The organism is Serratia sp. PL7, from assembly GCF_945957435.1.
The window spans coordinates 57,672-100,765 of the sequence record NZ_CAMFLB010000032.1; the positions used below are offsets into that span (position 1 = coordinate 57,672).

Here is a 43,094-nt window from a genome sequence, read left to right on the forward strand (position 1 = left end):
CTAGGGCGTGAAGGGCCGACGGTACAGATGGGGGCTAATGCTGGGCGAATGGTGCTGGATATTTTCCGTATGCGCAGTGCGGAAGCGCGCCACTCCATGCTGGCTACCGGTGCCGCAGCCGGTCTCTCCGCCGCGTTTAACGCCCCTCTGGCAGGGATCTTGTTCGTTATTGAAGAGATGCGGCCGCAGTTTCGTTACAACCTGATTTCCATCAAGGCGGTGTTTATCGGCGTGATTATGTCGAGCATTGTCTTTCGCATTTTTAATGGTGAAAGTCCGCTGATCGAGGTGGGTAAACTCGCTTCGGCACCGCTCAATACGCTGTGGTTGTACCTGGTGTTGGGGACGGTGTTTGGCGCGGTAGGGGTGATGTTTAACGCACTGGTGTTTCGTACGCAGGATATGTTTGCCCGTTTCCATGGTGGCAAGATGAGCAAGTTCCTGCTGATTGGTGCTCTGCTAGGGGGCGCTTGTGGCGTGCTTGGGCTGATCGAGCCAGCAGCTGCGGGTGGCGGTTCGTCCTTGATCCCGATCGCGGCGGCGGGTAACTACAGCGTTGGCATGCTGTTGTTTATCTTTATCGCACGGGTGATCACCACGGTGCTCTGCTTCGGTTCAGGCGCACCGGGCGGTATTTTTGCACCGATGCTCGCTCTGGGGACGCTGCTAGGCACCGCTTTTGGCCTTTTTGGCGCTCACCTGTTCCCAGAGTATGGGCTTGAGGCTGGCACCTTTGCTATTGCGGGCATGGGAGCGTTGTTTGCCGCGACCGTGCGTGCGCCGTTAACCGGTATTGTGCTGGTATTGGAAATGACCGATAACTATCAGCTGATTTTACCGATGATTATCACCTGCCTCGGCGCGACCCTGGTGGCGCAGTTTCTGGGCGGTAAGCCATTGTATTCCGCCATTTTAGCCCGCACCTTACAAAGGCAGCAGCAGGAATTGGCCGAGAAAACAGGTAAAGAAAATACAACAAATGCGGTGAATACTTGAACGCAACACTCAGGTATTAGATAATCAGCACCATTAATCAGGTTACCGTCGTCGTCGCCTGATGTGAAACACTGTTGGGAGTAACGAGTATGAGTGATGAAACAGCACTGCCCCTGCAATTTACCGAGGCAGCAGCAAGCAAGGTGAAATTCCTGATTGCTGACGAAGAGAATCCAAACCTGAAGTTGCGGGTTTACATTACCGGTGGCGGCTGCAGTGGATTCCAGTACGGCTTCACGTTTGATGACAAGATCAACGACGGCGATATGACCATCGAGAAACAGGGCGTTGCGCTGGTGGTTGATCCGATGAGCCTGCAATATCTGGTTGGCGGCGCGGTGGATTACACCGAAGGGTTGGAAGGTTCACGCTTTATCGTGACTAACCCGAATGCCAAAACCACCTGTGGCTGCGGTTCTTCATTCAGTATCTGATCCGCCGCCGTTAAAAAAACCCGCCTGCCTGTACGGTGCGCGGGTTTTTTTGTGCCTACCATTCCACGGTGATCAGTTCACTTTCCCGATCGTCTACTACCCGTTTGCTATGGCTCATCTTCGGCTGCAAGACTGTGCCATTGCCGCATTCCACCTGTGGCGTGTTGCCGGTCGTGGTTACGCTGCAGGTGGGCACAATCGTCAGACTGATACCCATCTTGCCGCTGGTGTTTTCGGCCAGCACACTGCTGCTCAACAACAGTGTGCTGGCGATCAAAAGATTTTTCTTCATGCGTAAACTCAAAACAATACCTATCCGCAGGCCACAAATAGGACCTATCGGCAAAAGTGAACGGAACTTAACGGCGCGGGATAATTTTTAACGAAGAGTTAACCAGATGATTACATTATTCAAGCGCATTTTATTAGCGCAAAATAATAGCACATTGCGTATATAATAGTCGAATATACTGCTTGGCAGGAAAGCCTCCGCCGAAGCTGGCGGAGGCAAGAATTACTGTTCGAGGATAAAGGCCGGTAGTTTCAGATGCCAACGAATGGCGGCCAGGCGGATGCCCAGCGTGATGATCATCCCCAGCATCATGGCATGCTGTAGCGGCATGCCAAAGGTGTAGAACGCCGTGACGTGCACCGTGCCACCAACGATGCAGGCTGTGGCGTAGACTTCGGTTCGCAGGATCATCGGGATCTCGCGGGCCAGCACGTCGCGGATAATCCCGCCGCCGACGCCGGTGATCACTCCCATGCAGACGGCCACCAGCGGCCCACTGCCAGCGGCGAACGCCTTATTGACGCCGATCCCCACGAACACCGCCAGCCCGATGGCATCCAGCACCGGCAGGATCCATTTCGGTAAGCGACGCGGCTGGCGCACCAGCAGCAGCGTCAGCACGCAGGTGATCATCGCCACCACCAGATCGGTGGGATCCTTTACCCAGAATACCGGGCCGTTGGCGAGCGCCATATCACGGATCGTCCCGCCGCCGACCGCGGTCACTACTCCCAGTACCAATACGCCAAAGGGATCCATCCGTAATTTGCCCGCCAGCAACACGCCGGAAATGGCAAACACCGCCGTACCAAGAATATCCAGCCAAAATACCATCAATGGATCTCCGCCAATTGACCGCATAGTGATTGTGCCGCCAGCATGATGCGTGGCCCGGCACGGTTAAACCAATCTTCCTCAAGGGCAATCACCGGCACGTCCAGCTGCGGGCCCCAGAAGGCTTTCACATTGGCGATCTGCTGGGCATTTCCGCTTATGACGATGGCCTGTGGTTTACGCACCAGCACCTGCTCACGGCTTACCTGCGGCCAAGGCACGGGGCTATCGGCAAAGATATTCTCTGCGCCGCACAAGGCCAGCACCTGGCTTTGCAACGTGGCCGCCGAACTGGTGAACAGCGGTTGGGTGCCAAACTGTAACAGCACTGGCCTTGGCGAATTGCTGGCATAGCGCGTTTTCAGCTCCTCTACCTGTTGGCGGAGGCTGGCAGCGGCCTGATGTGCCTGTTCTGGGTGAGGGCTGTACTGCGCCAACGCATCCAGCGATTGGGCGATCTCGTCAATATTTTTGGCATCTGCATAAAAAATCGGGATGCCGAAGGAGGCGAGCTGATCCAATACCCGCTGGGGATTACCGCCACGCCAGGCGAGAACCAGATCGGGTTTCAACGCCAGGATCCGTTCCAGGTTGATCCCTTGCCAGGAGGCGACCTGTTCCAGCTGCCTGGCGGCAGGGGGATAATCGGAGTAAGCGCTGACGGCCAGCAGGGTATCCCCCATACCGGCCGCGTAGGCAAGCTCCGTGGTGCTCGGTGCCAGGCTGATCACCCGTTGGGCGGCGCTGGCAGGCAGCAGCATCCCCAGGATCAGCCAGCTCAGCAGGGCGCATAGACGCAGCTTCACATTAACCGCGCTTGGCCAGGGCTTGCAGCATGGCATTGACCATCAGCGAGGACTGCTTGGCGGCCACTGCCAGGAACTCGTCGAAGCTCATATGGGATTCACTGTCGGCGACGTCGGAAATCGCGCGTACCACCACGAATGGTGTGCCGAACTGATGGCAAACGTGGCCAACGGCGGCGGCTTCCATCTCAACGGCGGCAACGGTTGGGAAGGTGCTGCGGATGCGGGCCAGAGGCTCGGCACCGTTAATGAAGGCGTCACCGCTGCAAATCAGGCCGCGTACCGCGTTCAGGTTAAGCTGTTTGATGCAGTTTTCCGCTAGCTCGATCAACGCGGGATCGGCAACGAACGCTGGTGGGCAACCGGCCATCTGGCCCGGTTCATAGCCAAAGGCGGTCACGTCGGCATCGTGGTAGCGCACTTCTTCAGATACCACGATATCGCCCACGTTCAGCGTAGCGGCCAGGCCACCGGCGGAGCCGGTATTGATCACCACATCGGGTTGGCACTGTTCCAGCAGCAGGGTGGTACCCAGAGCCGCTGCCACTTTGCCGATGCCTGATTTGAGCAGGGCGACTTCCACACCGTTGATTTGGCCGGTATAGATCTCACAACCCGCACGTTGCAGGGTCTGGCGGTTCGCAATTTGCTCGCGCAGCAGGGTAACTTCTTCTTCCATTGCGCCGATGATGCCTACTTTCATAAATAATACTCGCTGATAGGGTATGGAAATTGCGCCATAGTCTATCATGGCTCTGTGAGAGAGATAATCCGCAATACCGTTGCATCCGCCGCCGGGAATTGTTATCACGGAGGGAATGCGCAACGGGAGGAGAAACAGATGTCCGGGATCGACTTTAAGCAGAAGATCAGCTTTCAGCGGCCTTTTAGCAAGCCGATTGAAGCCGAAGAAGAGTACGACATCATTCGCCAGTTCGAGAGCGATCGCGGTCGCATCGTCAATTCTGCGGCGATACGTCGTTTGCAGCAGAAAACGCAGGTGTTTCCGCTGGAGCGTAACGCGGCGGTACGCAGCCGTCTGACCCACTCGATGGAAGTGCAGCAGGTGGGGCGGCATATTGCCAAAGAGATCCTCAACCGCTTCAAACAGGAAAAGCGTATTGATGCGCTCGGCCTGAGCAAGCTGCTCGATCCTTTCGAGAGCATTGTCGAAATGGCCTGCCTGATGCACGACATAGGTAATCCGCCGTTTGGCCATTTCGGCGAATCTGCCATCAACGACTGGTTCCGCCAGCGGCTCGATCCCGCCAGCTGTGGCAGTGAACCGGGTAGCCACGATCGTTGCCAGGTAGAGGTGTTACGCCTGCATGAAGGGGAGAGCGACCTTAACCGGCTGCGCAGCCGTATTCGCCACGACCTCAGCCATTTTGAGGGCAATGCTCAGGCGATCCGCCTGGTCTACACGTTGCTGAAATTGAACCTGACCTATGCCCAGGTAGGCTGCATCCTGAAATATACCCGCCCGGCCTATTGGGCAAGCGATATTCCCGCCAGCCACAGCTATCTGATGAAGAAGCCGGGGTTTTATCTGGCGGAAGAAGCCTTTGTCGATCGCTTGCGGCGCGAATTACATATGGGAGAGTTCGATCGTTTCCCTCTCACCTATATTATGGAAGCCGCCGATGATATTTCTTATTGCGTGGCCGATCTGGAAGACGCGGTAGAAAAGAACATCTTTACCGTGGAGCAGCTGTATCAGCATTTAACCCAGGAATGGGGCGAGATTGCTCCGGGGGATCTGTTTGATAAGACCGTTGCCAGTGCGTTCCGTAAAATTGAGCGCAGCGGAGCGCGCCGCAGTTCAGAAGATCAGTTCTTTATGTACCTGCGGGTATTTACCGTTGCCAAATTGGTTCCCCATGCGGCCCAGCGGTTTATCGATAACCTGGACGCGGTGTATCACGGCCACTTTAACGGAGCCTTGTTGGAGGATGCCAGCCCGGCTTGCCGCCTGCTCGCTATCTTCAAGAACGTTGCGTTCAAACACGTGTTCAACCACCCGGAAGTGGAGCAGTTGGAACTACAGGGTTACCGGGTGATCAACGGCCTGCTGGACATTTATAGCCCGCTGCTGGCCATGTCGCTGGCCGATTTCAGCCAGTTGGTGCGGGAAGACAGCCACCGGGCGTTTCCGATTGAAACGCGGCTGTTTCACAAGCTTTCTACCAAACATCGCCTGGCCTATGTCGAGGCGGTGGAAGGTTTGCAGCATCTTTCGGCCGAGCAGCAGGCTATTCGGGAATATTATTTCCGGGCGCGGTTGTTACAGGATTATATCAGCGGCATGACCGACCTTTATGCCTATGATGAATATCGTCGTTTAATGGCGGCGGAATAAATTCATGAGATAATTCTCGCTTATTTTAGCGAGATAACTCTCAGGCTGGAACATTATTTCGAGTTTTGTAAAGACCGACAATATTTGTTTACTATTAGCCGACCCCAGCATGGGAACTTCAGCTAATCAGCAGGCTCTTACTAAGCACCAAGACCCGGTATTCCTTTTGAACGACTTTTAAGAGACACACAGATGAAGATGAAAAAAACAGCACTGGTTTTAAGCGCCCTGGCTTTGAGTATTGGTTTGGCAATGGGTCCGGTAACTACCGCCAACGCCGCAGAAACGGCTTCTGCCTCTACTAGCGCCCAACCGTTGCCAAGCCTGGCACCGATGTTGGAAAAAGTGATGCCTTCAGTGGTAAGCATTAACGTGGAAGGAAGTGCCACGGTGGATGCGAAAACGGTACAGCAAATGTCGCCGTTCTGCCAGGATGGTTCACCCTTCCAGGGGTCTCCAATGTGCCAAGGTGGCGCACCGGGTGGGCCAACTACCCAGGAAGCCTTTAAAGCACTGGGTTCCGGCGTCATCATCGATGCAGCCAAAGGCTATGTGGTCACCAACAACCACGTGGTAGACAATGCCAGCAAGATCACGGTGCAATTGAGCGATGGTCGTCGCTTTGAAGCCAAGGTGATCGGTAAGGATCCGCGTTCTGATATTGCGTTGATCCAGCTGAAAGACGCCAAAAACCTGTCGGCGATCAAAATGGCCGATTCCGAGCAGCTGCGCGTGGGGGATTATACCGTGGCGATCGGTAACCCGTATGGCCTGGGTGAAACCGTGACCTCCGGGATCGTTTCTGCCTTGGGGCGTAGCGGTTTGAACATTGAAAACTACGAAAACTTTATCCAGACCGATGCGGCGATCAACCGGGGTAACTCCGGCGGTGCGTTGGTTAACCTGAACGGTGAGCTGGTTGGCATTAACACCGCGATCCTGGCGCCGGACGGCGGCAACATCGGTATCGGCTTCGCAATCCCAAGCAACATGGTGAAAAACCTGACCTCGCAAATGGTGGAATATGGCCAGGTGAAACGCGGTGAGTTGGGCATTATGGGGACCGAGCTGAACTCCGAGCTGGCGCAAGCGATGAAAGTGGACGCCCAGCGTGGCGCATTCGTCAGCCAGGTTGTGCCGAAATCCTCTGCTGCCAAGGCTGGTATCAAGGCCGGTGACGTGATTGTCACCATGAACGGTAAAGCCATCTCCAGCTTTGCGTCGTTCCGTGCCGAGATCGGCAGCTTGCCGGTGGGCACCAAGATGGCCTTGGGCATTATCCGCGACGGTAAGCCGGTGACCATTGACGTAACGCTTGAGCAAAGTAGCCAGGAGCAGGTTGATTCCAGCAATATTTACACCGGTATTGAAGGTGCAGAACTGAGCAACAGCACCGACAAAGTGAAAGGTGTGAAGGTTGAGAAAGTGAAACCAGGGAGTGCCGCTGCACGCATCGGCCTGAAAAAAGGCGACGTGATCATGGGTGTGAACCAGCAGCCGATCAACAACCTGGGTGAGCTGCGTAAGGTGCTCGACAGCAAGCCTTCGGTGCTGGCACTGAACATCCAACGTGGCGACTCGACGCTGTATCTGCTGATGCAGTAATAGCTATCCCGTTGTTCTACAAAGGCACGCTGCGGCGTGCCTTTTTTTATGACTAAAAACTGTGAGTTTGAGCACAAACTCGTGCCCGGCTAAAACGCATTTGGGCATCTGCACAATGTGCCCGCAGAGGCTCGTCGGTATGCTGAATGTTGGTTTATCATCCGACGGGGATAAGACGCAATGGCGGAGTATCATCTTGATGCCAAGCTAGCCAGGGAAATTGTCGCTCGCACCATGAAGATTATTGATAGCAATATCAACGTGATGGACGACCGGGGCCGGATTATTGGCAGTGGCGACCCTGAGCGGCTGGGGGAACTGCATGAAGGGGCATTGCTGGTGTTATCGCAGGCCAGAGTGGTCGCTATCGACGATGCGGTTGCTCGCCATTTGCACGGCGTCCGGCCCGGCATTAATCTGCCGTTGCACGTTGACGGGAGTATCGTTGGGGTCATCGGCTTGACCGGCGATCCGGTACAACTGCGGCAGTACGGTGAACTGGTTTGCATGACCGCTGAAATGATGCTGGAGCAGGCGCGTTTGTTGAGTTTGTTGGCACAGGACAGCCGCTTTCGTGAAGAGTTTGTGTTGAACCTGATCCGTACAGAGGAGCTGTCGCCGGCCTTGATGGAATGGGCGCACCGCCTGGGGATAGATCCCAACCAACCCCGCGTAGCGGCGGTAGTGGAGGTGGATAGCGGCCAGTTGGGGGTCGACAGCGCAATGGCCGAGTTGCAGCAGTTACAGGAACTGCTGATACTACCCGAACGTGACAACCTGATTGCCATTGTTTCTCTCAGTGAGATGGTAGTACTTAAACCGGCGCTGAATCACCACGGGCGCTGGGATGCTGAGGCCCATCGGCGGCGGGTGGAGAATCTGCTGGTGCGGATCAATGAAAGCAGCCGTTTGCGAGTGCGTATCGCGCTCGGTAACTATTTCATTGGCCCAGGCAGCCTGGTGCGTTCCTACCGCACTGCGCGTACCACCATGGCCGTTGGCAAGCAGCGCATGCCTGAGCGGTGGGCCTACTATTATCAGGATCTGATGCTACCGGTGTTGCTGGGCAGCCTGCGTAGCGGTTGGCAGGCGGATGAGCTGGCTCGGCCGTTGGAGCGTTTGAAGGCCATGGACGGAAATGGGTTGTTATTGCGTACCTTAAATGCCTGGTTCTTGAATAATGTGCAGCCCACCGCGACCGCCAAGGCACTCTATATTCACCGCAATACGCTGGAATATCGTCTCAATCGCATTTCCGAACTGACCGGTTTGAACCTGGCTAATTTCGATGCTCGCCTGTTGCTGTATGTGGGGTTACAGCTGGATGAAGACTAGCCTAGCTGTACGCAATAGCGTTGCTGGTGGGAGTCATACAGAACGCCGACACGCCGTGAACCCGTCCATGGGGGCTCGCAATCGCGCATCCGTGCGCTCAACGGTCGGCTAACCTGCATGACTCCCGCCAGCCTCAAGCTTCAGTGTCGCGGTATTTACACCCCAGCTAATACGGAGTCGGGAGGCTAAATAGTTGCACGTTCGGCTCCCTCTCCCTGGGGAGAGGGTTAGGGTGAGGGGCGTTGCACTCAAGTAACCGGTGCCGGGTTAAATACCGCCAACGCGTTGAACAAACCCCATCGATCTGACCAGGTTTGCTTGCGGCCGCTGGCGATATCCAGGATCAGTTCAAACAGTTGCCAACCCACCTGCTCAATGCTCGCCTCCCCGGTGGCGATAGTTCCGGCGTTGATATCGATCAGATCGTGCCAGCGTTCAGCCAGCGCGCTGCGCGTTGCCATTTTGATCACTGGCACGGCAGTCAGGCCGTAAGGGGTTCCCCGGCCGGTAGTGAACACTTGCACCGTAATGCCGGAAGCCAACTGCTGCGTGCCGCAAACAAAGTCGCTGGCAGGGGTGGCGGCATAAATCAGCCCACGCTTGCTGGGGCGTTGACCAGGGGAGAGCACTTCGACAATCGCGCTACTGCCAGATTTGGCTATTGAGCCTAATGCCTTTTCCACCACGTTAGCCAAACCGCCTTTCTTATTGCCGGGTGAAGGGTTGGCGCTGCGATCGGTTTGCCCTTGGTTGAGGTAGTCGTCATACCACGCCATCTCCTCCAGTAAGCGCTTGCCAACGTGTTGATCGGCGACCCGTGGGGTTAACAGGTGGATGGCATCACGTACTTCGGTAACTTCAGAAAACATCACGGTTGCCCCGCAGCGTACCAGCAGGTCGGAAGCAAAACCCACCGCCGGGTTGGCCGTCACCCCGGAAAAGGCATCGCTACCACCACATTGCATCCCCACCACCAGCTCTGAGGCTGGCACGGTTTCCCGCTGGCGACGGTTCAGGCGTTGCAGGTGCTGCTCTGCAACGGCCAGAATATCGGCCACCATGGCCTGGAACCCAACGTGCTTCCCATCTTGCAGGCGCACAATCCGGCTTTCATCCACGGTAATGGGTTGGACATCTGGGGTGCCCTGCAGCAGGCGTTCCGGCTGCAACTTCTCGCAGCCGAGCCCTACCACCATCACTTCGCCGCCAAAGTTCGGGTTGAGCGCCAGATTGTGCAGGGTGCGGATAGGGACTACCGCTGCGGGAGCGTTGATGGCGACGCCGCAGCCATAGAGATGATTCAGCCCCACCACACCGTCGACGTTGGGGTATTTCGCCAGCAGGTCGCGCTCAATGATTTTCACCACATAATCCACCACACCGGCCACGCAGTGCACGCTGGTGGTGATAGCCAACAGGTTCTTGCTGCCAACGCTGCCGTCGGCATTACGGTAGCCTTCAAAGGTATAACCTTCCAGGGGCGGTAATGCCTGGGGCACATTGTTGGCGAGTGGCAGGCTGGCCAACTCGGGCGCCGGGGGAAGCAGCACCAGCGATTCATCAATCCAGCTGCCTCGGCGAATATCCCGTGTGGCAAAGCCAATCACTTCGCCATAGCGCAAAATAGTGCCGTCTTGAGGAATATCTTGCAGCGCAACTTTATGCCCTTGGGGAATAGACTCCAATAATGTCAGACCGCAAGGGAAGCTTGCTCCTTTAGGCAGCCCATGGTCATTAACCACAATGGCGACATTATCTTGCCGATGAACCTGAATATAGCGCGGTAATGCTGTAATACTGCCAACTGCATATTCGGACATAGTGAAACCTCACGTACTCTGATTTATGTACGCCGTGGGTAATAATCGAAAGACTGGCTCAGCAAAAAGCATAACATTCGCTATTGTGCCGGGCATTATGCAAATGACCTAGATTTGGCGTTTTCTAGAGGTCAATCTTTGGCATTGTGCTAATCCGTTGTGAGATAGCTCACGCAACCGTGGGATCCGTGAGCCAGCCCGTGCCCGATTGGGCATACGCCATAAATAAGCCGCCATATTAGCCCTGTTATTGGGTTATTTGCCCGATGAGTCCAGACAGCCGGTTCCCTATACTTTTCTCCACCAAGCGTTAATGCGTTTAAAAATTGCCGATGCCGTATTAATCGAACTGCTCAAAAAAGGCTGCAATTTAATTTAAACCTTTCGTTCTGAGATATTTTTAGCGGTTTTTCAGGATGAATATAGTAATGCAGGAGAGCACCATGTCTACTATCAGCGCTGCCAACAGTGCCATCAAGCGAACCAATAAACGTTACTGGATCGTGGTGATGCTGTTTATCGTCACCTCATTTAACTATGGCGATCGTGCCACGCTTTCCATTGCCGGTACCGCAATGGCTCAGGATATTGGCCTCGATCCGGTTGGAATGGGCTATATCTTTTCGGCGTTTTCCTGGGCCTATGTGATTGGCCAGATCCCCGGTGGCTGGTTATTGGATCGCTTCGGCTCCAAGCGGGTCTACTTCTGGAGCATCTTCATCTGGTCGCTATTTACCTTACTGCAAGGCTTCGTAGATATCTTCAGCGGTTTTGGCATCGTGATAGCGCTGTTCGCCCTGCGCTTCCTGGTCGGCCTGGCAGAAGCACCGTCATTCCCCGGAAACAGCCGGATTGTCGCCGCCTGGTTCCCTGCCCATGAACGTGGCACGGCGGTATCGATCTTCAACTCGGCCCAATACTTTGCCACGGTGATCTTCGCACCGATCATGGGCTGGCTGACGCATGCGGTCGGTTGGTCGCACGTGTTCTTCTTTATGGGCGGGCTGGGCATCATCCTGAGCTTTGTCTGGCTTAAGGTGCTGCACGATCCCAAAGATCACCCCAGCATCAACCAGGCCGAATTGGACTATATCGAAGCCGGCGGTGCCTTGATCAATATGGACCAGAAGCAGGCCACGCAGGTGAAGATCAAAGGTGAGAAGTGGTTCCAGATCAAGCAGCTGCTGCAATCGCGCATGATGATTGGGGTCTATATCGGCCAGTACTGCATCAACGCACTGACCTATTTCTTTATCACCTGGTTCCCAGTGTATCTGGTGCAGGCGCGGGGCATGTCGATCCTCAAGGCCGGCTTTGTCGCCTCGGTTCCGGCCATTTGTGGTTTTGTCGGTGGGGTGCTCGGCGGCGTGATTTCCGACTACCTGATGCGCCGTACCCAGTCGCTGACCTTCGCCCGTAAAACGCCGATCGTGCTGGGCATGCTGTTGTCGATGTCGATGATCTTCTGCAACTACGTTGAAACCGAGTGGATGGTGGTGGGCATCATGGCCGCCGCGTTCTTCGGTAAGGGACTGGGCGCGCTGGGGTGGGCCGTGATGGCAGATACCGCCCCCAAAGAGATCAGCGGCCTGAGCGGTGGCCTGTTCAATATGTTTGGCAATATCTCCGGCATCGTCACGCCGATCGCTATCGGCTACATCATTGGTACCACCGGATCGTTTAACGGCGCGTTGGTCTACGTCGGGATCCATGCGCTGTTGGCGGTGGCCAGCTACCTGTTCATCGTGGGGGATATCAAGCGTATCGAACTGAAACCGATGGCGAAGGCCAGAAGGCAATGACACGGCGGCTAGTTTGGTAATTGAACCCAAAATTTTGAGGACATCTCTATGACTACAGCACCAAAGATTACTGCCATGCAGGTTGTACCGGTGGCCGGTTACGACAGCATGCTGCTCAATCTCAGCGGCGCTCACGCCCCATTCTTCACCCGTAATATCGTGATCTTGCAGGATAACGCCGGTAACACTGGGTTAGGGGAGATCCCTGGAGGCGAGAAAATCCGCCAGACCCTGGAAGAGGCTCAGTCTCTGGTGATTGGCAAAACCCTCGGGGAATACAAGAACGTGATGAACCGGGTGCGCGAACGCTTTGCCGATCGGGATGCCAGCGGGCGCGGCCTGCAAACCTTCGATTTACGTACCACCATCCACGTGGTGACCGGCATTGAAGCGGCGATGCTGGACCTGCTGGGGCAGTTCCTTGATGTGCCGGTAGCCGCCCTGTTGGGGGATGGGCAGCAGCGTGACTCGGTGGAAATGCTCGGTTATCTGTTTTATATCGGCGATCGCAACAAAACGCCGCTGCCTTACCAGAGCCAGCCGAGTGAAGCCTGCGACTGGTATCGCCTGCGTCATGAACAAGCGCTGACGCCGCAAAGCATAGTGCGCCTGGCGGAGGCGGCTTTTGACAAGTATGGCTTCAACGATTTCAAGCTAAAGGGCGGCGTATTGGCGGGCAGTGAAGAGGCCGAAGCCGTCACGGCGCTGGCGCAGCGTTTTCCTCAGGCGCGCATTACGCTCGATCCCAACGGTGCCTGGTCGCTGAAGGAAGCGATCACACTCGGCAAACAGCTGCGTAACGTGCTGGCCTATGCCGAAGATCCTTGTGGGGCAGAGCAGGGCTTCTCTGGGCGGGAAGTGATGGCCGAGTTCCGCCGCGCCACTGGCCTGCCTACCGCGACCAACATGATTGCCACGGACTGGCGGCAGATGGGGTATACGTTGCAGTTGCAGTCGGTAGATATCCCATTGGCGGATCCTCATTTCTGGACCATGCAGGGATCGGTGCGCGTTGCGCAGATGTGCCATGAGTTCGGCCTGACCTGGGGCTCACACTCCAATAACCACTTCGATATCTCGCTGGCGATGTTCACCCATGTGGCCGCAGCGGCACCGGGCAACATTGCGGCGATCGACACCCATTGGATCTGGCAGGAGGGCAACCAACGGCTGACGCGGGAACCGCTGCAGATTATCGGTGGCCGCGTTCAGGTTCCACAACGGCCAGGATTAGGGATCGAGCTGGATCGGGATCGTTTAATGCAGGGTCATGAGCTTTACCAGAAACACGGTCTTGGGGCTCGCGACGATGCGCAGGGTATGCAGTACCTGATCCCTGGTTGGATCTTTGATAACAAACGCCCGTGCCTGGTGCGCTAGTAGAGGATAAATCATGAATAGTTGCCATAACCCTTTTCGCCAATCGTTGCTCGCGGGTGAAACCCTGATCGGCTGCTGGTCCGCGCTTGCCAACCCGATCTCCACCGAAGTCTTGGGGCTGGCCGGTTTCGACTGGCTGGTGCTGGATGGCGAGCATGCGCCGAATGATATTGGCACTTTCGTGCCGCAACTGATGGCGCTGAAGGGCAGTCCTAGCGCCGCAGTGGTACGCCCGCCCTGCAACGAACCGGTGATTATCAAACGCTTGCTGGATATCGGTTTTTACAACTTTCTGATCCCGTTTGTGGAAAGTGTTGAGCAGGCACAGTTGGCGGTAGCGTCGACCCGTTATCCCCCGGCGGGGATCCGTGGGGTCTCTGTGTCGCACCGCAGCAACGGTTATGGCACCGTGCCGGACTATTTCGCCCAGATCAACCAGCAGATAGCGGTGATGGTACAGATCGAAAGCCAGCAGGGGGTCGATAACCTGGACGCGATAGCTGGCGTTGAGGGCGTTGACGGCATCTTTGTCGGGCCGGGGGATCTTTCCGCCGCTTTGGGGTATCTCGGCCAGCCAAATCACCCGGAGGTGCAGGCGGTGATCCGTCACATTTTCGAGCGTGCCAGCGCGCACGGTAAAGCTAGCGGCATCTTGGCACCGGCGGAGGCTGATGCTCGCCGTTATCTGGAATGGGGAGCCAGGTTCGTGGCCGTCGGCAGCGATCTTGGCGTATTCCGCACGGCCACGCAGGCTTTGTGCGATCGGTTTAAACAGGGCGTTGAATAAGGAGAGCGGGATGAAAATTGGCTTTATTGGTTTGGGAATTATGGGGAAACCCATGAGCAAAAACCTGCTGCAGGCGGGTTATTCGCTGGTGGTGATGGATCGCAATGCCGAAGCGGTGGCTGAACTGGCCGCACTGGGTGCAGATGTTACCGCCACGCCAAAGGCGGTGGCCGCACTGAGTGATATCGTGATCACCATGCTGCCCAACTCGCCGCAGGTGCGGGAGGTGGCATTGGGAGAAAATGGCCTGATCGAGGGAGCCAAGGCAGGCTCCGTGCTGATCGACATGAGTTCTATTGCTCCACTGGCAAGCCGTGAAATCAGCGAAGCACTGGCTGCCAAACAGATTGCCATGCTTGATGCTCCGGTGAGCGGCGGTGAGCCTAAAGCGATCGATGCCACATTGTCGGTGATGGTGGGCGGCGATAAAGAGGTATTTGATCGCTGTTTTGACGTGATGAAAACCATGGCCGGTTCGGTGGTGCATACCGGCGATATTGGTGCTGGCAACGTCACCAAGCTGGCGAATCAGGTGATCGTGGCACTGAATATAGCGGCCATGTCAGAGGCGCTGGTGCTGGCGACCAAGGCCGGGGTCAATCCAGACCTGGTTTTCCAGGCGATCCGTGGCGGTCTGGCGGGTAGCACGGTGCTGGAAGCCAAGGCTCCGATGGTGATGGATCGCAATTTCAAACCGGGTTTCCGCATTGACTTGCACATCAAGGATCTGGCCAACGCGCTGGATACCTCCCATAGCGTGGGGGCACAGCTTCCGCTTACTGCTGCGGTGATGGAAATGATGCAGGCACTGCGCGCCGATGGTCTGGGCAATGCCGATCACAGCGCACTGGCGTGTTATTACGAAAAGTTGGCCAAGGCAGAAGTCACCCGATAAGGACAGCGAGCTGGCGGAACGCTGGTTAACCCCTCACGCCAACCCTCTCCCACAGGAGGGTTAGCGTGAGGGGCATCAGGCTTACCCTAACTGGAACTTCGCTTCCGTCTCCACCAGCTCAATCTCATCCAACAGCTCCAACCATTCCGGTTCTAAATCACCGTTGCTCACACCCTGACGCAGTTGCTGCTCAAGATAGAAACACAGTTGCTTAAGGCGTGGAACGCCGCTGTAGCTGCAACTGCCGTGCAGCTTGTGGATCAGATCGAGAATGGTGTCGTCCTCTTCTCCTTCCAGCACGGCTTTTACCCGATCGCTGACCTGTGGCAGGAACTCGATCAGCATCTGTAACAGATCGCGTGCCAGATCCTCTTTATTGGCGGCTTGGCGCAATGCCAACGGCCAATCCAGCGATAACGGTGGTTCAGCCGGGCCACGAGGCGGGGCTGCCTCAGGTTCAAGTTCGACGGTGTGATATCGTGAGAGCACTCGTGTCAGCATGGCTTCGTCAATCGGCTTGGCCAGATAGTCATCCATGCCAGCCTGTAACAGGTGTTCGCGCTCGCCGCTCACCGCATGGGCGGTAACCGCGACGATCGGTGTGGAGTTGTGATGCGGCATCTGGCGGATCAGCTCACTGGCGCGGATGCCGTCAATGTTCGGCATCTGAATATCCATCAGGATCATATCCAGCACGTTATCACGTGCCAGCACGATGGCCTCCTCACCGCTTTCGCACAGCAGCGTTTTTTCTACCTGTTCGGCCAGCAAGGCACCGATCAGCTTCAGGTTGGCCGGGTTATCATCGACTGCCATCACCGTCAGCGGTAAGCGTTTATGTACCTTTGGTGCATTCTGACGCAGTGGGGCCTCCAGACGCAGTAACGGATACAGGCGATTACTGCTGATCGGTTTGGTCAAGCAACCGATAGCGCCGAGCTTTTTCATTTCTTCGGCATCGATCTGCGACTGGCTAGGCACTGCCAGGATCACTCGATCGGCAAGGCTCAGTGACTCCAGCAGCTTGTCTCGATGCTGGCCGATACCGTCCCGATAAGGGATCGGTACGCCTGCCAGCAGGAAGTCATAATGATTTTTCGGCAATTGCCCCAGAGTTGGTGAATGGGTCACCACCAGATGGGTGGCGCTCAACATATTCAGCGTGGCCTGGGCCGCGGTTGGGTTGGCTTCGATATAGGCCAGGGTTTTACCGCGCAGATCTGGCAGGCTCGGTGGCAACGACAACATGCCTTCGTTGAGATCGATGGTGATGTGGAACCAGAAGGTTGAACCGCGATTGAGCTGACTGTGGAAGTTGATATCGCCGCCCATCTCTTTCACCAGTTTCTGGGTGATCACCAGGCCCAGACCGGTACCGCCGTGGCGGCGCGAGATGCTGGCATCGGCCTGGCGGAAGGCCTGGAACAGCTGCGATTGCTGGCGTTCAGAAATTCCGATGCCGGTATCGTGGATCTGCACCTCCAGCTCCACTTGGCGTTCCAACTGGTTACGTAGCTCGACACGGATATCGATATTGCCGGTTTCGGTAAACTTCACCGCATTGCCGAGCAGATTGGTGATCACCTGCTGTAGCCGCAGTGAATCGCCAATCACCTGCTCTGGCACATCGTTTTGCACATCCAGGGTCAACTCCAGCCCTTTGTCGTGTGCGCTAGGGGCCAGCAATACCAGCACCTCATCCAGCGTTTCACGCAGCGAGAACGGAATGTGTTCCAGGATCAGCTTGCCAGCCTCCAGCTTGGAGAAGTCCAGCACGTCGTTGATGATGGTCAGCAGGTTGTTGGCCGAGCGTTCGATCGTTTGCAGATAGTCGGTCTGGGTGGCGCTCAGGTCGGTTTTCAGCGTCTGGCGGGTAAAGCCGATCACCCCATTGAGCGGGGTACGCAGCTCATGAGACATATTGGCCAGGAATTCCGATTTGATACGGGCGGCTTCCTGCGCGCGCTTCTTCGCAAGATCCAGCTCGACGTTCTGGATTTCCATTTGTTCCAGCGTTTCACGCAGATCGGAGGTGGCCTGGTCGATGTTCTGCTGCATCTCCTCGTGATAGGCGGTCAGCGACATTGCCATCGAGTTGATGCCGTTTTTCAGCATTTGCAGCTCGCCGAGCATAAAGCCTTCCACCCGGCTATCCAACTGGCCGCGGCGGATACGGTCGACGGTGTTGACCATATTGCGGATTGGGCCGGTGACGTCGCGCATCAGACGGTAGGCAAACAGAATGGCAATACACATACACAACAGCAGCAGCAGGGTAGAAACAAACACCTCTTTATATTGCTGTAGGCGCACCGATTGTAGATCCAGCTCGATCGCCACATAGCCGAGATTGCTGTCAGGATGTGCCTCCTCGTTGGTGCTTTCATCCGGAAACTGTGACTCCGACAGAATTGGCGTGCGCAGGATCAGTGAATCGCCGCGCCGGGTCAGCATCATGTCGGTGGGCATTGGCACACCTTTGGGCAATTGCAACTGGGTATAATTGTGATGATAGTTGGAGGTGACAAACAGGTTGTTCTGCGCGTCAAACACGGTGATCGCCCGGACGATATCCGAATGGCGGCGATGCAGCAGACTGACCAGTTGCCGGACCGACTCACGGCTGCGGAAGGTCATGCCATATTCGCTGGCGACGGCCAGAGGTTCGATGATGCTGGCACCGGCATCGACCAATTGCTCCTGCAGCTCGTTGTAGCGGTGCACTACAAAGAAGGTGCTGAGCAGCAGACCGATCAATAAAGTCGGTGCCAGGATCAGGATCATCATGCGCGCGCGCAAGCTGTATTTGGTCATGGGATTCCAATGTGGGAGAATTGGAGGCTAATCTTAAGCTGAATTAACCAACACACAATCAATAATTATGGCGCAATTCTACTCTCCGAAACGCCGCGTGACGACCCGGCAAGCTTCACAAATATTCACGGTAACGGTAACGGACCTCGATCCATTTGGCCAGGGAGTGGCGCGCCATGAAGGCAAAGCGGTATTTGTCCCCGGCGTTCTGCCGGGTGAACAGGCCGAAATCCAGTTGACGCAGGACAAACGACAGTTCGCCAAAGGTAAGCTCAGGCGACTGTTGAATTGCAGCATACAACGTGTTGAGCCGCGCTGCCCACACTTTGGTGTGTGTGGAGGTTGCCAACAGCAACATGTCTCCGAAGAGCTGCAACAGCAAAGCAAGGCGGCAGCGTTGGGGCGGTTGATCTGCCGTGAAACCGGGGTGACGCCGCAACAGGAACCGGTGATTGCCGGGCCACAATATGGCTACCGTCGGCGTGCACGGCTGGGATTACAGTGGCAACCCCAGCAGCACCGTTTGCTGATGGGGTTTCACCAGGCCGCCTCGTCCGATCTGGTGGCGGTGAAGCAGTGCCCGGTATTGGCACCGGAGCTGGAACGGCTGCTGGTGCCGTTGTATCAATGCCTGAACGGCTTGCAGGCCGTGCAGCGTCTGGGCCATGCGGAGCTGGTGTTGGCGGATAACGGACCGGTGCTGGTGTTGCGCCACCTGGATGCGCTCAAGCAGGGCGATCGTCAGGCTTTGCAGCAGTTTGCCCAGCAAAATGGCACCGCCGTTTATTTGGCACCGGATAGCGATCGGCTGGAAAAACTGTGCGGAGAAGCGCCGTATTATCAGGTTGACGGGCTACGCTTAGACTTCAATCCGCGCGATTTTATTCAGGTAAATGATGCGGTAAATCAGCAAATGGTGGCTCAGGCCCTTGAATGGCTCGAGATTGAGCCCAATGATCGCATATTGGATCTGTTTTGTGGCATGGGCAACTTTACCCTGCCGCTGGCCAAGCGGGCCAAGGCGGTGGTCGGGATTGAAGGTGTTGCCACGCTGGTAGCGAATGGGCAATATAATGCCGATAGGAATAGGCTCAGTAATGTCTCCTTTTTCCATGAAAATCTGGAAGATGACGTTGCGCGACAACCATGGGCAGCACAGGGATTTGATAAGGTGATGCTGGATCCAGCCCGCGCAGGCGCGGCTGGGGTGATGTCACATATTGTAAAACTGGCGCCAGAGCGCGTGGTGTATATATCCTGTAACCCCACGACATTGGCACGCGACAGCAAAGTGTTGCTGGACGCCGGTTATCGTCTTGCGCGTGTGCGGATGTTGGATATGTTCCCGCACACGGGGCATCTTGAATCCATGGCGCTGTTTATCCACGGGTCGCGGAAAAAGTAGGGAGAAGTTATGGTCGCGGTAAGAACTGCACATCTGAATACGGCGGGTGAATTCGCGCTTGATGACTGGATAGCCAGCCTGGGGTTGCCCAACCCGCAGTCAGGTGAGCGATTGGCCGCAACCTGGCGTTACTGTGAACAGCAGACGAAAGACCATCCCGATGCGCCGTTGCTGCTATGGCGTGGCCTGGAGATGGTGGAGATCCTCTCGACCCTCAGCATGGATAACGACAGTATGCGCGCGGCGCTGCTGTTCCCGTTGGTAGACGCGGCGATCGTTCCTGAAGCCACCCTGACCGAAGAGTTCGGTGCCGGCATTACCTCCCTGGTGCACGGCGTACGCGATATGGACGCCATCCGCCAACTGAAAGCCACCCACAACGACTCGATGGGCTCCGAGCAGGTCGATAACGTGCGCCGCATGCTGCTGGCGATGGTGGAAGATTTCCGCTGCGTGGTGATCAAGCTGGCAGAGCGCATTGCCCACCTGCGTGAAGTGAAGGATGCGCCGGAAGACGAACGCGTGCTGGCGGCCAAAGAGTGTTCCAATATTTACGCCCCGCTGGCTAACCGCCTGGGGATCGGCCAGTTGAAGTGGGAACTGGAAGATTTCTGTTTCCGCTATCTGCATCCCGATGAATACAAACGCATTGCCAAGCTGCTGCATGAACGGCGTATCGATCGCGAGCAGTTTATTGATGACTTTGTGGCTTCATTGCATAGCGCGATGGAAATCGAAGGCATCAAGGCGGAGATTTATGGCCGCCCGAAACACATTTACAGCATCTGGCGCAAGATGCAGAAGAAATCGCTGGCGTTCGACGAGTTGTTCGACGTGCGTGCGGTGCGCGTAGTGGTGGAGCGCCTGCAGGATTGCTATGCGGCATTGGGCATCGTCCATACCCATTTCCGCCATCTGCCGGATGAGTTTGACGACTACGTCGCCAACCCGAAACCGAACGGCTATCAGTCGATCCATACCGTGGTGCTAGGGCCGCGTGGCAAAACGCTGGAGATCCAGATCCGCACCCGCCAGATGCACGAAGATGCCGAACTGGGCGTCGCCGCACACTGGAAATACAAAGAAGGCGCGGTGGTTACGGCGCGTTCCGGCTATGAAGAACGCATTGCCTGGCTGCGTAAGCTGATTGCCTGGCAGGAAGAGATGGCGGACTCGGGCGAAATGCTCGACGAAGTGCGCAGCCAGGTGTTCGACGATCGCGTCTACGTGTTTACGCCGAAGGGGGACGTGGTGGATCTGCCAGCCGGCTCCACGCCGCTGGACTTTGCTTACCATATCCACAGCGACGTCGGCCACCGTTGTATCGGTGCCAAGATTGGCGGCCGTATCGTGCCGTTTACCTACCAGTTGCAGATGGGCGATCAGATTGAAATCATCACCCAGAAGCAACCGAACCCCAGCCGCGACTGGCTGAACCCTAACCTGGGCTATGTCACCACCAGCCGTGGGCGCTCCAAGATCCACAACTGGTTCCGCAAGCAGGATCGCGATAAAAACATCCTGGCCGGGCGGCAGATGCTGGACAACGAGCTGGAACACCTCGGTATCAGCCTGCGGGAAGCCGAAAAGCTGCTGATCCCACGTTATAACGTCAACTCGTTGGATGAAGTGTTGGCGGGCATTGGCGGCGGCGATATCCGTCTCAACCAGATGGTCAACTTCCTGCAGGGCAAGCTCAACAAGCCTAGCGCCGAGGAGCAGGATCGCGAAGCGTTACGCCAACTGACCCAGCAGAAAGCCCCGGCAACCTCGGCCCGCAGCAAAGATAACGGCCGGGTGGTGGTCGAAGGCGTCGGCAATCTGATGCACCACATTGCCCGCTGCTGCCAGCCGATCCCGGGTGACGACATTGTCGGCTTTATCACCCAGGGGCGCGGGATCTCGATCCACCGTGCGGATTGCGATCAACTGGCGGAGCTACAGTCTCACGCGCCGGAACGTATCGTGGATGCGGTCTGGGGGGAAAGCTACTCCAGCGGTTATTCGCTGGTGGTGCGCGTCGTGGCCAACGATCGCAGCGGTTTGCTGCGTGATATCACCACTATCCTGGCCAACGAGAAGGTCAACGTATTGGGCGTCGCCAGCCGCAGCGACACCAAAAAGCAGCTGGCCACCATCGATATGGACATCGAAATCTATAACCAGGTGGTGCTGGGGCGCGTGTTGGCCAAACTCAATCAACTGCCCGACGTTATCGATGCCAAACGCCTGCACGGCGCTTGATTTTTCTTTTTTGCTTAAGGGCTCAGCATGCTGGGCCCTTAATTATTCAGAGACTCAACATGATCCAACCAACACCACTGCAACGCCTGCTGACCATTATGAAAACCCTGCGCGATCCGCAGGTGGGTTGCCCGTGGGATCGTAAGCAGACCTTCGCCACCATCGCGCCTTACACCCTGGAAGAAACCTACGAAGTGCTGGACGCCATTGAGCGCCAGGACTATGCCGAGCTGCGTGATGAACTGGGCGATCTGCTGTTCCAGGTGGTGTTTTATGCCCAGATGGGGCAGGAGCAGGGGCTGTTTGACTTCGATCAGGTGTGTAACGCCATCAGCGACAAGCTGGAACGCCGTCACCCGCATATCTTCGGTGAGGCAGAGGCAGCAGACAGCGCGGCGGTTTCCGCCCGCTGGGAGCAGTTGAAGGCGGGAGAACGGGCAGAGAAAGCGCTGCACTCGGCGCTGGATGATATTCCCAACGCCTTACCGGCGCTGATGAAGGCTCATAAAATCCAAAAGCGCTGTGCCGCGGTCGGCTTCGACTGGAACACCTTGGGGCCCGTCGTAGGCAAAGTGTATGAAGAGCTGGATGAAGTGATGTACGAAGCTCAGCAAGCGGTGGTGGACGAACAGAAGCTGGAAGAGGAAATTGGCGATCTGCTGTTTGCCACGGTCAATCTTTCCCGCCATCTGGGGCATAAAGCGGAAAAGGCGTTGCAGGTGGCCAACCGCAAGTTTGAACGCCGCTTCCGCCAGGTTGAGGAGATCGTGCAAAGCCGCGGTCTGACAATGCAGGAAGCTACGTTGGAGCAGATGGAAGAGGCCTGGCAGCAGGTAAAACGCCTGGAAAACTAATTGCTCATCGCGTTGTCCTAACTGTGTCGCTTGTTTGATCGGCGACAATATTTATTCAAGCTGAAACGGTTAAGCTCGGGGTTGTGGATTGCTGAATCTGGTTTAACCGGCAGAAAAGCTCAACAAACTGAAATCTAAGGTGTTTTATTGCATCCAAAGTCGGTTTGTACGCAGTTTTTTACGCTAACCCATTGTTTCTAAAAGGCTCTAAAACGGGGGCCGGACGATTAAACCGGGATGAACTCACGAGGGTGGTTGAGATGATGGCAGGTAAAACGATCGTTTGTAGGTCAAGAGAGGTTCGGGTATACTACTTTCCCGTCTTGGTTCTTCCATCGTCTTTAAACCTAAACTCTCAGGTTCAGCATGACAACTAACTATATTTTTGTAACCGGCGGGGTCGTATCCTCTCTGGGTAAAGGCATTGCCGCAGCCTCCTTGGCGGCTATTCTTGAAGCCCGTGGCCTCAACGTTACCATCATGAAACTGGACCCGTACATCAACGTGGATCCGGGCACCATGAGCCCGATTCAGCATGGGGAAGTTTTCGTCACCGAAGACGGGGCAGAAACCGATCTGGATCTGGGTCACTACGAGCGCTTCATCCGTACCAAAATGACGCGTCGTAACAACTTCACCACCGGGCGTATCTACTCCGATGTGCTGCGCAAAGAGCGCCGTGGCGACTACTTGGGTGCCACCGTACAGGTGATCCCACATATCACCAACGCCATTAAAGAACGCATTATCGAAGGCGGCGAAGGCCACGATGTGGTGCTGGTCGAAATCGGCGGCACCGTCGGCGATATCGAATCCCTGCCGTTCCTGGAAGCCATTCGTCAGATGGCCGTCGAAGTGGGCCGTGAGCACACTCTGTACATGCATTTGACGCTGGTGCCATACCTGGCTGCCGCGGGTGAAGTGAAAACCAAACCTACCCAGCATTCGGTAAAAGAGCTGCTTTCCATCGGTATTCAGCCAGATGTGCTGATCTGCCGTTCCGATCGCGCAGTTCCTGCTAATGAACGCGCTAAAATCGCCCTTTTCTGTAACGTACCGGAAAAAGCGGTTATCTCCCTGAAAGACGTTGATTCCATTTATAAAATCCCAGGCCTCTTGAAATCTCAGGGCTTGGATGATTATATTTGTAAACGATTCAGCCTGACACCGCCGGAAGCTAATCTGGGCGAGTGGGAGCAGGTGATCTACGAAGAAGCCAATCCAGGCGGCGAAGTGACCATCGGGATGGTCGGCAAATATGTCGAACTGCCAGATGCTTACAAGTCGGTGATCGAAGCGCTCAAGCACGGTGGCTTGAAAAACCGTCTGACCGTCAACATCAAGCTGATCGATTCGCAGGATGTTGAAACCCGCGGCGTTGAAGTGCTGAAAGATCTGGATGCAATCCTGATCCCTGGCGGCTTTGGCTACCGTGGCGTGGAAGGCAAGGTGATGACCGCACGCTACGCGCGTGAAAACAAAATTCCTTATCTGGGCATTTGCCTGGGTATGCAGGTGGCGTTGATGGAGTTTGCGCGCAACGTAGCGGGTATGGAAAATGCTAACTCCACCGAATTTGTGCCAGACTGTAAGTACCCGGTTGTCGCATTGATCACCGAGTGGCGTGACGAAGACGGCAACGTCGAAGTCCGTACCGAAGAAAGCGATCTGGGCGGCACGATGCGCGTCGGTGGCCAGCAATGCCACCTGACCGATAACAGCCTGGTGCGCAAGATGTACGGCGAGCCAACCATCGTGGAACGTCACCGTCACCGTTACGAAGTCAACAACATGCTGTTGAAGCCGATCGAAGCCGCGGGTATGCGTGTAGCGGGTCGTTCTGCGGATAACAAGCTGGTTGAGATTATTGAATTACCTGATCATCCGTGGTTTGTGGCCTGTCAGTTCCATCCGGAATTTACGTCGACGCCGCGTGATGGACATCCGTTGTTCGCTGGCTTTGTCAAGGCGGCTGGTGAGCATCAGAAGCGTCAGGTGAAATAAGAGTTTTAGTAAGCAACGCGCGGCCAAAACCGCGCGTTGTTTGTCTGGAGTTTTAGTTTAACTTGTCTGAGGAAAACCTAATGTCCAAAATCATTAAAGTCATCGGTCGTGAAATCATCGACTCACGCGGCAACCCAACTGTTGAAGCCGAAGTTCATCTGGAAGGCGGTTTCGTCGGTCTGGCTGCAGCGCCGTCAGGTGCTTCTACCGGTTCCCGTGAAGCACTGGAACTGCGTGACGGTGACAAGTCTCGTTTCCTGGGTAAAGGCGTACTGAAAGCCGTTGCCGCAGTAAATGGCCCAATCGCTCAGGCGGTTGTGGGTAAAGATGCCAAAGACCAGGCTAACATCGACAAGATCATGATCGAGTTGGACGGTACCGAGAACAAATCCCAGTTTGGTGCTAACGCCATCCTGGCTGTCTCTCTGGCTGCTGCCAAGGCCGCCGCTGCCTCTAAAGGTATGCCGCTGTATGAGCACATCGCTGAACTGAACGGCACTCCAGGCAAATTCTCTATGCCATTGCCTATGATGAACATCATCAACGGTGGTGAGCACGCAGACAACAACGTCGACATTCAAGAATTCATGATCCAGCCTGTTGGTGCTAAAACTCTGAAAGAAGCCGTGCGTATGGGTTCTGAAGTGTTCCACACCCTGGCTAAAGTGCTGAAGTCTAAAGGCATGGGCACTTCTGTTGGTGACGAAGGTGGCTACGCGCCAAACCTGGGTTCTAACGCCGAAGCGCTGGCTGTTATCGCTGAAGCGGTAAAAGCGGCAGGCTATGAGCTGGGTAAAGACATTACTCTGGCGATGGACTGTGCAGCGTCTGAATTCTACAAAGACGGCAAATATGTTCTGGCCGGCGAAGGCAACAAAGCCTTCACTTCTGAAGAGTTCACTCACTTCCTGGAAGACCTGACCAAGCAATACCCAATCGTGTCTATCGAAGACGGCCTGGACGAATCTGACTGGGATGGTTTCGCATACCAGACCAAAGTGCTGGGCGACAAAATCCAGCTGGTGGGCGACGACCTGTTCGTGACCAACACCAAGATCCTGAAAGAAGGCATCGAAAAAGGCATCGCTAACTCCATCCTGATCAAATTCAACCAGATCGGTTCTCTGACCGAAACTCTGGCTGCAATCAAGATGGCGAAAGATGCGGGCTACACTGCGGTGATCTCTCACCGTTCAGGTGAAACCGAAGATGCTACCATCGCTGACTTGGCGGTAGGTACTGCGGCTGGCCAGATCAAAACCGGTTCTATGAGCCGTTCTGACCGCGTTGCTAAATACAACCAACTGATCCGTATCGAAGAAGCGCTGGGCAACCGCGCACCGTTCAATGGCCTGAAAGAAGTTAAAGGTCAGTAATATTACGGTTTGATTCGTTACCGAATCAGTAAGCAAACGGAGAGTGCCGTAAAGGTACTCTCCGTTTTTTTATGCCTGCGTTAAATAGATTTACCCCTCTGCAACCTGGCGAAATAATGGAGGTGAGATTTTACTTAGGCTTAAAAAATTATTTCTGCGCTAATTGTCCTGTTTTTTTGGGAGTATTTTTCTGCCTGATGACGCAAGTTTTGACATCAGTCTGGTCACTTAATAATCAATAATGGCCAGATAATGATATTAAATTATTAAAATGTTAGGAATAATCCTAACTTCAGGTAATACCCCTAAAAAGACCCATTTGTTTCAAAGTGTTTCATATGATGACAAAATAATTCTTTTGTGTTTTTAACTTACTGATATTTATTGGGTTAATTTTTCAATAATGCCGGTTTAATAAGTGTTACCAAATGTAAGTTCAATCTATTATCTACGATTGCTACGAAAAAATAGTTGTTAAGAAAAATCTTGGTTTGCTAGAATAATCTCACATGTCCACAGGGCGTCTGAGAAAGACAGTGTGACATGTCTGTTTTTAGTGAGTTTAAGCCAGTAAATAATTACTGCCAGGACTGCTTTATTGGAAAAAGTAAATTAAAAGGATTTCTTATGAAAATCAAAATGATCTCTCTCGCTTTAATTGCATTCTCTAGCGCCTCCATGGCAGATTCAGCCAATACAGTGCAATTCAAGGGTGAAGTTAGTACCCAAACCTGCTCGGTTAATATTAACGGCAATGAAGCCAACCCTGTGGTGTTACTGCAGACGGTTGCGGCCAGCTCGCTCGCTACCAAAGGTGCTACCGCTGGGGAAACGACCTTTACCGTTAACGTAACCGGTTGTACTACCGCGGCCAGCGACACCTCCATCAAAACGGTGTTTGTGGGGAATAACACGACCACCAATGGCAATCTGGGTAACACCGGTGATGCAACCAAGGTTTCTATTCAACTGCTGGATAGCGATGCCACCACGCCATTGAGCTTTGCTACGGGTTCAACGGCCACCACCAGCGCAATGACGCTGGCAACCGGCGCGACATCAACGTCGCAAGAACTGGTTGCCCGTTATTATGCCGAAGAGGCTGGGGTGACTGCAGGTTCAGTGATCGCCACTGCACAATATGCGATTACGTATAAATAACACTCTGCCGCTCTAGGTTGTTTCCGCCACCGGGCTCAAGCCTGATGGTAGGAAATAACCTGTTATCCATAATAACGCCAGCACTGTCCGAAACCTTAAGGGGTGCTGGGTTATTAGTCTTGTTGACTGGTCTCTCTTATGGCGTATACCACACGTACCTTTTCTTGTTGGGCGGCATTGCTGTTCAGCCTGACATTGCTGATTGTCGATAGCGCAGCTGCCAGCGTCACCATGCTGGGCAACCGGGTGATCTACCCCGCTCAGGCGCGCGAAAAGACGCTGCAGTTTACCAACGATGATGCTGCCCCGGCGCTGATCCAGGTCTGGCTTGATATCGATAATGACAAGTCGACGCCGGAAACGGCCGATGCCCCCTTTATCGCATCGCCACAGATTTTCCGGATGAATGCCCATAGCGGGCAAATGGTAAGGCTGATGTACACCGGGAAAGGCTTACCGACTGACCGCGAATCCCTGTTTCACCTTAACTTCCTCCAGGTGCCAGCCGTCAAACAAAGCGAAACGGATAAAAACAAGTTGGTGCTGTTGGTCAGCAATCGGCTGAAGGTGTTCTATCGGCCCGAAGGGCTGCCGGGAGAGGGTAATCAGGCAGGCAAACAGTTGCGTATCCAGCGTAATGGCAATGCACTCCAGGTCAGTAATCCTACGCCTTATTACGTCAGCATCAGCTATGCCAAAAGCGGCAATAAAAACCTGCATATTGAACCGGCCGATATGATCGCGCCTTTTTCGCAGGTGAGTTGGCCGCTAGGTTCGGCGTTCCCTAAAGGGAAACTGAAAGTGGTGCTCGGCGTTATGAATGACTATGGGGTAGAGGTTCCCGTAACGCTAGAGACGCTGCACTAAAAAAGGACAGGGAGGTCCTGATGCCGTTAAAAAACTATCCCACATTTCCGTCTCTGCTATCAACGTGCTGCCGCGGTGGCCTCTTTTTGTTCTCTCTGGGCGGGATCTCCCTGGCACAAGGCGCAACGGACGACTACGCCTTCGACGCCGATTTACTGCGTGGCAGCGTTTTCAGCAGCACGCAACTCGAACAGTTCAACCAACAGGATCTGGTAACGCCGGGCAACTATGAGGTTGAGCTGTTTACCAACGGTGTATTTGTTGAACGCAGCCAAATCCGCTTTGTTCTGGGCGACGATCGCCGCGTATTGCCGTGTTTTGAGCAGCAACAACTGGAGCGCCTTGGCCTAAAGGAAGTGCCAGCGGTGCCTGCAGAAGGCTGCCTGCAACCTGGACGCGATCTTAAAGACATTCAGGTTCAGGCCGATATGTCACAACTAAGATTGGATCTCAGCATTCCACAGAGTTTGCTGAACCATAAACCCCGTGGCAGCGTCAGCCCTGGCAGCCTGAGCAGCGGTGAATCGATGGCGTTTTTCAACTACAACGTTAACCAATATCACGTCAACTACCGCCAGGGGCAGACCAAGGACCTCAACTCCACCTTCGCCAACCTGAATGGGGGTTTTAACCTGGGGCTATGGCGTTACCGTCAGCAATCCAACTTCCGCTTTGATAATGAGTTTGGCAGCCATTGGGATACCAGCCGCCGCTATGTTCAGAGGGCGGTACTGCCGTTACGCAGTGAGGTTTTGCTGGGGGAAGGCTTTACCGACGGCCATTTCTTCGCTGGGCTGGGGTTTCGCGGCGTCCGGATGACGTCGGACGATCGTATGCTGCCGGACTCGCTGCGAGGCTATGCTCCCGTGGTGCGCGGTATTGCCAACAGTAACGCCAGAGTGACCGTCTTTCAGGGTAAAAGCCAACTGTATGAAACCACGGTGGCCCCAGGTCCCTTTGCGATTGACGATCTGTTTGCCACCAACTTCTCCGGTGACCTGACGGTGGTGGTGACAGAGGCCGATGGTAGCGTCAGTACCTTCACCGTGCCATTCTCTGCCGTTCCCCAATCCATGCGCCCCGGATCCTCACGCTATTCGGCGACTCTGGGGCGATCGCGCTTTATCGGCGATAACGACCTGTTCAGTGAGTTGACCTGGCAGTATGGTTTGAGCAACTCGGTGACGTTTAACGCGGGTAACCAGTTGGCTGATGGCTATCAGGCTTTGATGCTGGGTGGGGTCTACAGTAACTCACTGGGGGCTTTTGGTCTGGATAGCACTTTTTCCCATGCCAGCCTGCCGGAAGGCACAACCTCGGGTTGGATGCTGCACCTCTCCTATAGCAAAAGCTTTACCCCAACGGATACCACGCTTTCCATCGCCGGGTATCGTTACTCCACCGAAGGGTTTCGTGATTTGAGCGATGTGCTCGGCGTACGTCAGGCAGACAGCAGTGGACAAAGCTGGCAATCCGATTCCTATCGCCAGCAGTCGCGCTTTGAAGTTGCCGTCAATCAGGGGATTGGCTCATTGGGTAACCTGACGCTGTCAGGCTCTACCCAGGATTACCGCGATGGGCGCGGCCGGGATAATCAGCTACAGTTGGGGTGGGGCAAGGTGTTTGGCAACGGCGTCGCGTTGAACCTTTCGGTGACGCGTACCCGTAGCCTGAACGGCAACAACAGCGCCTATTACGACGGCAGCCAGCCCTATGTGAATACCAATGATTTCGCGAGTACCAATACCTCGCAAACCGTTAGTTCGCTCTCGGTTTCCTTTCCTCTTGGTCGCTCTTCTTCTGCGCCAACGGCATCGTTGTTCTCTAACCATAGTCAGGGGCAGGGAGGGAGCTATCAGGCGGCGATCTCGGGCAACGTGGGGGAGACGCAGCAGGTCGGTTATGGGCTTAATTTCACTACCGACGATAATAACCATAACAGCATCTGGGGGGGTAACCTGCAAACCCGCCTGCCTTATGCCAGTGCTACCGGCTCGGTTTCAGCATCCAGCCAATATTGGCAGGGATCGGCTGCGCTGCAGGGGGCTGTGGTTGCCCATCGCGGTGGGGTCACGCTTGGGCCTTATGTTGGGGACACCTTTGCCCTGATTGATGCTCCTGGTGCGCGTGGTGCGCAAGTGATGGATGGGCAGGGCGCTCGTGTCGATCGTTTCGGCTATGCGCTGGTTCCTTCGCTGGTGCCCTATCATTTCAATACTGTGGCTCTGAATCCGCAGGGGATGAGCAGCAAGGCAGAATTGGAAGATGGGCAACAGCGTGTGGCACCTTTCGCAGGAGCCACGGTGCGAGTGCACTTCAAGACGATACGGGGTCAGGCTGTGCTGATCAAAGTTCAGCGGCCGGATGGCAGTATAATCCCGATGGGTACCTCGGTCTTTGATGAGAACAATAACGATGTCGGCATGGTTGGCCAGGCCAATCAGATCTATCTGCGCAGTGATAAACCGCAAGGGAAATTGACCTTACGCTGGGGAGAAGGGGCGACTGAACGATGCAGTCTGCCCTATAAATTACCCCCGGCAAGCGATGAGCCGCTCCTGCTGCTGAAGGCGACATGCCGCTGATTCACCGATTATTCACCGGAGGTTATTCCATGAAGTTATTTTTACTGCTGCGGTTGGCGCTGTTGGGGAGCCTACTTGCTGGGATCAGCTTACCAGCGGCGGCCAGATGTACCCGTGTTTCGCCAGCCATCGACTCCGGTTGCGACGCCTGTGGCGTCGGTGTCGGCCTGGGGCGTATCAACCTGACCAGCACTTACCTGCAGCCCGTAGGCACGCCGCTGGGCAGTAGCGTGTTTGATTTCACCTCCGGCGTCCGTTACCCGGATCCGAACAAAGTCTTGTATCAGTGCGATACCAGTGACGTCGGGCAGATTTTTGAAGTGTTTGCCACCAACGGTGATGACCGGGTAGGGGGCTATTATGATTTAGGGGCGGTGGACGGCAACCCCAATTATTATGCCACCTACTTTCCCTATGTCGGCATTCGGCTAACCCATCTGGATTCGGGCAAGGTATTTACCCGTTACTGGCAGGCAACGCCGATCACCCGCTACGCCACGGTGGGTGACAAGATCCAGATCCGGGTCAAGGATTTCAGCCCCATCCGGGCAGATCTGATCCGCATCAGTTCGCTCCCTGGCCGTGGTGCCAGTAACTACTGTGGTTACAGTGCGTCTAATCCGCTGAGTGGCATGGCTTCAACCACCGGTAATTCGAACTATACTTGCATCCAGCCTAATGGCTATGTGACCTTCCAAGGGCCCGGTATTGCGTCTGATCCTATCGGTAGTGATTCGGCCACCAACTATTCGACCTGGGGAACTGGGCGTTGGAACGCGATGGGGATGGGAACGTCGCCGATTTCTTCCCTTTCTTATACAGCCACCTGTGTGGCACGCAACGTCACGCCGCTGGTGATCCTGCCAACGCTTTCCGTCGGCCAATTAACCGCAGGGCGAACTTCTCAGGCCCAGTTCACCATCAATATTGAATGTGATAATGCAGCCGTTTCGGGGATTAGCACCAATCGTACCGCCCTGGGCCTGCAAGTCCCTTATGCCAGCTTTGCTCTGGCGCAACAGCTTGGCCTGGTCAACGCCAGCGGTGGCGTAAGCTATCTGCTCTCTGACGGTTATGGCACGGACAGCAGTGTAGCGACCGGCGTGGGAATTGCGCTTTCCAACAGCAGCAACGGTACGCCAATGAACTTTGTCGGCTGGGCTCGTTGTAGTGCTGGCCAGTGCCCGCAGGGTAACAATGCGGGGTGGTACCCTGTTCTTGATGGCGCAAGCAACGGGGGCAGCACCGCGACGGGGTATACCCATTACACCACGCAGTTGACAGCCACATTATCACGCTTGCCGGGCCAGACCGTTACGGCGGGTAAGGTTGATGCCAAGGCTTACGTTTGGGTTAAGGTACAATAAGATCATGAAGAAAATCGTCTGTACGTTACTGCTGCTCGGTGGTTTGTTACCCGCAATGCTGGCTCAGGCCGGTATTATTGCCTCCGCGACGCGAGTGATTTTTCGCGAGGGCGATAATGAAAAAAGCTTGATGCTCCTCAATACCAACGACTACCCGATCGTGGTACAAACCTGGGTAGACGATGGGGATGTCAATGCGGCCCCCGAACAATCAACAGCGCCTTTTGTCAGCTTGCCTGCGGTATTTAGCATGCAGCCCAAGACCATGAAAGGGCTGAGGCTGATTTATAACCAGCAGTCACTGCCAACGGATAGGGAATCGGTCTTCTGGATTAATCTGTACGAAATCCCACCGACGCGCCCTGTGATCCCCCCGCTACAGCCTAGCGTGACTATGGCGATGAACACCCAGATGAAGATATTCTATCGGCCCAAGGCGGTGGTCGCGGCCGAGAAGGATGCGCCTAAGCCGGTGTTCACCCTGAAAAAGGAAGATAATCATTACGTCTTGCAGTGCGATAACCCGTCGCCGGTTTATCTCTCTTTTTCCCGTCTTGCGCTGCGCATTGGCCAGCAGGATTATCCGGTGCAACAAGAGAGCGATATGATGACGCCGCCTTACGGCAGTAAGCAGTATCGGATTAATGATATTGTTCAATCAGGGGCTATCTCTTCAGCGATGGTCAACGCCGCCATTATCGATGATCAGGGTAATGCGGTCGATCAGCAATATACCGTACGGAAATAACAGTCCGCACCTTGCAGCCAAATTGAGAATAAGATGATACCCAATAAACATCAGATCGAACTTGAATTGGCACAACGAGCCAGCAAGATAAGAAGCTCGGGGCGGTTCCATCAGGCGATAATTAAACACGGCGTGATGATAGATGAAACCTATAGGAATCATCCTATGTTCTATAAAATCATCTTTCGTAACAGCCGCTTTATTATCTGTTCGACTCTGCTGGCCATCTATTACAACCAAAGCGAGGCAGCCCTGAAGGATGTCAAAGCCTTTTTTAAAGGCAAAGATATTATCAGCGAGAACGCGTTGGATTCGTTTCTGTTCTTCCTGCGCGTTGGGCGCTGGCTAGAGGTCAAGAAGGACGATCAAGACCGGCGCACGCTGTTGTTTAGGCCTACCCCGAATGCCCTGCGCCAAACCCATGAGCTGGTTTCCTCAATGGCGTTGCCCTATCAAACGTTAGCCCCCGAGATCCCGGTTGCCGAGCTGCTGGATCAGAGCTGGTTTTTACCTGCATTCTTCAAGGTTTACGGCCAACTGATGATACAGGAGATCTATCTGAACGATCTGGTACCACAGGCCGCATTGTTTATTACTAAAGATGCGGGCCATATGGTGTTGCTGATGCTATTTATGGAAAGTATCCGCCACAATTCCCACATGCTGTTTTTGTCCTCGGCGGAGATCGCCAAGTTTAGCTCGGTGTCCCGTACGCATATCAATCGGATCCTGCTGGCGGCGGAAAAATCGGGCTTGCTTACCACCAAAAATAACGTGCTGATTGAGTTAAATAGCTCGTTTATTGAGATGGCAGAGCGCTATTTTAGCCTGTATATGGCGATGGTGGGGTATAGCCTGGATGGAGCATGTCAGCAGCATAATAACTAGATCTGCCAAGAAAACCAGGACAGTGATATAGCTGCAATATGCAATTTATAGCATTCAACTAATGATCGTGTTATTTATTTCAATGCTCATAACGCCATGATTTTATTGGTGTAATAAAAATCCTATTTTTATATTCTTTTTTGTTATGTCTTATAGCTGTGAGCTACTAGACTCTTAGTTCTATCAGAGAAATATCTGCTCCCCCTCGATTAAATACCTTAAATAGAGCCGGTGGAATAATGCCATTGGCTATCGTACTTTGTTGCATACAGACTGAGAGGTTGGAATGCGAAGTAGGATAATTATTGTAGGTGGTGGTACGGGAGGTACCATACTTGCCAATCTATTGGCCGCCAAGTTACACCGGGAGGTTATCAATAATCAGGTTGAAGTCATGATGATTTCTGACTCAGCGGTACATTATTACAAACCCGCGTTTATGTATGTCGCCTTTAATGCTTTTTTCAAACAAGAACTGACCAGGCCACAGCAAAGCCTATTACGGCCAGAGATACAGTTTATTGTTGATAAGGTTGAACAATTCGATTTATCCCAGCGTTGTATTTATACCCGCAGTGGCAATCAATATCACTACGACTTTTTAGTCTTTGCCACAGGCTGCGTACCCTGGCCTGAACAAATTGAAGGATTGGCCCAGGCGGGCGATCACTTTTACCAATATCAGGCGGCTCGCCAGTTGGCGCAAAAGCTGGCCACTATTGAGAAAGGGCGCATTTTTATCACGGTGTCGTTCCCGCAAACGCCCAACGTACCGCACCAATGTGGTATTGCCCCGATAGAAACTACCCTGATGCTGGATGACTACTTGCGGCGGCGCGGGGTGCGTAACAAGGTTGAAATTGTTTATACCTACCCGACCATTTCACAGCTCCTGCGTAACTGCCTGTTCCTGCAACGCCCCACCGGCGAGGCTCTGCCCAGCATTTTTGCGGCCCGCGATATCAAGCATCAGCGCGGTTTTACCCTGAGCAAAGTGGACAGCGAACGGCGCATTGCCTATTCCACCGAGGGCGACGAACAACCCTTCGACATCCTGATGGCTACCCCGCCGATCCGTGCGGTGGAAGCGGTGCGCAACACCGGGTTGAGCGATATCGATAACGGCGAAGGCTGGCTCCCTACCGATCACCAGACGTTGCAGGTTTATGGACAGCCGGGCGTTTATGTGATTGGCGATACCGTCGATCTGCCGGTCAGCAAGGCGGGCGGTTCCTGCCATAACCAGGCCCCGGTGATTGCCGACAATATCGTCGCGGAACTGCGCTTAGGCCAGCCCCATACCCATTACGACGGCAAGGTACAGGCCATCGCCCAAATGGGACTACAGGCCGGTATGCCGTTGGTTTACGACTATCGCCATGACGTGATCCCCACACCTGCCACTAAGCTGGGCGGCATGCTGCGCAACGGGTTTAACCGTGGCCTGTACTGGGCCACCGTACGCGGACTGATTTGAACGGAGGAAATATGGACTCATCGCAAGCACAGCCGTTAGATGCCCTGTTGGCCAAGCTCGATCCACTGCTGGCGACTGGCAGGCTGGATAACGTGGTCGATCTGCTGTCGTTGCTGTCTGACATAACGGATATTGCGGACAACGCGCTGGTGGAAAAACTGGCCGGAGTGTTCGAAGGCGTGGTCGCTGCGGGTTGGGAGGGAGGCATGGCGCTGAAGATGGCGCATAGCGAGCTGCAATTAAACACTTCGCCCGCCAACTACCGTTCGGTTTATGCGCTGCTGCGCCAGCCGGACACGCTATTGGGATTGATGCTGGTATTGCGCACGTTGCAAATCATCGGCCAGCGTTTGCGAACCTCCGCGTTGCCAGCAGAAAGCTGACGGCAACTCTTGGGCGAGTAAACCTGCCACAGCAGCCACCAGCCTCATGAATCGAGGCTGGTGGGCTGGGTTTTAGTGGCTTTCTGTTGAGACTACGGCAGGGGTTTCCCCACCTTTTTTGCGTACCCACAGCGTATAAGCCAGCGTCAGGAAGGCTACCCAGACTAGCCCGACATACAGCGCGATACGGCTTTCCTCGAAGTATCCGAGCAGGCCGATCACGAACACCATAAACGCCGTTGCCAATGCAGGAGCTACTGGCCACCAAGGTACTGGGAAGCTCAGTTTGGCCACTTCATCTTTAGTGAGCGTGCGGCGCATGGCGATCTGCGACAGCAGGATCATCAGCCACACCCACACCGTGGCAAAGGTGGCGATGGAGGCAATGATGATAAAGATCTGTTTGGGGATCAGATAGTTGAGCACTACGGCCAGCAGCAGGGCAATGGACATCACCAACACCGTCATCCAAGGTACGCCGTTACCGGTCAGCTTGGTGAAGGCCTTAGGTGCTTGCCCATCTTGCGCCATGCCGTACATCATGCGGCCAGCGCCGAAGATGTCGCTGTTGATAGCGGAGATGGCGGCGGTGATCACCACTACGTTCAACACGTTAGCCGCCGAGCTGATGCCCATATGGCTGAAAATCTCGACAAACGGGCTACCGTTCTGGCCGATGCTGTTCCAGGGATAGATAGACATCAACACCAGCAGGGTCAGCACGTAGAACAACAGGATACGGACCGGCACGGCGTTGATCGCCTTGGGCAGTACCTTGGCGGGATCTTTGGCTTCGCTGGCGGTGATACCGATAATTTCAATCCCGCCGAAGGCAAACATCACCACCGCCAGGGAGGCAATAACGCCACCGATGCCGTTAGGCATAAAGCCGCCGTGTTGCCACAGATTGCTGAAGCCGGTCGCTTGCTGCGTGACACCGAAGCCGAACAACATCACGGCGGCCCCACCAATGATCATCGCCACGATGGCGGCAACTTTGACCAGCGACAGCCAGAACTCCATCTCGCCAAACACTTTGACGCTGCACAGGTTAAGCGCGCCGATAAACAGAATGATGCTCAGCACCCAGACCCATTGCGCGACATCCGGGAACCATAGCCCCATATAGATGCCGAAGGCCGTTACGTCGGCCAGGGCCACGATCACCATTTCAAAGGTATAAGTCCAACCGGTGAGGAAGCCCGCCAGCGGGCCGAGGTAATGGCTGGCATAGTGGCCGAACGAGCCGGAGACGGGCTGATGTACCGCCATCTCCCCCAAGGCACGCATTACCATAAATACCGCCGCGCCACCCACCAGATAGGCAAGCAGTACGGCCGGGCCAGCCAGTTGAATAGCGCCAGCGGAACCATAGAACAGACCGGTACCGATGGCCGAACCCAGGGCCATAAAGCGGATATGTCGCGCGTTCAGGCCACGCCGGAGCTGGGGTTTCTCATTACGCATGTTGCTTCTCCGTTTTAATCATATTGTTGTCGGACAGGCAGCGCTATCCGCACAGGGGGAACGAACCCCGGCGGGATAGAGGACGAATTGTGCAGGGTAATAGGCCGTGCCCCAGACTGACGGAGCACGGCCTAAAGGCGTTACGCCTGGCTAGGTAACAAGGTGGCTGGGATCAGCGCGGTCAGATGGCCTGCTGCCAACAGTTGGCTGGCTGCTTCGATATCGGGGGCGAAGAACCGATCCTTATCGTAGTAGGCGACATGCTCGCGCAGCAGATGCCGAGCCTGCTCCAGCCCTGCGGTGGTTTGCAGACCGTTACGCAGATCCAGCCCCTGACAGGCCGCTAGCCATTCTACAGCCAGAATGCCGCGGACGTTATCCGCCATTTCCCACAGGCGGCGGCCCGCTGCCGGTGCCATCGAGACATGGTCTTCCTGGTTGGCCGAGGTTGGGATACTGTCAACGCTGGCCGGGTGTGCCAGTGCCTTGTTCTCGCTGGTCAGCGCGGCGGCGGTGACCTGGGCAATCATAAAGCCGGAGTTCACCCCGCCGTTATCCACCAGGAACGGTGGCAACTGCGACATGTGTTTATCCATCATCAGTGAAATACGGCGCTCGGAGAGTGAACCGATTTCGGCAAACGCCAGCGCCAGGTTATCGGCAGCCATGGCTACCGGTTCGGCGTGGAAGTTGCCACCGGACAGCACATCGCCCTGTTCGGCAAACACCAGCGGGTTATCGGAAACGGCGTTGGCCTCAATCTCCAGCACTTCTGCGGCCTGGCGGATCTGCGTCAGGCAGGCACCCATCACCTGCGGTTGGCAGCGCAGGGAGTAAGGATCCTGCACTTTTTCGCAGTTGGCGTGTGAGTCTGACACGGCGCTACGTGCGCCAAGCAGGTGGCGATAAGCGGCGGCGGCGTCGATCTGCCCACGCTGGCCACGTACTTCGTGAATGCGTGGATCGAACGGGCTACGAGATCCCAGTGCGGCTTCCACGGTCAGGCTGCCGGTTACGGTGGCGGCAGCAAACAGATCTTCAGCATCAAACAGGCCACGCAGCGCAAAGGCGGCGGAAACCTGGGTGCCGTTCAGCAGTGCCAAGCCTTCTTTGGCTGCCAGCGTTAACGGTTTCAGACCCGCTTTGGCCAGTGCCTCGGTAGCCGGTAACCACTCGCCCTGATAGCGGGCTTTACCTTCACCCAACAACACCAGACTCATGTGTGCCAGTGGGGCCAGATCGCCTGAAGCACCAACGGAGCCTTTCAGCGGGATATGCGGATACACTTCGGCATTCACCAGCGCCATCAGCGCCTGGATCACCTCCAGACGGATGCCGGAGAAACCACGCGACAGGCTGTTGATTTTGAGCACCATAATCAGGCGCACCAGGCTGTCATCCGTAGGCGCACCTACACCGGCCGCATGTGACAGCACGATGGAACGTTGCAGGTTCTCCAAATCTTCGCGGGCGATACGGGTGGAGGCCAGCAGGCCAAACCCGGTATTGATGCCGTAAGTGGTACGGTTCTCTTCCACAATGCGTTCCACGCAGGCCACGCTTTGCTGGATAGCGCCGTAGGCGTTGTCGTCCAGCGTCAGGGTGACCGGGTGCTGATAAACCTGGCGCAGTTCGGCAAGCGTCAGCTTACCTGGGCGGATAGTCAGAGCGTTCATGCTTTTTCTCCCTGAGTAGCGGCAACCATTGGCAGGTTCAGACCTTGCTCGCGGGCGCAGTCGATGGCGATCTCGTAACCCGCATCGGCATGACGCATGACGCCGGTGGCCGGATCGTTATGCAGCACGCGGGCGATACGCTCGGCGGCTTCATCGGTGCCGTCACAGACGATCACCATGCCAGAGTGTTGGGAGAAGCCCATGCCGACGCCGCCGCCGTGGTGCAGAGAAACCCAGGTGGCACCGCTGGCGGTGTTGAGCAGGGCGTTGAGCAACGGCCAGTCGGATACGGCATCAGAGCCGTCTTTCATTGATTCGGTTTCACGGTTCGGGCTGGCAACTGAGCCGGAATCCAGGTGGTCACGGCCAATGACGATTGGAGCAGAAAGTTCGCCGCGGCGTACCATCTCGTTAAACGCCAGGCCCAACTTGGCACGCTGGCCCAGGCCGACCCAGCAGATACGGGCTGGCAGACCCTGGAAGCTGATGCGCTCACGCGCCATATCCAACCAGCGGTGCAGGTGCTCATCGTCTGGGATCAGCTCTTTGACCATGGCGTCGGTCTTGTAAATATCCTGCGGATCGCCAGACAGCGCAGCCCAACGGAACGGACCGACGCCACGGCAGAACAGTGGGCGAATATAGGCAGGCACAAAGCCCGGGAAGTCAAAGGCGTTATCAACGCCCATCTCTTTGGCCATCTGGCGGATGTTGTTGCCGTAGTCGAAGGTAGGTACGCCCATTTTCTGGAACGCCAGCATGGCTTCTACGTGTTCGGCCATCGACTGTTTGGCGGCCTTCACCACTACCGCAGGTTCGGTTTGTGCGCGGCGGCGATACTCTTCCCAGTTCCAGCCTTTTGGCAGGTAACCGTTGAGCGGATCGTGGGCGCTGGTCTGGTCGGTGACCATGTCCGGGCGTACGCCGCGCTTGACCAGCTCCGGCAGGATTTCTGCCGCGTTGCCACACAGGGCAATCGAGATGGCTTTGCCTTCGGCGCAGTATTTTTTCAGGCGCGCCAGTGCGTCATCCAGATCGGTGGCCTGCTCATCGACATAGCGGGTTTTCAGGCGGAAATCGATGCGGCTCTGCTGGCATTCGATATTAAGTGAACTGGCTCCAGCCAAAGTGGCGGCCAGTGGTTGTGCGCCACCCATACCACCTAGACCGGCGGTCAGCACCCAGCGGCCTTTCAGGCTGCCGTCGTAATGCTGGCGGCCAGCTTCGACGAAGGTCTCGTAAGTGCCTTGTACGATGCCCTGGCTACCGATGTAGATCCAGCTGCCAGCGGTCATCTGGCCATACATCGCCAGGCCCTTGGCATCCAGTTCGTTAAAGTGTTCCCAGGTTGCCCAGTGAGGCACCAGGTTGGAGTTGGCAATCAGCACGCGCGGGGCGTTACTGTGCGTTTTGAACACGCCGACCGGCTTGCCGGACTGCACCAGCAAGGTTTCGTCGTCTTCCAAAGTCTTGAGGGTGGCAACAATCTTGTCGTAACAGTCCCAATCACGGGCTGCGCGGCCGATACCGCCATAAACGACCAGTTCGTGTGGATTTTCAGCCACTTCAGGATCGAGGTTGTTCATCAGCATGCGCAGCGGCGCTTCGGTCAGCCAGCTTTTGGCGTTTAATTGTGTGCCGCGGGGCGCGCGAATATCAACATGGCGAACTTTGTTATTTGCAGTCACAGCTAGTTCCTCAAACAGTATCGGTACAAATCTCATCTTATGACGGCAACTCACAGGCCATAACAATGAGTGGGGTTTATTAACATATACTTGTATGTACAAGCATATGCAACAGCGGTGACAATTTGAGAAAAATGGCATAAGCAAATGTTATTTGTATTTAAAATCATGTGATTACATCCATTTTTTGTATTGAGTCCATTAGCCGAACGTGGCAAAACAGTGAGCTACTCTACAAAAATGAATTAAAATAGTGTCATTTTTGAGCGACAAATCACAATAATTTTACATATAGATTACAACTAAGCGGGAGCGATAAAAAAAACGTATTACGGGCGGGGAGGAGGCAAGGATGCGTAGGGCGCTGCATACAGCGCCCATTAACATAATCAATAGGTTAGATGGCCGTTTGCAGTGCACTCGGACGCGTCATTTTAAATACCGTGGCCAGGCTGGCTAACAGAGCCGGAATAGCCAGGAACATCAAAATACTCTGTACCTGCCAATCCATCGCCAGTAGGTGAGCGGCCATCATGGTGCCAGCCACGCCACCAAAGCGGCCAATGCCCTGCATCCAGGCAATACCGGTAGCGCGGCTGTGCGTTGGGTAGTAGGTGGCAGCCAGGGTTTGCAGGCCGGATTGCGCGCCGTTCATGGTAATGCCCATCAGGAAGATAAAGGCGCCGAGCAGCACGATCTGGCTATCCTCGGTGGCCATCGCCACAATCAGCAGGGCGCTGATGGCAAAGCCGGTGGAAACCACCTTGTGGGCATTCCAGCGGTCCATCAACCAACCGGCCATCAGGATCCCCAGCGTTCCGCCGAAGGTGAACAGCGACGTCAGGATCGCAGACTGCTCAAGCTGATACCCCAGCCCTTGCATCAACAGCGGCATCCAGCTCAACAATACGTAGTAGATCACCAACCCCATAAAGTAGGTGAGCCACAGCATCAGTGTCCCCACCAGGTAGGGGCGGCTGAACAGCAGGCCGACGCTGGTCTTCGACAGGGCCAGCTTGTCTTCATACAGGTAGAAACGGGTGATATGGCTGATGTTGTGGCTGATAAAGCGTTGGGCAATCTGTTTGATTTTAGCGGCATCCTGACCACGGTTAACCATGTATTTCACCGATTCCGGCAGCAGCAGGATCAACAGCACGGTGAGCAATAGCGGGGCAATGGCCCCCAGCAGCAACACGCTGTGCCAGCCGTAAGCAGGGATCAGCCAGGAAGAGATGGCGCCACCGCCTGCCGCTCCCAGCGGAAAGCCGCAGTACATGGTGTTAATGGCCAGCGATCGGCAGCGCTGCGGAGCATATTCGGAGATCAGCGTAATGGCGTTTGGCATGGCGGCACCCAGCCCAAGCCCGGTGAGGAAGCGCCACAGCGTCAGGCTATTGAGTGAACCCGCGTAGGCGGTGGCCAGGCTGGAAAGGCCAAAGAACAGGCAGGAGAACACCAGCACCCGTTTGCGGCCAACGCGGTCAGAAATCGGCCCGGCAACCAGGGCTCCCAACGAAAGGCCAAGCAGCGCCGCGCTTAATACCGGCCCCAGATCCTGTTTCACGATCCCCCAGTCTTTGGCCACCGAAGGGGCGATATAGCCCATCGCCGCCGTATCGTAACCGTCAATTGCCAGGATCAGGAAACCCAGGATGATCAGGGTCCAGTGAAACAGCGAAAATTTGCTGTCGTCGATAGCCTGCTGAATATTCAACTCGGTGGAATGGGCCATAGTTTCCTTAAACGCAGATAGGATGTTGATGGATCGTCGGAACTGCGCCCGACTTGTGCCTGCCTGTCTATACATCTGCGTCACAGGCGCTTTTATGTCAAATATTTTTGTTTTAAATGTTAATTTTATGTTTGTTTTGAGCGGTGGATAACATCGGTGGTTGGTGTTAAGTCTGCAATAAACGTCACCCATTAGCGGGTTAACCGGAGAAAGCTGCTGGGCACCGCCGAACGGACAAAATTTAATACACTTTTCCAGGTTTGGTCGCCCGGTCGGGATCTGCGATAATGCGTCTTTACCTAGACAGATTGAGAAAGCGATGCAGTACCCGATTAATGAGATGTTCCAGACTTTGCAGGGCGAAGGCTATTTCACCGGCGTTCCGGCCATTTTTATTCGCCTACAGGGTTGCCCGGTGGGATGCAGCTGGTGCGATACCAAACACACCTGGGAAAAGGACGCCGATCGGGAAGTGGATATGCAACGCATCCTGGTGAAAACTGCCGAGAGTGATGCCTGGGGGAGCGCCAGTGCAGAACAGTTGCTGGAGGTAGTCGAACAGCAGGGCTATACCGCACGCCATATCGTGATCACCGGCGGTGAGCCGTGCATCTACGATCTGATCCCGTTGACCAGGCTGTTCGAGAATGCAGGCTTCGGTTGCCAGATCGAAACCAGCGGCACCCATGAAGTCCTCTGTTCCCCCAATACCTGGGTTACCGTTTCACCCAAAGTGAATATGCGCGGTGGTTTGAAGGTAGTAGAGCAGGCGCTGATGCGGGCCGATGAGATCAAGCATCCGGTGGGGCGTGAACGTGATATTGAGGCATTGGATGAGCTGCTGGCAACGTTGCACGACGAAAAACACCGCATTATCGCTTTGCAGCCGATCAGCCAGAAAGAAGAGGCGACGCGGTTGTGTATTGAGACCTGCATTGCCCGCAACTGGCGGCTTTCGATGCAGACGCATAAGTATTTGAATATCGCTTAAGACCTGCCCCTCACCCCAA

Annotated in this window: 33 protein-coding genes (1 of these 33 only partly in view); 23 read left to right on the top strand and 10 right to left on the bottom strand. The window is 55.2% G+C overall.

What is annotated here, in order from left to right; all coding sequences use genetic code 11:
* Together clcA and erpA are read left to right on the top strand one after the other, a co-directional pair.
* On the top strand, window positions 1-996 hold the 3' portion of the coding sequence (gene clcA / locus N6G83_RS48490) for a H(+)/Cl(-) exchange transporter ClcA (RefSeq protein ID WP_211136164.1). It extends 432 nt beyond the left edge of the window; the window shows 996 of its 1,428 coding nt (coding positions 433-1,428); the start codon falls outside the window, past its left edge; its stop codon occupies window positions 994-996.
* Window positions 997-1,085: 89 nt separating this feature from the next.
* On the top strand, window positions 1,086-1,430 hold the full coding sequence (gene erpA / locus N6G83_RS48495) for an iron-sulfur cluster insertion protein ErpA (protein ID WP_021179368.1): 345 nt from the start codon (window positions 1,086-1,088) through the stop codon (window positions 1,428-1,430).
* Between the two features lie 55 nt (window positions 1,431-1,485).
* Here the strand turns inward: erpA and N6G83_RS48500 are convergent, their stop codons facing one another.
* The 4 genes from N6G83_RS48500 to mtnN form a co-directional block, all read right to left on the bottom strand.
* Window positions 1,486-1,722, bottom strand: a complete 237-nt coding sequence (locus N6G83_RS48500; protein WP_071682215.1) for a hypothetical protein — start codon at window positions 1,720-1,722, stop codon at window positions 1,486-1,488.
* A gap of 222 nt (window positions 1,723-1,944) precedes the next feature.
* A complete protein-coding gene (locus tag N6G83_RS48505; protein ID WP_024483478.1) occupies window positions 1,945-2,559 on the bottom strand; it encodes a TRIC cation channel family protein in 615 nt (204 codons plus the stop codon).
* Window positions 2,556-3,362 (bottom strand): vitamin B12 ABC transporter substrate-binding protein BtuF, encoded by an 807-nt coding sequence (gene btuF / locus N6G83_RS48510; RefSeq protein WP_260524228.1) that lies wholly within the window; start codon window positions 3,360-3,362, stop codon window positions 2,556-2,558. Before btuF ends, N6G83_RS48505 begins: the two co-directional genes overlap by 4 nt.
* Before the next feature lies 1 nt (window position 3,363).
* Window positions 3,364-4,065, bottom strand: a complete 702-nt coding sequence (gene mtnN / locus N6G83_RS48515) for a 5'-methylthioadenosine/S-adenosylhomocysteine nucleosidase (RefSeq protein ID WP_065687057.1) — start codon at window positions 4,063-4,065, stop codon at window positions 3,364-3,366.
* Window positions 4,066-4,203: 138 nt separating this feature from the next.
* Between mtnN and dgt the strand changes: the two genes are divergently transcribed.
* The 3 genes from dgt to N6G83_RS48530 all read left to right on the top strand — a co-directional run bounded on the left by dgt (window position 4,204) and on the right by N6G83_RS48530 (window position 8,661).
* A complete protein-coding gene (gene dgt / locus N6G83_RS48520) occupies window positions 4,204-5,721 on the top strand; it encodes a dGTPase (RefSeq protein ID WP_211136165.1) in 1,518 nt (505 codons plus the stop codon).
* A gap of 198 nt (window positions 5,722-5,919) precedes the next feature.
* Complete coding sequence (degP, locus tag N6G83_RS48525) at window positions 5,920-7,326, top strand: serine endoprotease DegP (RefSeq protein WP_211136174.1); 1,407 nt, start codon at window positions 5,920-5,922, stop codon at window positions 7,324-7,326.
* A gap of 180 nt (window positions 7,327-7,506) precedes the next feature.
* A complete protein-coding gene (locus tag N6G83_RS48530) occupies window positions 7,507-8,661 on the top strand; it encodes a CdaR family transcriptional regulator (RefSeq protein ID WP_074031844.1) in 1,155 nt (384 codons plus the stop codon).
* A gap of 248 nt (window positions 8,662-8,909) precedes the next feature.
* On the opposite strand, the gene garD is transcribed toward N6G83_RS48530, so the two are convergent.
* Window positions 8,910-10,481, bottom strand: a complete 1,572-nt coding sequence (gene garD / locus N6G83_RS48535) for a galactarate dehydratase (protein WP_074031843.1) — start codon at window positions 10,479-10,481, stop codon at window positions 8,910-8,912.
* A gap of 443 nt (window positions 10,482-10,924) precedes the next feature.
* Between garD and N6G83_RS48540 the strand changes: the two genes are divergently transcribed.
* From N6G83_RS48540 to garR, 4 genes are read left to right on the top strand one after another with little or no spacing between them, the layout of a single operon-like run.
* Window positions 10,925-12,283, top strand: coding sequence for an MFS transporter (locus tag N6G83_RS48540; protein ID WP_074031842.1), 1,359 nt, complete (start codon window positions 10,925-10,927; stop codon window positions 12,281-12,283).
* 48 nt (window positions 12,284-12,331) lie between these two features.
* Complete coding sequence (gudD, locus tag N6G83_RS48545) at window positions 12,332-13,663, top strand: glucarate dehydratase (RefSeq protein ID WP_211136166.1); 1,332 nt, start codon at window positions 12,332-12,334, stop codon at window positions 13,661-13,663.
* Window positions 13,664-13,676: 13 nt separating this feature from the next.
* A complete protein-coding gene (gene garL, locus N6G83_RS48550; protein ID WP_024529802.1) occupies window positions 13,677-14,450 on the top strand; it encodes a 2-dehydro-3-deoxyglucarate aldolase in 774 nt (257 codons plus the stop codon).
* 10 nt (window positions 14,451-14,460) lie between these two features.
* Window positions 14,461-15,345, top strand: coding sequence for a 2-hydroxy-3-oxopropionate reductase (gene garR / locus N6G83_RS48555; protein WP_211136167.1), 885 nt, complete (start codon window positions 14,461-14,463; stop codon window positions 15,343-15,345).
* An 81-nt stretch (window positions 15,346-15,426) separates the two neighbouring features.
* Here garR and barA read toward each other — a convergent pair whose 3' ends face one another.
* Window positions 15,427-18,159 (bottom strand): two-component sensor histidine kinase BarA, encoded by a 2,733-nt coding sequence (barA, locus tag N6G83_RS48560; protein ID WP_074031839.1) that lies wholly within the window; start codon window positions 18,157-18,159, stop codon window positions 15,427-15,429.
* 67 nt (window positions 18,160-18,226) lie between these two features.
* Here barA and rlmD point away from each other — a divergent pair, with 67 nt between their 5' ends.
* From rlmD to N6G83_RS48625, 13 genes are all read left to right on the top strand, one after another.
* Window positions 18,227-19,564 (top strand): 23S rRNA (uracil(1939)-C(5))-methyltransferase RlmD, encoded by a 1,338-nt coding sequence (gene rlmD, locus N6G83_RS48565; RefSeq protein WP_199063150.1) that lies wholly within the window; start codon window positions 18,227-18,229, stop codon window positions 19,562-19,564.
* Window positions 19,565-19,573: 9 nt separating this feature from the next.
* Window positions 19,574-21,808, top strand: a complete 2,235-nt coding sequence (gene relA, locus N6G83_RS48570) for a GTP diphosphokinase (RefSeq protein WP_074031837.1) — start codon at window positions 19,574-19,576, stop codon at window positions 21,806-21,808.
* Between the two features lie 59 nt (window positions 21,809-21,867).
* Complete coding sequence (gene mazG / locus N6G83_RS48575) at window positions 21,868-22,662, top strand: nucleoside triphosphate pyrophosphohydrolase (protein WP_211136168.1); 795 nt, start codon at window positions 21,868-21,870, stop codon at window positions 22,660-22,662.
* Between the two features lie 366 nt (window positions 22,663-23,028).
* Window positions 23,029-24,666, top strand: coding sequence for a glutamine hydrolyzing CTP synthase (gene pyrG / locus N6G83_RS48580; RefSeq protein WP_024483442.1), 1,638 nt, complete (start codon window positions 23,029-23,031; stop codon window positions 24,664-24,666).
* 80 nt (window positions 24,667-24,746) lie between these two features.
* Window positions 24,747-26,042 (top strand): phosphopyruvate hydratase, encoded by a 1,296-nt coding sequence (gene eno / locus N6G83_RS48585; protein ID WP_024529808.1) that lies wholly within the window; start codon window positions 24,747-24,749, stop codon window positions 26,040-26,042.
* 627 nt (window positions 26,043-26,669) lie between these two features.
* The gene (locus N6G83_RS48590) at window positions 26,670-27,203 is read left to right on the top strand and encodes a fimbrial protein (RefSeq protein ID WP_024529809.1); all 534 of its coding nucleotides are present in this window, start codon (window positions 26,670-26,672) and stop codon (window positions 27,201-27,203) included.
* A 138-nt stretch (window positions 27,204-27,341) separates the two neighbouring features.
* Entirely contained in the window at window positions 27,342-28,070 is a 729-nt protein-coding gene (locus tag N6G83_RS48595) for a molecular chaperone (RefSeq protein ID WP_024529810.1), read from the top strand.
* A 20-nt stretch (window positions 28,071-28,090) separates the two neighbouring features.
* Window positions 28,091-30,655, top strand: coding sequence for a fimbria/pilus outer membrane usher protein (locus N6G83_RS48600; RefSeq protein ID WP_211136169.1), 2,565 nt, complete (start codon window positions 28,091-28,093; stop codon window positions 30,653-30,655).
* Between the two features lie 29 nt (window positions 30,656-30,684).
* Window positions 30,685-32,022, top strand: a complete 1,338-nt coding sequence (locus tag N6G83_RS48605) for a fimbrial protein (RefSeq protein WP_211136170.1) — start codon at window positions 30,685-30,687, stop codon at window positions 32,020-32,022.
* Window positions 32,023-32,026: 4 nt separating this feature from the next.
* Window positions 32,027-32,770, top strand: coding sequence for a molecular chaperone (locus N6G83_RS48610; RefSeq protein ID WP_024529813.1), 744 nt, complete (start codon window positions 32,027-32,029; stop codon window positions 32,768-32,770).
* Between the two features lie 165 nt (window positions 32,771-32,935).
* Complete coding sequence (locus N6G83_RS48615) at window positions 32,936-33,658, top strand: hypothetical protein (protein ID WP_233169569.1); 723 nt, start codon at window positions 32,936-32,938, stop codon at window positions 33,656-33,658.
* A 286-nt stretch (window positions 33,659-33,944) separates the two neighbouring features.
* Window positions 33,945-35,135 carry an FAD/NAD(P)-binding oxidoreductase gene (locus N6G83_RS48620; protein ID WP_211136171.1) on the top strand — a complete coding sequence of 397 codons (1,191 nt, stop codon included), beginning with the start codon at window positions 33,945-33,947 and terminating at the stop codon, window positions 35,133-35,135.
* A gap of 11 nt (window positions 35,136-35,146) precedes the next feature.
* Complete coding sequence (locus N6G83_RS48625) at window positions 35,147-35,518, top strand: hypothetical protein (RefSeq protein ID WP_024529816.1); 372 nt, start codon at window positions 35,147-35,149, stop codon at window positions 35,516-35,518.
* 72 nt (window positions 35,519-35,590) lie between these two features.
* On the opposite strand, the gene N6G83_RS48630 is transcribed toward N6G83_RS48625, so the two are convergent.
* From N6G83_RS48630 to N6G83_RS48645, 4 genes are all read right to left on the bottom strand, one after another.
* A complete protein-coding gene (locus tag N6G83_RS48630) occupies window positions 35,591-36,985 on the bottom strand; it encodes an amino acid permease (RefSeq protein WP_211136172.1) in 1,395 nt (464 codons plus the stop codon).
* A 140-nt stretch (window positions 36,986-37,125) separates the two neighbouring features.
* Window positions 37,126-38,661 carry a histidine ammonia-lyase gene (gene hutH, locus N6G83_RS48635; RefSeq protein WP_024529818.1) on the bottom strand — a complete coding sequence of 512 codons (1,536 nt, stop codon included), beginning with the start codon at window positions 38,659-38,661 and terminating at the stop codon, window positions 37,126-37,128.
* Window positions 38,658-40,349: a urocanate hydratase gene (hutU, locus tag N6G83_RS48640; protein WP_024529819.1), complete on the bottom strand. Its 1,692-nt coding sequence runs from the start codon at window positions 40,347-40,349 to the stop codon at window positions 38,658-38,660. Before hutU ends, hutH begins: the two co-directional genes overlap by 4 nt.
* A 397-nt stretch (window positions 40,350-40,746) precedes the next feature.
* Window positions 40,747-42,084 carry an MFS transporter gene (locus N6G83_RS48645; RefSeq protein WP_024529820.1) on the bottom strand — a complete coding sequence of 446 codons (1,338 nt, stop codon included), beginning with the start codon at window positions 42,082-42,084 and terminating at the stop codon, window positions 40,747-40,749.
* Window positions 42,085-42,403: 319 nt separating this feature from the next.
* Here N6G83_RS48645 and queE point away from each other — a divergent pair, with 319 nt between their 5' ends.
* Entirely contained in the window at window positions 42,404-43,075 is a 672-nt protein-coding gene (gene queE / locus N6G83_RS48650) for a 7-carboxy-7-deazaguanine synthase QueE (protein WP_024529821.1), read from the top strand.
* Window positions 43,076-43,094: the final 19 nt, after the last annotated feature.

Excerpts from the sequence above, each read along its gene's own strand:
- garL (WP_024529802.1), top strand. The coding sequence starts at position 13,677 with ATGAATAGTTGCCATAACCCTTTTCGCCAATCGTTGCTCGCGGGTGAA.
- dgt (WP_211136165.1), top strand. The coding sequence starts at position 4,204 with ATGTCCGGGATCGACTTTAAGCAGAAGATCAGCTTTCAGCGGCCTTTT.
- N6G83_RS48540 (WP_074031842.1), top strand. The coding sequence starts at position 10,925 with ATGTCTACTATCAGCGCTGCCAACAGTGCCATCAAGCGAACCAATAAA.
- mtnN (WP_065687057.1), bottom strand. The coding sequence starts at position 4,065 with ATGAAAGTAGGCATCATCGGCGCAATGGAAGAAGAAGTTACCCTGCTG.
- eno (WP_024529808.1), top strand. The coding sequence starts at position 24,747 with ATGTCCAAAATCATTAAAGTCATCGGTCGTGAAATCATCGACTCACGC.
- N6G83_RS48610 (WP_024529813.1), top strand. The coding sequence starts at position 32,027 with ATGAAGAAAATCGTCTGTACGTTACTGCTGCTCGGTGGTTTGTTACCC.
- hutH (WP_024529818.1), bottom strand. The coding sequence starts at position 38,661 with ATGAACGCTCTGACTATCCGCCCAGGTAAGCTGACGCTTGCCGAACTG.
- garD (WP_074031843.1), bottom strand. The coding sequence starts at position 10,481 with ATGTCCGAATATGCAGTTGGCAGTATTACAGCATTACCGCGCTATATT.
- queE (WP_024529821.1), top strand. The coding sequence starts at position 42,404 with ATGCAGTACCCGATTAATGAGATGTTCCAGACTTTGCAGGGCGAAGGC.
- N6G83_RS48605 (WP_211136170.1), top strand. The coding sequence starts at position 30,685 with ATGAAGTTATTTTTACTGCTGCGGTTGGCGCTGTTGGGGAGCCTACTT.
- N6G83_RS48530 (WP_074031844.1), top strand. The coding sequence starts at position 7,507 with ATGGCGGAGTATCATCTTGATGCCAAGCTAGCCAGGGAAATTGTCGCT.
- N6G83_RS48620 (WP_211136171.1), top strand. The coding sequence starts at position 33,945 with ATGCGAAGTAGGATAATTATTGTAGGTGGTGGTACGGGAGGTACCATA.
- relA (WP_074031837.1), top strand. The coding sequence starts at position 19,574 with ATGGTCGCGGTAAGAACTGCACATCTGAATACGGCGGGTGAATTCGCG.
- N6G83_RS48625 (WP_024529816.1), top strand. The coding sequence starts at position 35,147 with ATGGACTCATCGCAAGCACAGCCGTTAGATGCCCTGTTGGCCAAGCTC.
- N6G83_RS48645 (WP_024529820.1), bottom strand. The coding sequence starts at position 42,084 with ATGGCCCATTCCACCGAGTTGAATATTCAGCAGGCTATCGACGACAGC.
- garR (WP_211136167.1), top strand. The coding sequence starts at position 14,461 with ATGAAAATTGGCTTTATTGGTTTGGGAATTATGGGGAAACCCATGAGC.
- rlmD (WP_199063150.1), top strand. The coding sequence starts at position 18,227 with ATGGCGCAATTCTACTCTCCGAAACGCCGCGTGACGACCCGGCAAGCT.
- N6G83_RS48500 (WP_071682215.1), bottom strand. The coding sequence starts at position 1,722 with ATGAAGAAAAATCTTTTGATCGCCAGCACACTGTTGTTGAGCAGCAGT.
- degP (WP_211136174.1), top strand. The coding sequence starts at position 5,920 with ATGAAAAAAACAGCACTGGTTTTAAGCGCCCTGGCTTTGAGTATTGGT.
- N6G83_RS48615 (WP_233169569.1), top strand. The coding sequence starts at position 32,936 with ATGTTCTATAAAATCATCTTTCGTAACAGCCGCTTTATTATCTGTTCG.
- gudD (WP_211136166.1), top strand. The coding sequence starts at position 12,332 with ATGACTACAGCACCAAAGATTACTGCCATGCAGGTTGTACCGGTGGCC.
- pyrG (WP_024483442.1), top strand. The coding sequence starts at position 23,029 with ATGACAACTAACTATATTTTTGTAACCGGCGGGGTCGTATCCTCTCTG.
- barA (WP_074031839.1), bottom strand. The coding sequence starts at position 18,159 with ATGACCAAATACAGCTTGCGCGCGCGCATGATGATCCTGATCCTGGCA.
- mazG (WP_211136168.1), top strand. The coding sequence starts at position 21,868 with ATGATCCAACCAACACCACTGCAACGCCTGCTGACCATTATGAAAACC.
- N6G83_RS48600 (WP_211136169.1), top strand. The coding sequence starts at position 28,091 with ATGCCGTTAAAAAACTATCCCACATTTCCGTCTCTGCTATCAACGTGC.
- N6G83_RS48630 (WP_211136172.1), bottom strand. The coding sequence starts at position 36,985 with ATGCGTAATGAGAAACCCCAGCTCCGGCGTGGCCTGAACGCGCGACAT.
- N6G83_RS48595 (WP_024529810.1), top strand. The coding sequence starts at position 27,342 with ATGGCGTATACCACACGTACCTTTTCTTGTTGGGCGGCATTGCTGTTC.
- erpA (WP_021179368.1), top strand. The coding sequence starts at position 1,086 with ATGAGTGATGAAACAGCACTGCCCCTGCAATTTACCGAGGCAGCAGCA.
- N6G83_RS48590 (WP_024529809.1), top strand. The coding sequence starts at position 26,670 with ATGAAAATCAAAATGATCTCTCTCGCTTTAATTGCATTCTCTAGCGCC.